This is a genomic window from Pseudomonas sp. TKO26, assembly GCF_003225665.1.
In the GTDB taxonomy this organism is placed as follows: Bacteria; Pseudomonadota; Gammaproteobacteria; order Pseudomonadales; family Pseudomonadaceae; genus Aquipseudomonas; species Aquipseudomonas saponiphila.
This window is the reverse complement of sequence record NZ_QKLN01000023.1, coordinates 1-44,141: the sequence shown is the minus strand read 5'-3', so window position 1 is coordinate 44,141 and position 44,141 is coordinate 1. Positions and strand designations below refer to the sequence as shown.

The 44,141-nt window shown below is 65.6% G+C and carries 41 protein-coding genes and 1 pseudogene; 15 read left to right on the top strand and 27 right to left on the bottom strand.

All coding sequences use genetic code 11. The features are described 5' to 3' along the window. The first annotated feature begins 206 nt into the window (after positions 1-206). Both DNK59_RS23685 and DNK59_RS23680 read left to right on the top strand, forming a co-directional pair. Complete coding sequence (locus tag DNK59_RS23685) at positions 207-563, top strand: DUF6124 family protein (RefSeq protein WP_110724843.1); 357 nt, start codon at positions 207-209, stop codon at positions 561-563. A 109-nt stretch (positions 564-672) separates the two neighbouring features. Next, on the top strand, positions 673-1,485 hold the full coding sequence (locus tag DNK59_RS23680; RefSeq protein ID WP_110724842.1) for an alpha/beta fold hydrolase: 813 nt from the start codon (positions 673-675) through the stop codon (positions 1,483-1,485). Between the two features lie 110 nt (positions 1,486-1,595). Here the strand turns inward: DNK59_RS23680 and dsbG are convergent, their stop codons facing one another. From dsbG to dsbD, 3 genes are read right to left on the bottom strand one after another with little or no spacing between them, the layout of a single operon-like run. Next, on the bottom strand, positions 1,596-2,363 hold the full coding sequence (gene dsbG, locus DNK59_RS23675) for a thiol:disulfide interchange protein DsbG (protein ID WP_110724841.1): 768 nt from the start codon (positions 2,361-2,363) through the stop codon (positions 1,596-1,598). Further along, positions 2,339-3,202: a TlpA disulfide reductase family protein gene (locus DNK59_RS23670; protein ID WP_110724840.1), complete on the bottom strand. Its 864-nt coding sequence runs from the start codon at positions 3,200-3,202 to the stop codon at positions 2,339-2,341. The genes dsbG and DNK59_RS23670 overlap by 25 nt, the downstream gene beginning before the upstream one ends. Next, positions 3,202-4,953: a protein-disulfide reductase DsbD gene (gene dsbD, locus DNK59_RS23665; RefSeq protein ID WP_110724839.1), complete on the bottom strand. Its 1,752-nt coding sequence runs from the start codon at positions 4,951-4,953 to the stop codon at positions 3,202-3,204. Before dsbD ends, DNK59_RS23670 begins: the two co-directional genes overlap by 1 nt. Before the next feature lie 150 nt (positions 4,954-5,103). Between dsbD and DNK59_RS23660 the strand changes: the two genes are divergently transcribed. The 4 genes from DNK59_RS23660 to DNK59_RS23645 all read left to right on the top strand — a co-directional run bounded on the left by DNK59_RS23660 (position 5,104) and on the right by DNK59_RS23645 (position 9,061). Next, positions 5,104-5,781: a response regulator gene (locus DNK59_RS23660; protein ID WP_047305489.1), complete on the top strand. Its 678-nt coding sequence runs from the start codon at positions 5,104-5,106 to the stop codon at positions 5,779-5,781. Continuing rightward, on the top strand, positions 5,782-7,107 hold the full coding sequence (locus DNK59_RS23655) for a sensor histidine kinase (protein WP_110724838.1): 1,326 nt from the start codon (positions 5,782-5,784) through the stop codon (positions 7,105-7,107). Between the two features lie 234 nt (positions 7,108-7,341). Further along, positions 7,342-8,754, top strand: a complete 1,413-nt coding sequence (locus tag DNK59_RS23650; RefSeq protein ID WP_110724837.1) for an aspartate aminotransferase family protein — start codon at positions 7,342-7,344, stop codon at positions 8,752-8,754. Positions 8,755-8,836: 82 nt separating this feature from the next. Continuing rightward, a complete protein-coding gene (locus DNK59_RS23645) occupies positions 8,837-9,061 on the top strand; it encodes an MbtH family protein (protein WP_110724836.1) in 225 nt (74 codons plus the stop codon). Between the two features lie 89 nt (positions 9,062-9,150). Here the strand turns inward: DNK59_RS23645 and DNK59_RS23640 are convergent, their stop codons facing one another. The 10 genes from DNK59_RS23640 to DNK59_RS23595 all read right to left on the bottom strand — a co-directional run bounded on the left by DNK59_RS23640 (position 9,151) and on the right by DNK59_RS23595 (position 17,114). Further along, positions 9,151-9,978 (bottom strand): bifunctional 2-polyprenyl-6-hydroxyphenol methylase/3-demethylubiquinol 3-O-methyltransferase UbiG, encoded by an 828-nt coding sequence (locus DNK59_RS23640; protein ID WP_110724835.1) that lies wholly within the window; start codon positions 9,976-9,978, stop codon positions 9,151-9,153. Positions 9,979-10,103: 125 nt separating this feature from the next. Further along, on the bottom strand, positions 10,104-11,093 hold the full coding sequence (locus tag DNK59_RS23635; protein ID WP_110724834.1) for a metal ABC transporter solute-binding protein, Zn/Mn family: 990 nt from the start codon (positions 11,091-11,093) through the stop codon (positions 10,104-10,106). Continuing rightward, complete coding sequence (locus tag DNK59_RS23630; RefSeq protein ID WP_092312346.1) at positions 11,094-11,993, bottom strand: metal ABC transporter permease; 900 nt, start codon at positions 11,991-11,993, stop codon at positions 11,094-11,096. It abuts the gene before it with no gap. Next, positions 11,993-12,736, bottom strand: coding sequence for a metal ABC transporter ATP-binding protein (locus tag DNK59_RS23625; RefSeq protein ID WP_110724833.1), 744 nt, complete (start codon positions 12,734-12,736; stop codon positions 11,993-11,995). Before DNK59_RS23625 ends, DNK59_RS23630 begins: the two co-directional genes overlap by 1 nt. Continuing rightward, on the bottom strand, positions 12,733-13,662 hold the full coding sequence (locus DNK59_RS23620) for a metal ABC transporter substrate-binding protein (RefSeq protein ID WP_092312352.1): 930 nt from the start codon (positions 13,660-13,662) through the stop codon (positions 12,733-12,735). Before DNK59_RS23620 ends, DNK59_RS23625 begins: the two co-directional genes overlap by 4 nt. A gap of 28 nt (positions 13,663-13,690) precedes the next feature. Next, positions 13,691-14,263, bottom strand: a complete 573-nt coding sequence (locus DNK59_RS23615; protein WP_110724832.1) for a DUF6162 family protein — start codon at positions 14,261-14,263, stop codon at positions 13,691-13,693. Next, a complete protein-coding gene (locus DNK59_RS23610) occupies positions 14,260-14,598 on the bottom strand; it encodes a hypothetical protein (RefSeq protein ID WP_110724831.1) in 339 nt (112 codons plus the stop codon). The genes DNK59_RS23615 and DNK59_RS23610 overlap by 4 nt, the downstream gene beginning before the upstream one ends. Beyond that, a complete protein-coding gene (locus DNK59_RS23605) occupies positions 14,595-15,143 on the bottom strand; it encodes a thiamine pyrophosphate-binding protein (RefSeq protein WP_092312361.1) in 549 nt (182 codons plus the stop codon). The genes DNK59_RS23610 and DNK59_RS23605 overlap by 4 nt, the downstream gene beginning before the upstream one ends. Next, the gene (locus tag DNK59_RS23600) at positions 15,140-16,351 is read right to left on the bottom strand and encodes a PepSY domain-containing protein (protein ID WP_092312364.1); all 1,212 of its coding nucleotides are present in this window, start codon (positions 16,349-16,351) and stop codon (positions 15,140-15,142) included. The genes DNK59_RS23605 and DNK59_RS23600 overlap by 4 nt, the downstream gene beginning before the upstream one ends. Before the next feature lie 295 nt (positions 16,352-16,646). Beyond that, positions 16,647-17,114: a VOC family protein gene (locus tag DNK59_RS23595; RefSeq protein ID WP_092312367.1), complete on the bottom strand. Its 468-nt coding sequence runs from the start codon at positions 17,112-17,114 to the stop codon at positions 16,647-16,649. A 284-nt stretch (positions 17,115-17,398) separates the two neighbouring features. Here DNK59_RS23595 and DNK59_RS23590 point away from each other — a divergent pair, with 284 nt between their 5' ends. The 3 genes from DNK59_RS23590 to DNK59_RS23580 all read left to right on the top strand — a co-directional run bounded on the left by DNK59_RS23590 (position 17,399) and on the right by DNK59_RS23580 (position 20,144). Continuing rightward, the gene (locus tag DNK59_RS23590) at positions 17,399-18,622 is read left to right on the top strand and encodes an SfnB family sulfur acquisition oxidoreductase (protein WP_110724830.1); all 1,224 of its coding nucleotides are present in this window, start codon (positions 17,399-17,401) and stop codon (positions 18,620-18,622) included. A gap of 4 nt (positions 18,623-18,626) precedes the next feature. Further along, a complete protein-coding gene (locus DNK59_RS23585; protein WP_092312373.1) occupies positions 18,627-19,292 on the top strand; it encodes a methionine ABC transporter permease in 666 nt (221 codons plus the stop codon). Positions 19,293-19,373: 81 nt separating this feature from the next. After that, complete coding sequence (locus DNK59_RS23580) at positions 19,374-20,144, top strand: MetQ/NlpA family ABC transporter substrate-binding protein (RefSeq protein WP_110724829.1); 771 nt, start codon at positions 19,374-19,376, stop codon at positions 20,142-20,144. 105 nt (positions 20,145-20,249) lie between these two features. Here the strand turns inward: DNK59_RS23580 and DNK59_RS23575 are convergent, their stop codons facing one another. The 5 genes from DNK59_RS23575 to soxR all read right to left on the bottom strand — a co-directional run bounded on the left by DNK59_RS23575 (position 20,250) and on the right by soxR (position 31,018). After that, positions 20,250-21,584 (bottom strand): hypothetical protein, encoded by a 1,335-nt coding sequence (locus tag DNK59_RS23575; RefSeq protein ID WP_110724828.1) that lies wholly within the window; start codon positions 21,582-21,584, stop codon positions 20,250-20,252. Beyond that, positions 21,581-27,892, bottom strand: a complete 6,312-nt coding sequence (locus DNK59_RS23570) for an AAA domain-containing protein (protein ID WP_110724827.1) — start codon at positions 27,890-27,892, stop codon at positions 21,581-21,583. The genes DNK59_RS23575 and DNK59_RS23570 overlap by 4 nt, the downstream gene beginning before the upstream one ends. 15 nt (positions 27,893-27,907) lie before the next feature. Continuing rightward, entirely contained in the window at positions 27,908-28,552 is a 645-nt protein-coding gene (locus DNK59_RS23565; RefSeq protein ID WP_092312386.1) for a 4Fe-4S cluster-binding domain-containing protein, read from the bottom strand. Continuing rightward, positions 28,549-30,387, bottom strand: a complete 1,839-nt coding sequence (locus DNK59_RS23560) for an AAA family ATPase (protein ID WP_092312389.1) — start codon at positions 30,385-30,387, stop codon at positions 28,549-28,551. Before DNK59_RS23560 ends, DNK59_RS23565 begins: the two co-directional genes overlap by 4 nt. A 157-nt stretch (positions 30,388-30,544) precedes the next feature. Continuing rightward, positions 30,545-31,018, bottom strand: coding sequence for a redox-sensitive transcriptional activator SoxR (gene soxR, locus DNK59_RS23555; RefSeq protein ID WP_110724826.1), 474 nt, complete (start codon positions 31,016-31,018; stop codon positions 30,545-30,547). Positions 31,019-31,128: 110 nt separating this feature from the next. On the opposite strand from soxR, the gene DNK59_RS23550 reads away from it, so the two are divergent. Then, the gene (locus tag DNK59_RS23550; protein ID WP_110724825.1) at positions 31,129-31,494 is read left to right on the top strand and encodes an antibiotic biosynthesis monooxygenase; all 366 of its coding nucleotides are present in this window, start codon (positions 31,129-31,131) and stop codon (positions 31,492-31,494) included. Here the strand turns inward: DNK59_RS23550 and DNK59_RS23545 are convergent. The 4 genes from DNK59_RS23545 to msuE all read right to left on the bottom strand — a co-directional run bounded on the left by DNK59_RS23545 (position 31,491) and on the right by msuE (position 35,648). After that, positions 31,491-32,615 (bottom strand): sigma-54 interaction domain-containing protein, encoded by a 1,125-nt coding sequence (locus DNK59_RS23545; protein WP_371921014.1) that lies wholly within the window; start codon positions 32,613-32,615, stop codon positions 31,491-31,493. The genes DNK59_RS23550 and DNK59_RS23545 overlap by 4 nt on opposite strands. Then, the gene (locus tag DNK59_RS23540) at positions 32,616-33,803 is read right to left on the bottom strand and encodes an acyl-CoA dehydrogenase family protein (RefSeq protein ID WP_110724824.1); all 1,188 of its coding nucleotides are present in this window, start codon (positions 33,801-33,803) and stop codon (positions 32,616-32,618) included. Positions 33,804-33,935: 132 nt separating this feature from the next. Next, on the bottom strand, positions 33,936-35,075 hold the full coding sequence (ssuD, locus tag DNK59_RS23535) for an FMNH2-dependent alkanesulfonate monooxygenase (RefSeq protein ID WP_110724823.1): 1,140 nt from the start codon (positions 35,073-35,075) through the stop codon (positions 33,936-33,938). Positions 35,076-35,084: 9 nt separating this feature from the next. After that, positions 35,085-35,648, bottom strand: coding sequence for an FMN reductase (gene msuE / locus DNK59_RS23530; RefSeq protein WP_110724822.1), 564 nt, complete (start codon positions 35,646-35,648; stop codon positions 35,085-35,087). Positions 35,649-36,045: 397 nt separating this feature from the next. On the opposite strand from msuE, the gene DNK59_RS23525 reads away from it, so the two are divergent. The 4 genes from DNK59_RS23525 (at position 36,046) to DNK59_RS23510 (ending at position 40,269) form a co-directional block, all read left to right on the top strand. Beyond that, a complete protein-coding gene (locus DNK59_RS23525) occupies positions 36,046-36,306 on the top strand; it encodes a hypothetical protein (RefSeq protein WP_092312409.1) in 261 nt (86 codons plus the stop codon). Positions 36,307-36,409: 103 nt separating this feature from the next. Further along, positions 36,410-37,024: a LysE family translocator gene (locus DNK59_RS23520; protein WP_060840329.1), complete on the top strand. Its 615-nt coding sequence runs from the start codon at positions 36,410-36,412 to the stop codon at positions 37,022-37,024. 211 nt (positions 37,025-37,235) lie between these two features. Further along, on the top strand, positions 37,236-38,405 hold the full coding sequence (locus DNK59_RS23515; protein WP_110724821.1) for a cysteine desulfurase family protein: 1,170 nt from the start codon (positions 37,236-37,238) through the stop codon (positions 38,403-38,405). A 55-nt stretch (positions 38,406-38,460) separates the two neighbouring features. Continuing rightward, complete coding sequence (locus tag DNK59_RS23510) at positions 38,461-40,269, top strand: aminopeptidase P family protein (protein ID WP_110724820.1); 1,809 nt, start codon at positions 38,461-38,463, stop codon at positions 40,267-40,269. Between the two features lie 66 nt (positions 40,270-40,335). Here DNK59_RS23510 and DNK59_RS23505 read toward each other — a convergent pair whose 3' ends face one another. Together DNK59_RS23505 and DNK59_RS23500 are read right to left on the bottom strand one after the other, a co-directional pair. Next, positions 40,336-40,932 (bottom strand): 2-hydroxychromene-2-carboxylate isomerase, encoded by a 597-nt coding sequence (locus DNK59_RS23505; RefSeq protein ID WP_110724819.1) that lies wholly within the window; start codon positions 40,930-40,932, stop codon positions 40,336-40,338. Positions 40,933-40,966: 34 nt separating this feature from the next. Beyond that, positions 40,967-41,707, bottom strand: a complete 741-nt coding sequence (locus DNK59_RS23500) for an SDR family oxidoreductase (RefSeq protein ID WP_110724818.1) — start codon at positions 41,705-41,707, stop codon at positions 40,967-40,969. 92 nt (positions 41,708-41,799) lie between these two features. Between DNK59_RS23500 and DNK59_RS23495 the strand changes: the two genes are divergently transcribed. Beyond that, on the top strand, positions 41,800-42,369 hold the full coding sequence (locus DNK59_RS23495) for a TetR/AcrR family transcriptional regulator (protein WP_110724817.1): 570 nt from the start codon (positions 41,800-41,802) through the stop codon (positions 42,367-42,369). Positions 42,370-42,378: 9 nt separating this feature from the next. Here DNK59_RS23495 and DNK59_RS23490 read toward each other — a convergent pair whose 3' ends face one another. From DNK59_RS23490 to DNK59_RS31995, 3 genes and pseudogenes are all read right to left on the bottom strand, one after another. Beyond that, entirely contained in the window at positions 42,379-42,660 is a 282-nt protein-coding gene (locus DNK59_RS23490) for a hypothetical protein (protein ID WP_016968561.1), read from the bottom strand. 157 nt (positions 42,661-42,817) lie between these two features. Beyond that, positions 42,818-43,705 (bottom strand): threonine/homoserine exporter RhtA, encoded by an 888-nt coding sequence (gene rhtA / locus DNK59_RS23485; RefSeq protein WP_092312424.1) that lies wholly within the window; start codon positions 43,703-43,705, stop codon positions 42,818-42,820. A 175-nt stretch (positions 43,706-43,880) separates the two neighbouring features. Beyond that, positions 43,881-44,141 (bottom strand): annotated as a pseudogene (locus DNK59_RS31995) (hypothetical protein); the annotation flags it as partial.

Genomic DNA, 44,141 nt, shown 5'->3' with positions numbered 1-44,141 from the left:
GTGCAAGTCCGACCGTTACCAGACGCATAAGCGCTCAGCCATGACTGAGCGTTTTCATGTTCACCGTGTTATGGCGGCCGCGCGCGGGAGATCTTCGGATCTGCCGGGGTTCTGGTAACTCGGTCTTGCACACCCGCGTACGGCTGCCACCTTATTCGTGTGCAAGCGAACGGTGTCGGCTCCTTGTCATTACCAGGAGTTTGACCATGAAAAAGCTCGTCCCCGATCCCCCCACGTCCTATCGCGATCCCGCCCTCAAGGCCGCCAACGCCACCCTGCGCGTGGCCCTGGCCCGGCAACCGCAGGACCCCGCGCTGTTCCAGCTTGCGACCCAGTCCAAACCCGTTTCCCCCGACTCGCTGTTCAGCGTGCGCGCAGGCGTCAGCGCCGAAGAGGCCCTGGTGCATGTGGCGCTGCTGCTCAAATGCGCCGAAGAGGTGTGCGATGAAATCACCCAGGAGGGCAGCGGCCTGGAGCGCGGGTTGATCTGGTCCATGGTGCATTCGGTGGAGATGGCCCGCGCGGTGGTGGAGGCCTTGCTCGACGGCCAGCGCGGGCCTTGAATCCGGGCATTTCCTGATACGTTTTTGTCGCCCCGGTCCGATTGACTGAGCCTGGTTCACGGCACAGTCTGTCGGACCTTTTTTGTCATTTCCCCGCAGGAGCTACCCCATGCCTTTCGCAACCATCGATGGACAACCGCTGCACTACCTTGACCAGGGCCAGGGGCCCGTGGTGTTCCTGGCCGGTAGTTATTTGTGGGACACCGGCATGTGGGCGCCGCAGATCGAGGCGTTGTCGGCGCAGTACCGGGTGATTGCCGTGGATCTGTGGGGCCATGGCCAGTCCGGTCCGCTGCCGGAAGGCACGGCGTCGCTGGACGATGTGGCGCGGCAGATGCTGGCCTTGCTCGACCATTTGCAGATCGAGCGCGTCACGCTGGTGGGCTTGTCGGTGGGTGGCATGTGGGGCGCTCGTCTGGCCCTGGCGGCGCCGCAGCGCATCGACGGCCTGGTGCTGATGGACACCTACCTGGGGGCCGAACCGGAGCCGACCCGGCAGTATTACTTTTCCCTGTTCCAGCAGATCGAGCATGCCGGGGGGATCTCTGAGCAACTGCTGGATATCGTGGTGCCGATCTTCTTCCGTCAGGGTATCGATCGGCAGTCGGCGCTGTATCAGGATTTTCGTGCCAGCCTCGCCGGACTGCCGACCGAGCGCCTGCGCCAGAGCGTGATCCCCATGGGACGCATCACCTTCAGCCGGGCGGATGTGCTGGATCAGCTGCCGCACCTGGATGGGCGCAACACCTTGCTGCTCTGTGGCGACCAGGACCAGCCGCGGCCGCTTGCTGAAACCATCGAAATGGCCGAGCGCATTGGCTGCCCTTATCAGCGGGTGCCCGAGGCGGGGCATATTTCCAGCCTTGAGAACCCGCAGTTCGTGACCCGGGTCCTGTTGGCGTTTTTACAGCGCGACGCTTGAAGCCCGATTCTCCGTCGTAGGAGCTGGCTTGCCAGCGAAGAGGCCCGCCAGCCGGGCGCCAGCCTGACGGACGCTTTCGCCGGCAAGCCGGCTCCTACGAGGGGGCGGGGTTATTTCGGACCGAGAATCTGCGTCAGTTTGCCCGGGGCCGGGGCGCCTTGCTGCTGTTGCAAGTCGCCCTTGTCGTCGAGGTAGAAGATCGCCGGAGTGGCCGACAGCTCCAGCTCTTCCATCAGCTTCATGTTGGCGTCGAGCTTGGCTTGCACCGCTGCTGGAATACTCGCCAGCGGCTTCAGGCTGCTGCCCTTGCCGGCTTTTTCATGCTCTTGCAGGGCCTGTTGCGGCTCCTTGGCGGCCAGCAGGGCGGCGGATTTGCCCGGGCTGTCTTCGCGGATGATGCCCACCATGATGTGCCGCAATTGCACCTTGCCGGCGTTCACCCAGGGCCGCGCCTGTTCCCAGAACATGTTGCAGTAGGGGCAGTTGGGGTCGCTGAACAGGTAGACGATGCGCGGCGCATCGGCCTTGCCGTCGGCGATCCAGTTGCTTTTGTCCAGGTTGCCCCAGACTTCCTTGGCCATCGGTGCGTAAACCAGCTTTTGCAGCGGTTCGGCGCTCAGGTCCTTGCCCTCGGCGTCGTACAGGTTGCCCAGCAGCACGTGCTTGCCGTCCGGCGTCAGGTACAGGGTCATGCCACGGTTCTGGTACTGCGCGGCGTAGCCCTTGAGGCCGTCCGGGGCGTCGAAGCGGCCGATGATCTTGGCGCCCTTTTCCTCGATCTTGCGGATCGGCGCGGGCAGTTCTTCGGCTTGCAGCAACGGCGCGTTGAGCAGGGCTGCGCCCAAGGACAGGCTCAGCAGGTGGCGGATGAAGGGCATGGCGGTTTCCTTGCAGGGGCGACCGGGGGCGGATGGACGTCGTCGAAGGTTTCCAGGGCGCGGGCCAGGCTGGCTTCCGAGAGTTCTCCCAGGTGACTGCTCAGCAGGCGGCCGTCGGCGCTGTAGAACAGTGTAGTGGGCAGGGCCATGGAGCCCACGGCCTGGCCCAGGCGGCCACTGCCGTCGAACAGCACGTTGTCCAGGTTGAGGTCCTGGGTGGCGAGGAAAGTGGCCACGCTTTGCATGCTTTCGGCCTGGTTGACGAACAGGAAGGTCAGGTCCGGACGTTGCTGCTGGGCGCGCTCCAGGACCGGCATTTCTCGCCGGCACGGCGGGCACCAGGTGGCCCAGAGGTTGATCACCAGCGGCCCGCCCTGGTAGTCGGTGAGTTGCACGGTGTCGCCGGCGGCATTGCGCAGGGCCACTTCCGGCAGGCGGGTGCCCTGGTCGTAGAGCGTCAGGGACAGGCTGGCCAGCAGCCAGAAGGCCAGGCCGCTGGCGACGCCGGCAGCCAGGGGACGGCGCAGCGGCGGGCGCTTCCAGCCCCAGGCCAGGGCCGCCAGGAGCATGATGATCACCCCCGGCCAGGCCAGGAAGCCACCGTCGCGCAGGTCGATGATCAGCCACAGGTCGTGCTGGTAGTGCTTCCAGTAAGCGATGACGAAGCAGACCCGCGCCGCAAGCATGCCCAGCAAGAACAGCATGAACAGCACTGATTCGGGGTTGTCGCCGCCACGCTTGGCCACCCGCCAGCCCACCAGGGTGGCCAGGGCCAGGGCGCTGATCAGCAGCAGGTGGTTGAGGGCGATGGCGAAGGTGCCGATGGTAAAGGTCAGCATCAACGGGCTTCCCGGGTCTGGGTCCAGCGTTGCAGGAAGGTGTTGGCATCCACTTCACCGGTGATGCGCTGGCTGCGGCGTTCGCTGCCGTCCGGGCCGATCCACAGCATGCTCGGTGGCCCCGGCACTTTGTAGCGGCCCAGCAGTTCGCGGCCGTCGGCGTTGTCCTGGGTCACGTCCAGGCGCAGCAGGCGCACGTCTGTCAGGGCGCTTTGGACCTGAGGCTGGCCGAATACGGTTTTCTCCATGATCTTGCAGGACACGCACCAGTCGGCGTAGTAGTCCAGCAGCACCCACTGGCCCTGGGCCTGGGCGCTGTCCAGGGCACGTTGCAGCTCGGCGGGAGACTTGATGGTGGTGAAGGCATCGTGGGCTGTGGTGCTGCCGGCCACGCTGCCACCGCTGTAGACCTTCAGCGGTCGCCACAGGTCATCACTGCCACCGGCGGCGCCCACCAGCAACACGCCGCCCCACAGGCCGAACAGCACCGCGGCGGCGCCGAACAGGTGCAGCAGGCGCCCGGCGATGGCCCGTTGCTGCCAGGCGCAGTAAGCCAGTACCAGGGCCAGGGCGCCCCACAGACCGATCCACAGGCTGGCGCCGAGCACCGGGCGCAACATATAGATAGCGGTACCCAGGAACAGGAAGCCGAACACGCCCTTGAGCAGGTTCATCCAGGGGCCGGGCTTGGGCAGGAAGCGGTTGCCCAGGGTCACCAGCAACAGCAGTGGCAGGCCGATGCCCAGGCCCAGGGCGAACAGTGCCAGGCCGCCGAACAGGGCATTGCCGGTCTGGGCGATGTACAGCAGGCCACCGGCCAGGGGCGCGGTCATGCATGGGCCCACCAGCAAGGCCGACAGTGCGCCGAGAGCGCCACAGCCGATCAGGCTGCCGCCCTGGCGCTGGCGGCTGGCGCCTTCCAGGCGGTCGCGCAGGAACGACGGCATTTGCAATTCAAAGAAACCGAACATCGGCAGGGCCAGCAGCACGAACAGCGCGGCGAAGCTGCCCAGTACCCAGGGCTGCTGCAGCCAGGCCTGCAGGTTGCTGCCCAGCAGGGCGGCGATCACCCCCATGCCGGCGTACACCAGGGCCATGCACAGTACGTAGCTGGAGGCCAGGGCCAGGCCCCGGCGTGGGCTGGCACCGCTGCCGACCACGATCCCCGCGAGGATCGGCAGCATCGGCAGTGAGCAAGGGGCAAAGGCCAGCAGCAGGCCGAAGCCGAAGAAGGCCAGCAGGCCCAGGCCCCAGGATTTTTCTTGCAGGTCGTTGGCCAGCCGTTGGTCCTGGGCCGTGCCGTTGACGGTTGCGGCGCTGTTGCCGGCGGCCGCTGCGGGGGCGCCGCCCAGGTTGACTTCAAGGGTCTGTGGCGGGTAGCACAGGCCGGCGTCGGCACAGCCTTGCCAGCCCAGCTTGACCTTGCCGCTGGCGGCGGCCGGCAGCTTTACTTCCAGGCCCTGGCGATACACCGTCTGTTCGCCGAAGAATTCGTCGCTGTGGTGTTCGCCGTCCGGCAGCGCCGGCTGATGCTCCTGGGCCAGGCCGTCGAACTTCAGGCGTTTCTGGTACAGGTAGTAGCCGTCGGCAATCTGCCAGAACAGTTGGGTTTCCCCGGAAGGCAGGCGCTCGGAGGTGAAGGTGAAGGCCTTGTCCACCGGCAGGAAGTCGGGCTTGACCTCGAACGGATTGTTGCCGGCTTCGGCCAGGGTGGTGAACAGCATAAACAGCAAGATGAGCAATCGACGCATGGTCAAGCCTTAAACCGGTGCAAGTGGGAAGCACAATGGCGGGTCCTGATTAACCGATGATTAACCATACTGGGTTGTGGCAGGGCGGCGGGCATAATGTCCGCTTAATCCGCTGCCTGCCTAATCAACGCCTTTATTACAGGACCGACCATGCACGTACTTGTCTGTGAAGATGATGAGCTGATCGCCAGCGGAATAGTCGCCGGCCTCACGGCCCAGGGCCTGACGGTCGAGCATGTGGCCTCTGCCTCAGCGGCACGGGCGATGCTCGGCGTGGCCGATTTCGACGTGATGGTACTGGACTTGGGCCTGCCGGATGAAGATGGTTTGAAGTTGCTCAAGCAACAGCGCCAGCAGGGCCTGGAGATTCCGGTGCTGATCCTCACCGCCCGCGACTCGGTGACCGACCGGGTCGACGGCCTACAGGCCGGGGCCGACGACTACCTGCTCAAGCCCTTCGACCTGCGGGAACTGGCGGCGCGCCTGCACACCCTGTTGCGCCGGGTGGCGGGGCGCAGCGTCAACCTGATCGAGCACGGGCGCCTGACCTACGACCCCAGTACCCGGGAAACCCGCCTGGGCGGCGAGCCGGTGGACCTGTCCCGGCGCGAGCAGGCGCTGCTTCAGGCCCTGCTGCACAACCGTGGCCGGGTGCTGTCCAGCGAGCAACTCAAGGACAGCGTCTACGGGTTCAACGATGAGCTGGAAAGCAACGCCCTCAACGTGCACATCCACCACCTGCGGCGCAAACTCGGCAATGGCATCGTCGAGACGGTGCGTGGCCTGGGTTATCGCCTGGGGCCGGCCGACGGCGCGGAGAAGTCGTAAGTGAAGAGCCTGCGCCTGCGCCTGAGCGTGACCCTGGGCGCCGCCTTCATCCTGATCTGGACCCTGGCCGCGGCCTGGATGCTCAGCGATCTGCGCAATCAGATGATGTTTTCCCTGGACCAGCGGCTGGTGGCGTCGGCGCGCATGGTCGCCGGCCTGCTGGAACAGATGCCGGCGCTGCCTTCGGACACCCATGCCCACCCCATTTCCAGCGCGGCCTTGACCATTCCCGGGGGCATGGCCTGTCAGGTCAGTTCCCTGCGCGGGCAGGTCCTGGCCCGCAGTCATAGCACCCCGGAACACACCCTGGAAGCCGAGAAACTGGGCTTTCATGACCAGATGATCGACGGCGCGCCCTGGCGCACCTTCACCCTGGTGCGCGGTGATCTGCGCATCACCACCGCTGACCGCCAAGTGGAGCGCGAGGCGCTGAACATGTCGGTGCTGCTGGCCGCCTCGGTGCCGGTGGGGGTGGCCCTGCTGGGCTGCCTGTGGCTGTTGTGGCTGGGCATCGGCCAGAGCCTGGCGCCGTTGAACCGGATTCGCGACGCGCTGATGCGCCGCAGCGCCGACTCCCTGGAGCCGTTGCAGATCCAGCCCATGCCCAGCGAACTGCGGCCGCTGGTGGACACCCAGAACCAGCTGTTCCAGCGCATCGCCAAGACCATCGAGCGCGAACGCCGCCTGACCGGCGACGCCGCCCATGAACTGCGCAGCCCGCTGACCGCGATCAAGACCCACCTGCAAGTGGCACGCATGACCGAGGGCGCGGCCCGGGATCAATCCCTGGCCCGGGCCGAGGAGGGCGCCGACCGCCTGCACCGGACCTTGGAGCAACTGCTGTTGCTGGCCCGGGTCGAGGGCAGCCTGTCGTTCGATGACGGCGTGCACTGCAACGCCGAGCAAGTGGTCCGCCTGGCGATCCAGGATGCTGCCGTGGGCGCCCGGCAGCGAGTCAAGGTGCACCTGGGGGAGCAGGCCGCCGAGGCACCGGTGGCCATGCCCTCGACCCTGGCGATTGCCGCCTTGCGCAACCTGCTGGACAACGCCCTGCGCCACACCCCGCAAGACTGTCCGGTGGAGTTGAACCTGGAGCTGGTGGCCGGTCGCCTGCGTTTCCACGTGCGCGACCATGGCCCGGGGATTGCCGAGCAAGACCTGCAGCACCTGACCCAGCGCTTCTGGCGCAACAGCCAGAGCACCGGGTGCGGATTGGGCCTGGCGATAGTCCAGGCGATTGTCCAGCGTTGTGGTTGCGAGCTGCGTTTCGACAGCCTTCCTGATGGCCTGCGGGTCGAACTGACCCTGCCTGCCCACCACGCCTGACCTATCACCGTCCTCTGTAGGAGCTGGCTTGCCAGCGAATAGGCCTTTGAGACCGCCTTTGCCAGCAAGCCGGCTCCTACGGGGCGGTATGTGCAATTTCCTCGCCCTGGAGTGTAAATCCCGACCTCGCTGGTGCGTTTCCAGAACAGGAAAACCTGCCCGTGCGCACCCTGCTTCGGCTGCGCGTTCGGCCGGTAGCCGTTTTGCTCAAATTGCAGCGCGAGGGTTCGAGACATGTCAGCCGTTACCAGCCTTATGGATGATCAGCCGGTGGCCCTTGCCGCCATCCCGGCCGAGACGCTTTACCAGTTCGACGAGTCGCCCCTGCTGGCCCGTCAAAGCCGCCAGGAATCCAATGCCCGCAGTTACCCTCGGCGCATCCCCCTGGCCTTGAAGCGCGCCAGTGGCATTCACGTCGAGGATGTCGAAGGCCGGCGTTTCATCGATTGCCTGGCCGGTGCCGGGACTCTGGCCCTGGGCCACAACCACCCGGTGGTGATCGCCGCGATCCGCCAGGTACTGGCCGATGAATTGCCGCTGTTGACCCTGGACCTGACCACACCGGTCAAGGACCAGTTCGTCCAGGATCTGTTCGGCCTGCTGCCCGAGGCCCTGGCCGCCGAGGCCAGGATCCAGTTCTGCGGCCCCACCGGCACCGACGCCGTGGAAGCCGCGCTGAAACTGGTACGCAGCGCCACCGGGCGCAGCACCGTGCTGTCGTTCCAGGGCGGTTACCACGGCATGAGCCAGGGCGCCCTGAGCCTGATGGGCAGCCTGGGGCCCAAGCGTCCGCTGGCGGGACTCTTGAACAACGGTGTGCAGTTCCTGCCGTTCCCCTACGACTATCGCTGCCCGTTCGGGCTCGGTGGCGCCGAGGGGGTCAAGGTCAACCTGCACTACCTGGAAAACCTGCTGAACGATCCGGAAGCCGGCGTGGCGCTGCCGGCGGCGGTGATCGTCGAGGCGGTACAGGGCGAGGGCGGGGTGATCCCGGCGGACCTGGACTGGCTGCGGGGCGTGCGGCGTATCACCGAAAAGGCCGGAGTGGCGCTGATCGTCGATGAAATCCAGAGCGGCTTCGGCCGTACCGGCAAGATGTTCGCCTTCGAGCATGCCGGGATCATTCCCGATGTGGTGGTGATGTCCAAGGCCATCGGCGGCAGCCTGCCGCTGGCGGTGATGGTCTATCGCGACTGGCTCGACACCTGGCAGCCCGGGGCTCACGCCGGCACCTTCCGTGGCAATCAGATGGCCATGGCCACCGGTTCCGCGGTGATGCGCTACCTCAAGGAGCAGCGGCTGCCCGAGCATGCGGCGGCCATGGGCGAGCGCTTGCGCGAGCATTTGCTGATCCTGCAGCGCGACTACCCGCAATTGGGCGATATCCGCGGCCGTGGCCTGATGCTCGGCGTGGAGCTGGTGGACCCGGCCGGCGCGCCGGATGCCCAGGGCCACCCGCCGCAACATGCGCGTCTGGCGCCACTGGTGCAGCGCGAATGCCTCAAGCGCGGCCTGATCCTTGAACTGGGCGGGCGCCATGGCAGCGTGGTGCGCTTCCTGCCGCCGCTGATCATCAGCGCGGCGCAGATCGATCAGGTGGCGGACATCTTCGGCAAGGCGGTGGCGGCGGCGGTGGCCGGGCTCTAATTTTTCGCGGCCCTGATTCGTTCCTTCTACACAACCGCCGCGCCTGGGGTGCGGCGTCCCTAATCAGCGATGGAGACAAGCAATGACTTCCGTATTCGACCGTGAGGACATCCTGTTCCAGGTGGTGGTCAACCACGAAGAGCAATACTCGATCTGGCCCGACTACAAAGCCGTGCCCCAGGGCTGGCGCACCGTTGGCAAGAGCGGCTTCAAGAAGGAGTGCCTGGCTTACATCGAGGAAGTCTGGACCGACATGCGGCCCTTGAGCCTGCGCCAGAAGATGGACCAGCAGGCGCTGGCCGGCTGATCTTCGGCAGCAGATCCGTAGCCGCGGCCCCAAGCAGAAAAAAAGCCCGCTGAGCCCTTGAGGCCAGCGGGCTTTTTAATGCCCGGCGCTCAGGCCGGGCGCTTGACGGCCTGCAGGGTGTAGCTCAGCGGCAGGCGCCATGGCGCTTCCTTGAGCCGCCATTCGCCGCGTTCATCCACCACCATCTGCCCGGGCAGGGCTTCCCAGGGAATGCTCTGGTGTTCCACCAGCCCGGTGATTTCCAGGCCCTGGGCCAGCAAGGCGCTGATGATTTCCCCGAGGCCGTGGTTCCATTCGTGGGTCACCGTGGCCTTGAGCGCGCTGTCGGTTTGCACGTAGGTGTTCTCGTCCTCCCAGACCAGCGGCTCGTGGCGTTCAAAGTAGGGGTATTCCACCCGTAGCGAGTCGCTGTGATCTTCATTGAGGGCCCAGAGCATGGGGTGCCCCTCGCGGATGAACAGCCGGCCACCGGGCTTGAGCAGGGCGCCGACGGTTTGTGCCCAGCGCTCGATGCTGGGCAGCCAGCACAGCGCGCCGATGCCGGTGTAGACCAGATCGAAGCTGCTCTTGGGCAGCACCTCGGCGGCCAGGAACACGTCCGACTCGTGGTAGTCGATGGGCGTATGGCAGCGCTGGGCCAGGGTCCGGGCTTGGGCCAGGGACGCCGGGGAGAAGTCCACGCCGCTCATCTGTGCGCCGAGGCGCGCCAGGGACAGGGTGTCGGTGCCTATATGGCATTGCAGATGCACGCCGCGCAGACCCTGGATATCGCCCAGCAGGGGGCGGTCGAACTGCACGACTTCGGAGAGAAACTGCGGGTCGTCGACGAAGCGCTGCACCGCATAATCCGCCGAGGCGGCGTGCAAGGGCGCGCGCTCGTCCCAATTGGTCTTGTTGAGTGTCAGGTATTCGCTCATGGCGTGGTTTTCCTGTCTGGGCATGTTTGCGATGCGCAGACTAGCACCGGGAAATGGCCGTGATCTTGAGGGAATATGTAAGCGCTGCCGCCGCCGAACAGGCGGCAGCGGCGACAGGGACCGGCTCAGCTTTTCGGCGCCAGGGCCTGGGTGACTTGTTGCAGGTTGCCTTCCAGTTCGCCGAGCGGGTCGGCGCTGTCGGTTTGCAGCACCAGCAACTGGCTGCCGCCGGCGCTGATGGCGGCCTTTAGTGCCTCGGACGGCTGACGATGGTGCAGCACCAGGGCCACGTCATGCTCCTTGAGTTGTGCCTGCAGCTTCTGCAGCGCTTCGGGCGTCCATTCGTTGTCGGCTCGGGCGTCGACGCCCACCAGTTCCAGGTTCAGGCCGCTGACCAGATAGCCGAAGTGCTCGGAAAGGCTCAGCACGCTGAGGTTGTCGGCCTCGGCCAGGCGCGTTTCGCTGGCGGCGCTGAGCTTGAGCAGGCGTTGCTTGAGCCCTGCCAGGTTGCTCTCGATCTGCGGCTTGGCCTCGGGGGCCAGCCGCGCGAGGTCCGCCGCCAGCACGTCGGCCATGCGTCCCAGGTTGTTGCTGGACAGCCAGGGCTGGGCATTGAGCCCGTCGCGCTGGCCCGGTTGCAGGGCCACCCCGGGCAGGGCGCCATCCACCGGGCGCGCGGCGTCGATCTCGACGATGCGGATGTTGCTGCGCCGGGCATTGGGGTACAGCGGGTCGTCCGGCCAGATCGAGCGCAGGCCGATCACCGCGTCGGCATTCAGTGCCAGCTGGCTCAGGGCCGGGGCGCCGCGCCCGGTGAAATAGGCGGTCTGTCGCGAGCCGGGCAGATTGGCCGGGGCCGCTCGCTCCAGCTTGATGGCCGTGCCTTGCAGCAGCAGTTGCCCGAGGCCGAAGGTCACCGGCAGCGAAGCCAACACCGTCAGCGGTTGTTGCGCGCTGGCGCTGTGCAGCGCGGTGTTGCCCATGCCGTGGCTGGCCACCACGCGCATCGGTTCGAAGTGGTCGCGCTCGGCCAGGGCCGGGCCGCTGATCAGGCCGCCGAGGGCCAGGGCCAGGCTCAGGCGACGCCATGACGAGTGAGGCAATGAACTGTGCATTTATCCGATATTCCCTTTCAGGCTGGGTACGGTGCCGCGGGCGATGGCGGCCAGGGCGAAGGCCACGCCGGCCACCAGGATGATGGCCGCGCCGGAAGGCACCGGCAGGTCGAAGACGATGGGCAGCAGGATGCCGCACAGGGTGCTGAGGGTGGCGATGCTCACCGAGATCCAGAAGAAGCCCTTGAGCGACTGGCTCAGCAGGCGCGCCGCGGCGGCCGGAATCACCAGCAACGCCCCCACCAGGATGGCACCGATGACCTTGACCGCCGCCACGGTAATCAGGGTCACCAGGATCACGAACAGGTAGTCCAGGGACTTCACCGCCACCCCGCGCACCGCCGCCAGCTGCGGGTTGAAGCTGGCCAGCATGATGCGGTTGTACAGCGGCAGGCTCAGGCCCAGCACCAGCGCGCCGACCACCAGCAGCACCAGCAGGTCGTTGCCGTTGACCGTGAGCACCGAGCCGAACAGCACGTTCTCCAGGATGTGCACGTTGATCTTGCCGGCCAGGATCAGCAGCAGGCTGGCGCCCAGGGCCAGGGACACCGAGAGGAACACCCCGATCAGGGTGTCCGGGGCCAGCCCGGTGCGGTTGCGCAGGTAGTTGAGGAGGATGCCGAACAGCAGGCAGTAGCCGAACAGGCTGCCGTAGGGGCCGGTATAGGGTTCGCCCAGCAGGATGCCGATGGCCACTCCGGTCAGCGCCGCGTGGCCCACGGCTTCGGAGAAGAAGGCGAAGCGCTTGACCACCACCAGGGTGCCCAGGCCGCCGAGCACCGGGCCGATCAGCAGGCCGGCCAGCAGGGCGTTGACCACAAAGCCGTAGGCCAGGGCCTCGGGCAGGTAGCCGGACGAGGCCCAGCCCTGGACCAGCAGGCGCAAGGATTCATAGCTCATCAGGCAGCGCTCCCGGCGGTTCGTGGATGGGTGGAGAACAGGCTGAGCAGGCGCTCCGGGGTCAGGGTCTGTTGCGCCGGGCCGTCGAACAGCACCTGGCGGTTGAGGCCGGTGACCCGGTCCGCCAGGCGGCCCACGGCTTCCAGGTCGTGTTCGATCCACAGCAGGGTGATGCCGCTCTGGCGCCAGTCCTGGAGCAGGCGTTCGAAGACCTGGATTCCGGCCTCGTCCAGGGCCGACATCGGTTCGTCCAGCACCAGCAGCTGCGGGGCCGGGATCAGGCCCTGGGCCAGCAGAACCCGCTGGCGCTCACCGCCGGACAGTGCGCCCATGCGCCGCTTGCGCTTGTCCTGCATGCCGACCCGTTCCAGGGCTTCGCCAATCGCCTGGGCGTAATGCCGGCTCAGGCCGAGGAAGGCCGGGCGGCGCTGGCACATGGCGGCCATGAAATCATCCACGGTCATCGGCAGGCCGCGGTCGAATTCCAGGGCCTGGGGCACGTAGCCGAGGGTGCCGGCGGCGCCGGGCCATTGCAGGCTCAACTGGCCCTGGTGCGGCATCTGCCCCAGCAGGGTCTTGATCAGCGAACTCTTGCCGCCGCCGTTGGGGCCCACCAGCGCATGCACGCTGCCGGGCTGCACCTTGAAGGTCACGCGGTCGAGGATGGTGGTCCGGCCCAGGGTCAGGCTGACCTGATCGAACTCGATGGCCGGACCGCGCCGCAGGGTTTCGATGGCGGTCATGCCCCGGCCTCCTGGATGGCCCGGACCACGGTGTCGAGGTTGCCCTGCATTTCCTTCTCGTATTTGTCGGCGCTGTAGTCGCCGTAGGAAATGTGCGACAGCGGGTAGAGCTTGACCCCGGATTCGCGCTGGATGGTTTCGACGTAGGTGGAGGGGAAGTCCATCTCCGAGAAGATCACCTTGACGTCCAGCTCGCGCAGTTGGTCGATGGTCTTCTTCAACTGGCTGGGGCTGGGCTCGATGCCGTGGGCCGGCTCCACCACCGCGGTGACTTGCAGGCCGAACTCGCGCAGCAGGTAGTCATAGGCGGCGTGCACCGTGGCCACCCGCAGGTCGGCATTGGGCGCCTGGGTCAGCTTGGCCAGGGCGTCGGCGCGCAACTGGCGCAGGCGCTTGCCGTAGGCCCGGGCGTTCTGGGTGTAGGTCTTGGCGTTGGCCGGGTCCAGCTTGCCCAACTCCCGGGCGATGTTGTTGACCTGGGCAATGGAGGCGCTGATGGAGAGGAAGGTATGCGGGTTGACCACCTTGCCGGCGCCACGGGCGGCGACCCCGGTGGCGGCCAGCAGCGGCACGTTTTCGTTGGCTTCGATCAGCGGTATGTCCGGGCGCTCGCTGGCGGCGATCATGCGGTCGGCGAAGTCATCGTGGCCCACGCCATTGAGGACGATCACGTCCAGGCTGCCGATGCGCTTGATGTCTTCGGCCCGAGGCTCGTAGGCGTGGGGGTTGAAACCGGCGGGAATCAAAGGCACCACCTCGGCCTTGTCGCCGACGATGTTCGCCACGTAGCTGTAGTAAGGATGCAGGGTGATGCCGATGCGCAGGCGTTTGGCCGGGTCGGCGCTGACCAGCGGGCTGAGCGTCAGGGCCAGCAGGCCGATCAGCAGCCCCCGCAGAAAGGGACGGCGTTGCGATGAAATGGGCATGGGCAAGCGTTCTTCTCTCGGAATGGGTTCAGTGGCGATGCTGGCGGGTCACTCCGGCATCGAATTGCGCGACCACCTGTTGCCAGCCGGTGGCGGCCAGAGTTGTGTCGCTGAGATCGACAGGCACCGTGACGGACGGGGCGCGGTTGAGCCAGATGTCCACCTTGGCCGGGTCCTCGGTGTCCAGGCGCATCAGGAAGGAACCGGCCACTTGCGGGTTCTGGCTCAGGCCCAGGTAGGCCTGGTCCTGCAGTTGCCAGGCGTGGCCGCCACGGCTGACCGAACTGGCGTCCTGGGCGAAGGGGGCGAAACCTTCCGCAGCCAGTGCCTCGGGGGTTGGTAGGCGCTGGTTTTCGGCGCGCAGCAGGTGGATCTCGTCAAGGGTCACCCGCAGGTCGGCGTAGATCCCTTGCTCGCCGGCGCTGAGGTCGCGCCGGGCATCCAGCTGGTGGCTGGCGACGCTGTGCGTCTCGGTCCTCTCGCCGCGCCACAGCACCACGCTGGCGGCCACACTCAGAATCAGCGCGCACAACAACAGCACGTAGAGGGTTTCGTGGCCGGCGCCGGCGGGGCGCACGACCTGGGTGGTGGCTGGGTTCATGGGGTCTCGATGTCCGCCTGGTCGATTTCCACCACGTGGCCGGGGCCGGCATCGAACAGCACGTAGAACTCGCTGGAGGGCTTCTTGAAGGTCAGGGTCGAATCGCTGCCGAGCTTGCCCGGTACCAGGATGGTTTCGTCGTAGCCGATCACGTCCAGGGTCACCCCCGGCGCGCCGCTGCCGTCGGAAAAACCGCCGGTGCAGCGGATCTGCTCGGCGTCGATGGCCTTGCACTCGCACATCGGGTTGTGGGCCTGGGCGCTGTGGCTGAAGGCGCCGGCCAGCAGCGACAGGGCCAGGGCGCCGAGGCGCCGGGAGGGTACTGCGCGGATCATCGTGTGCCTCCTTGTTTTTCGAGCCAGGCCACGGTGGCGGGCGAGGCCTGGCTCAGGGGAATGGATGCCTGGTGCATGCTGCCGTCCCAGCCTTCCATGGTGATCCACAGCTCGGCGTCGGCTTGGGTCTTTTCCGCAATCGGCAGGCTGGCGCCCATGCGGTACGGGCTGCCGAAGAAGATCACCCCGGCGGCCCGCAGGCTGCGGGGCTTGCCGATGCGCAGGTAGGTGGCCTTGACCGGTTCGATACAGGCCGCGCAGAGGGCGGCGTTGAAGTCTTTCAGGTAGCCGGCGGCACCTTGCAGTTGCGGTGCCTGGTCGCGCATTTCGGCCAGGCGCAGGCTCCAGGGACCGACCTGGATTTCACCGATCTCGCGCTCGCCCAGGCCGCTGTCGCCGCGAAACAACGAGGCATCGGCCAGGTACTTGGGCATGAAGCCCAGGGGAATCAGTAGCAGCAGGATGTTCAGGTGGAAGCGCCACTTGTGCCAGAGCCGGCCCAATGTCGAGGTGGAATCAGCGGTTGCCGGGGTGGCTTTGCTCACGGTTGGACCTCCGAGGTTTCGGCGCGCATGGCGGGGACGGGCCTGGCGGCAGGGCGCGGGCGAGCAGCCTTTTCCTCACGCTTGAGGGCGTTGGCGGTGGCCAGGGCGGTGCGCTTGGTCCAGATCAGCAGGCCACTGAGGACCATCATGCTCAGTACCAGGCCGAAGAAGAACCAGATCAGCTTGACCCAGATCCCGCCAAAATCACCGGTATGCAGCGGGCGCATGGATTCGGTGACGAACTCCAGGGCATTGCGGTCCCCCAGCAGGTGCGCGGTATCCAGAGTGCCGGTGTAGGGATTGATGTTGGCGGTCTGGTACATCAGCGGATACCAGCCGCGGCCACCGACATACAGGTGGCTGTAGGCATTGCTGGGCAGGCTGACGAAGCTGATGTCGAACCCGGGGATGCGCGAGGTGGCGGTGCTGATGGCCTGGTCCAGGCCGATCATGGGCGGCGGGTTGCCATCGGCGGAGTTCGGCACCTGCTCGCGGGCGATGACCGGCACGATGGGTTCGCTGGAAATGCTGATCTGGTTGTCCCCCAGGATTGCCCGGATCAGGAACCAGATGCCGGTGATGGAAATCACCGCGATGAACCAGATCGACCAGATGCCGCTCAGGCGGTGCAGGTCGCCCCAGAAAATCCGCGCGCCATGACGGATGCGCAAGGTGGGCTTGAGGAAGCCCTTCCAGAACTTCTTGTAGACCACCAGGCCGGTGATCAGCGAAGCGAGCATCGGCAAGCCGAGCAGCGACACCAGGTACCAGCCCCAGCTGTAGCCGTTGGTGAAAGGCACCAGCCACCAGCCGTGCAGGGCGCGGGTGAAGGCTTTGAAATCGAACGCCGGGCTGACCCCCTGGATCACGCCGGTATAGGGGTTGACGTAGACCGTCACGTTGCGGCCATCGGGGTAGCTGACATCGACACTCAGGGCGAAATGGCTTTCGTCCGGGGTCACGATGGTTTCGATGCGGGTCGTGGGTTCGGCCTGCTTGATGGCCGCCACCACCTGGTCGTAGCTCAAGGGCCGGGCGTCATCGGAGGGCTTGCTGGCGCGCACGTCGGGATTGGCCAGCCAGACGATCTCCTGGCTGACCACCGCCAGGGTGCCGGTGACGCAGACGATCAGCACGAAAAACCAGATGGGCAGGGCCAGCCAGCTGTGCACCAGAAACCAGATTTTTGAACGGGACTTCTTCGACATTGAATGGGCGTCTTGATTCGAGGAATGGAGCAGCACTGGACCCTTCGGCCGCTTCCGGGGCAGAACACCCGAGGCATAGCCATGGCCAACGCGGCCTGCTGCATTCAATTAAGACGAATGAGAATCGTAAATCCTGAAAGGCGATATGAAAGTAAATGTTACGAAGCAGCAAAAGCCGCGGTTTAAGCGGTCTGGCCAATGCCGCTGTAGGAGCGGGCTTGCCCGCGAACTGAACCGCGAGGGCGCCTTCGCCGGCAAGCCGGCTCCTGCGAGGGGGCGGATTGCAGGGGCTGGGTCAGCCGGCCTGTTGCTGGAACATTTCCCGCGCCCGCCGAGCGATTTCCTCGGCACTCAGGTCTTCCTTGCGGCTGGCCAGGAACCACACATGGCCGAACGGGTCGCGCAGGCTGCCGCTGCGGTCGCCGTAGAACTGGTCCTTGACCGCCGACACCTCGGTGGCGCCGGCGGCAAGCGCCCGGGCGAAGCTGCGGTCGACGTCTTCCACATAAAGATGCAGCCCGACCGAGGTCTTGTGGGTGTCCGGGCTGTCCATCGGGGTTTGTTCGCAGGGGCTGCCGAGCATGATGGCCGAGCCGCCGATGCGCAGTTCGGCATGGCCGACGCTGCCGTCGGGCATGTCCAGGCGCATGCTTTCCTCGGCGCCGAAGGCCTGCTTGTAGAACTCGATGGCCAGGGCGGCGCGCTTGATGCCCAGGTACGGCGTGACGCCGCTGAAGCCTTCGGGAATGGCTTTGACGCTCATCTGGGTTTCTCCTTGATATTGTTTTGGGCAAATCGGTCCGTCGCCGGATCGAGCAGGTTTCACTCTATACCCGGGGTCCCTCGGCCCCGGTGTGGGCCGACGAGGTGTCGTCCAGGCAACAGCATTTCACTGTTGGCCCAGCAACAGCCCACCAGCAATTTGTCCGCTGGCCCGCTGGGCAATCCCTCCACAGAGGCCGGTAAACCCTTGAATTCACAGGCCCGATCTTTCGGCACAGAAGCTGCAGCGGCTGCCCGGAACCTTCATCCGCCCGAGAGCGCTGTATGTCTTCTTTGCCTGAATCCGCCTTTTATCCCCTGCATACCCCCGCCGCCCATGTGATCCGCGATGGCGCCGAGGCCCTGGCCGTGGCCCGGCAAGTGGCGGCTGTCCTGCTGGAGCAGGACGCCGAACGCGACCGCAGCCGCCAGGTGCCGGCGGAGTTGCTCGACCTGTACTCCAACAGTGGCCTGTGGGGCATCAGCGTGCCGCGGGAGTACGGCGGCGCCCAGGTGTCCTACGCGGTGCTGGCGCAGGTGATCGCGATCATTTCCGCCGCCGATCCGTCCCTGGGGCAGATTCCGCAGAACCATTACTGCCTGCTGGAAGACATCCGCCTGCAGGGCACCCCGGAGCAGCAGGCGCACTTTTTCGCCCTGGCCCTGCAAGGCCATCGCTTTGCCAATGCGCTGTCGGAAACCGGCGGCAAGCACGTGCAGGACATCCAGGCCACCGTGCGCCGCAGCGCTGATGCTTATGTGATCAACGGCCGCAAGGGCTACTGCACCGGCTCGCTGTATGCCCACTGGCTGGCGGTGCTGGCCCTGGATGAACAGGGCCACGGTCAACTGGCCTTCGTGCCCCGGGGCAGCGCGGGGCTGGCGGTGATCGACGACTGGGACAGCATCGGCCAGCGCACCACCTCCAGCGGCACCGTGCTGGCGGAAAACCTGCGGGTGCCGGCTTTCAACCTGTTCCCCACTTACCGTTCCTATGAAAGCCCGACCCTGGCCGGGCCCTTCGCCCAGCTGACCACGGCGGCCATCGATGCCGGGATTGCCCGGGCGGCGCTGCGCGACACCATCGCCTTTGTTCGTCAGCACGCCCGGCCGTGGATCGACGCCGGGGTGGAAAACGCCAGCGAAGACCCGCTTACCATCATTCAGGTAGGTGCCCTGGACATTCGCCTGGAGGCCGCTGAAGCCCTGCTGGAACGGGCCGGCCTGGCCCTGGACGCGGCGCGTCCGGCGCCGGATGAAGACAATGTGGCCCAGGCGTCCCTGGCGGTGGCCAAGGCCAAGGTGCTGACCACCGAGATCGCCATCGAGGCCAGCAACAAGCTGTTCGAACTGGGCGGCACCCGCTCGACCCTCAAGCGCCACAACTTCGACCGCCACTGGCGCAATGCCCGGGTCCACACCCTGCACGACCCGGTGCGCTGGAAGTACCACGTGGTGGGCAACTGGCTGCTCAACGGCATCAAGCCGCCGCGTCACGACTGGTCCTGACGCCATGGCCGAATGGTTCAAGCACATCTACTGGGCTGATATCGCCCAGGCCTGTCTCGACACCCTGAGCATGCTCGGTGCGGCCCTGGGCTTCACCGTGCTGCTGGGGCTGCCCCTGGGCGTGCTGCTGTTTCTCACCGGCAAGCGCCAGTTGCATGAGGCCGTGGGCCTGTATCGGTTGCTGTCGGTGATCGTCAACGTGCTGCGCTCCTTGCCCTTCATCATCCTGCTGATCGTGCTGATTCCCCTGACCACCCTGCTGGTGGGCACCTCCCTCGGGGTGCCGGGGACCATCCCGCCGCTGGTGGTGGGCTGCACGCCGTTCTTTGCCCGGCTGGTGGAAACCGCCCTGCGGGAAGTCGACCACGGGGTGGTGGAAGCGACCCAGGCCATGGGCGGCAGCACCTGGCAGATCATCCGCCACACCCTGTTGCCCGAAGCCCGGGGCGGCCTGCTGGCGGCGGTCACGGTGACCGCCATCGTGCTGGTGGACTACACCGCCATGGCCGGGGTGATCGGTGGCGGCGGCCTTGGCGACCTGGCGATCCGTTACGGCTACCAGCGCTTCCAGACCGACGTGATGCTGGTCACCGTGATCCTCCTGCTGGTGCTGGTGCAGGCCCTGCAGATGACCGGCGACCGCCTGGTGGCGCACTACAGCCGACGTTGATCCGACGTATTCACAACCTGAAAAAAACCGGCCTCACGTGCGCCCCACGACGGCTGTCCGTATCTGCCTTAGGAGCAACCCATGAACAAGATCCTGGCCATCCTGGCCGCCGTACTGTCCTTGAATGTCCACGCCAACGAGAAGCTGGTGGTGGGGGCCACCCCGGTGCCCCACGCCGAGATCCTCGAATTCGTCAAACCCGAGTTGGCCAAGGAAGGCGTGGACCTGGACATCAAGGTCTTCACCGACTTTATCCAGCCCAATCAGCAACTGGCGCTGAAGAACCTCGACGCCAACTACTACCAGTACCGGCCGTTCCTCGATGACTTCAACAAGACCCGGCACACCGACCTGGTGCCGGTGGTGGGGGTGCACATCGAGCCCTTCGGTGCCTATTCCACCAAGATCAAGAACATCGCCGAGCTCAAGGACGGCGCCAGCGTGTCGATTCCCAACGACCCGGTGAACACCGGCCGGGCCCTGGTGCTGCTGCATGAAGCGGGGTTGATCAAGCTCAAGGACCCGAGCAACACGCTGGCCACCCAGCGCGATATCGTCGACAACCCCAAGCACCTGAAGATCCGTGAACTGGAAGGCGCCTTGCTGGCCCGTTCGGTGAGCCAGGTGGACCTGGCGTTCGTCTTCGCCAACTACGCCCTGGAAGCCGGCATCGACACCAACAGCGCGCTGATCGTGGAGAAGGGCAAGGATCTGTACATCGAATTCCTGGTGGCCCGTCCGGACAACATCGACGACCCGCGGATCCAGAAACTGGCCAAGGCGCTGAACTCCGACGCCGTGCGCCAATTCATCCTGAGCCGCTACAAAGGCCAGATCGCCCCCGGCTTCTGACCGCCCGGCCCCCGCGGGGAAGGCGACTTGTAGGAGCTGGCTTGCCAGCGAAGAGGCCCGCAAGATCGCCTTCGCCGGCAAGCCGGCTCCCGCGCGGGAGGCGGGTCAGGTGCGCTGGTGCGCCTGTTCGCGATCAGCTTGCTGGGCGTCATCCAGCAGCACTTCCTTGAGTGGTACGGCGCCAACGGCCAGGGCCTTTTCGATGCTCAGGTCGTCGTCCTGGGTGGCCAGCAGGGCTTGCAGTCGCTGAAACTCACCGCACCAAATGGTTTCGATGTCCTTGTCGCGTCGGGTATCGCGCTGGGCGCTGAGGGCGACCGCTCGCACCTGCAGGCGGCCGTTGTCGGCGTTGCCCCCGACTTCCACGCCGTACCCCGGGGTGGCGCTCTTGCGCAGCACCACCCGGCCATCCTTGGCCCAGGCGGTGGCCATGCCCTCGCGGACTTCGTAGCCCAGGCCGGCCAGGCCTTCGAGCACCGCCTGACGACGGGCCAGGGCGGCGCGCTGTTGCAACTCGGCTTCGATCAGCGCGCTGAAGCGGGCAATCAGCTCATCCACGGGCGCCATGTTGGCCAGGCTGCACTGTTCGGCCCGGGACAGCTCTGCCCCGGCGGCCGCCGGACACAAGCTCGCCACTTCGCTGGCCAGTGCCTGGAGGCGCGCCAGGCGCGCGCGGCGTTCCTGGCTGTCGCGGGTGGCTTGGGCCAGTTCCAGCACCAGGCTGTCCAGCAACAGGTTGCGCTGTGGCGCGCGGGTTTCGGCGTCGATCAGGCGCAAGGCGGCCAGGTAGGGTTCGGCACTGGCCTGATCATCGAGGGTCAGCAACTGGGCAATGTGCTGCTCGATGCGTTCCAGCCTGGGTTCCTTTTGTTCATGGGCGGCGCGCCATTGGGCCAGGGTCTGGGGGGCGCTGTCGTCTTGCAGGCGTCGGGCCAGTTGTTGCTGGGCCTCGCTCAGGCCCGGCTCCTGGGCGGCGGCGCCGAGGTGGGCGAACCCCTGGGCCAGGATCGATTCGACCGCCGCCACGGGCTGGCCTTCGGCAATCGCCTGCAACTGTTGCAGCAACTCGGCTGGAAGGACTTTGCCTTGCAACGCCCCCAGCAGGGTGGCGGCGTTTTCCCGCTGACGGCGGGCCAGTTGGCGCTGTTGCGCGACTTGCTGCACGGCGCGTTGTTCCCGTTGTTGCAGATCGTCCTTGAGGAACTCGATTTCGATCGGCACCTGTTTCTGCAGATCCACCAGGCGATCGGCTTCGATCAATTGGCGCAACTGCTGGAGACGGCCGTGGGTTGCGGCCCGCTCCTGCTCGCTCAGTTGCCCCAGGCGTTGCGCCTGGGCTTCCCAGCGGGCAATCGCCTGCTCCAGGCGCCGCAGGTGACCGGCGCAGATGTCGAGGATTTCTTCACGGGTGACGATCCGCACCACTTTCGGGCCGCTCATGGGGTTTGCTCCGTGTCAGCCAGGGTTTGAGGTGGCGTTTGTGTTGCGCTGCCGGCCAGCGGTTGCAGGGCCTGTTCGATGGCGGCCTGCAGGCGTGCGCGTTCGTTGTGGGGGTCGTGGTACCAGGCCTGGGACGAGACTCGATGCAGGTGGGGAATGGCTCGGCGCAGTACCGACGGGCGCCAGATCTCCCGGGAGCGGGCGCGGGCCAGCAGCCCGTGGCGCGGGGTGTCGCATTCGATGCCCAGGGCGTAGAGCCCGGTATCGGGATGCTCGATGGCAAAGTCCAGGCCGAAGGCATCCCCTTCGTTGGCGCCGATCGGGTTCCAGCCCAGGGAGCGGATGAACGCCGCCACCGCCTGGGTGAATCCGTCGCCGTGGTCGTGGTGCCGGGCCCGGGTGTCCTGGCGCTCGGTGACCAGGCGCTGCAGCAGCTTGTGGCCGCTGGCGAACTCCCCGGCCGACAGGGCGCGGGCGTACTCCAGGTAGCCTTGCAGGTAGTCACGCGGGCTGGCGGGCGGGCGCTGGGTGGTGAGCATGTCGGAGATATCGGCAATCGGCATCGAGGTGATCATCACCACTTTGCGCCGGGCCCGGGTCACCGCCACATTGAGCCGGCGTTCGCCGCCGGTCTGCCCGAGCACCCCGAAATTGCGTCGGAAACTGCCTTGGCCGTTACGCCCGAAGGTCGAGGAAAACACGATGATGTCGCGCTCGTCGCCCTGGACGTTCTCGACGTTCTTGACGAACACCGACATGTCTTCGCCGTCCTCGCTGCGTTCGCGTTCCTCGCTGTAGGCGGCACGAAACACCGGGTCTTGTTCGGCTCGCAGCTCCAGGTGCTCCTCGATCAGGTCGGCCTGCTTGCGGTTGAAGGTCACCACCCCCACCGAAGGTCGCTCGGCGTAGGGCGTCTGCCACAGCTCGGCCAGGTAGTCGACCACCCGTTGCGCCTCCTCGGGGTTGACCTGCTGCTGGTAGACGCCGTCCACGCGGATCAGCTCCAGCGGCTTGATGGCGAGGATATTGGCCTCTGGGTGACGCACCGGAATGCTCAGCCGGTTGCCATAGAACGAGGCGTTGGAGAAACCGATCAGCTCGCGGTAGGCCGAGCGGTAGTGGATCTGCAGGGTGGTGGCGGGCAAGGCGCTGCGGGCCAGTTGCAGCAGGTCCGGGCAGTCCTTGATTTCGCGGCGGTTCCAGGTGTCTTCGAAGGCCTCGCGTTGTTCTTCGTCGGCATCGGGCTGGTCGCCGTCGAACAGTTCGGCCTCGTCGCTTTCCACCCGGCTGGAGAAGAAGGCGGTGGGCGGCATCTGCTTCTCGTCGCCGCTGACCACCGTGACCCGGCCTCGGTACAGGGTCGGCAGGGCGAATTCCACCGGCATCTGCGAGGCTTCGTCGTAGATCACGATATCGAACAGCCCGGGCTTGAGCGGCAGCACCCGGCTGGCCACGTCCGGGTTCATCAGCCATACCGGCCGCAGGCTCATCAGCCCAAGACCGGCGCCCATCTCCATGAATTCGCGCAAGCGGCGCGAACGCCGGCCGGTGAGGCGGGTCACGTCTTCCCATTGCTTGCGGGTGCCCAGGCGCGCGAGGTCGATGCCTTCGCTGAGCAGTTGGCGGTTGAGGCTGCGCATCTGGGTGTCGGCCTGCCCGAGGCTGGCGATCTTCGCCGCGGTTTCACTGTGCTCCAGCATCAGCTCGGGTTGGCGTTGTTCCATCTGGCGCTTCCAGCCCAGCCGCGCTTCGCGGTTGAGCATGCGCCGGACCACGGCTTCCAATTGCTCGGCGGGAATGGCGTCGAGCGTTGTCTGGTATTCGCGCAGTATCTGCAGTAACTCCAGGTCGGCCGGTGACAGCTGGCCGGCCCGGGCGCGGAACGCCTGGTAGGCGCTCAGGGTCGGCAAGGCTTCGCGCAGGCGGTTGAGGGCTGGCTGGTTGCCCTGGTTGTGCGCCACGCGCTGACGCAGTTGGCCCAGCAGCTCCGGTTGCAACCATGGATTGAGGCGCTGCAGGGCATTCAGGCTGTCCTGGCGCACGCTGTGGCGGATAAAGGCGGCGTCGTAGCCGGCCAGCAGGCTGTCCAGGGGTTGCCGCTGGCCAGTCAGTACCACGGCGTCCAGCTGTTCCACCCGTGGCGCCTGTGCCAGGCTCATGGCCAGGGCGCGTATTTCTTCCAACTGCCCGAGGTCCTGGCGCACTTGCGGCAGCAGTTCCGGGCCGCAATCGTCGGCGACTGCGGCGAGGCCCAGTTGCTGATGCAGCTGCTGCAACTGGTTGCGCAAGGGCCGCCACTGGCTTTCCAGCAGGGCCGCCGCCAGCAGTGGCGGCAGGTGTTGCGGCTCGGCCGGGGCGCCCTGTTCGGCGAGGAAGGCCAGCAACCGGCGCTGGCGGATCAGGCGCAGCGGGTTCAGGCGCGCCAGCCAGGAGCGGCCCTGGATCACCGCGCGGGCGCGGTGCTGCAGGGTGCGCAACTGGGCCGCGGGCAGGGCGCTGAGGCCCGGCGCCAGATCGGCCTGATGGGCCGCCGCGTCGCATTGCTGCAGTTGTTGAGCCAGGGCCTGCAGGGTCTGGATCAGCCCGTCGCCTTCGGCCGCCTGCCCCGGGTGGCCACGGAACAGCGGCAGCCAGCGGGCCAGCCGCTGGCGGCGTTCATCGTCCAGGCCCAGCAGGCTGTGCACGTGCTGTTCGAGCCAGGCGCGGTAGGGCGCCGGGTCGTCCACTTCAAAATCGGCCGGGTGCGCCTGCAGGGTTTCCAGGCGCTGTTCCTCGCAGCGCCACAGGCGTTCGAAGCCGTCGTTGAAGGCTTGCAGGGTGGCGGCATCGGTGGGGAACGGCTGGAGCTGGGCCAGGGCGCTCTGTTCATAGCGGGCCGGCAGCCACAGACGGATCAGCGGCGCGCAGGCTTCTTCCAGGCGCGTCAGGTCGGCGATGCCCAGGGCCGCCAGGTGCTGGCGCAGTACCGCAACGTCCAGTGGCGCAGGCCCCTGTTCCAGGCCGATCAGCTCGCCGATCAGCTGGCGGTAGCTCAAGCCGCAGTGTTCATCGACGCGGTGCAGGCTCTGGTGGAAGCGATCCAGCTCGCCCTCCAGGGCCTCGATGCGTGCCGCCAGGCGTTCGCGCTGGTGCAGCCAGGGCTGCTGGGCGGCACCGTCCTTGAACAGGGCTTCGAGCTGTTCGCGGACACTGCGGATCACCGGTTCGCGGTCGCGGTTGATGTCGTTGAGCATCACCACCCGGTTGCCCAGGCCCTCGGCCACCAGGCGCTTGTGCACCACCTCCAGGGCCGCGTGCTTCTGGCAGACGATCAGCAGGCTGCGCTGGCGACCGATGGCGTCGGCCACCATGTTGACGATGGTCTGGCTCTTGCCGGTGCCGGGCGGCCCTTCCACCAGCAGCCCGGGCGCCTGGCGCGCCTGGAGCACCGCGGCTTCCTGGGACGGATCGCTGGCCACGGTAAAGAAGCGTTGCAGCTCCGGCGCGTGCGCTGCGGCCTGGCTGTCGCCGCCGTCCTGCTCCGTCGGGTTCAGGCGCAGGGCGGTTTCCAACCCGGTACCGCCGGGCGGCAGGGCCTTGAGCTGGCGCAGGTCCTCGCCAATGGCCTGGCCGATGAAGGCGACGTGGAACAGCACGGCGGCGCAGGCCAGTTGATCCTGGTAGGGCGGCACCTCGGTGCTGGCCGGCGGCAGGTTGCCCAGTACCCGGGAACCCGGCGTGGCCAGCATGCCGAAGGCGTCCATGACATCGGCAGCCTTGAGCGCCGAGCGTCCCAGCAGTTCGTCGGCGGCCTTGCGCCAGAGCTTGGCGGCCTCGATGCCCAGCAGGGTGTCGAGGCCCGGGTTGAGGCGCACCTCTTCACGTTCGCTGTCGAAGACCAGGGCCACCTTGCCGCGGCTGCCGACTTCCAGCAGCAGCTTGACCGGCCACAGCAGCAAGGGCGCGATGCGGGTGCGGGTGGTGCCTCGCGGGTCCCGTGTCAGGAGGAAGGGGAAGCCCAGGTACAGGCCGTCGATCCCGGTGTCACGTTGGTACAGCGAACTCTGGCGGTACAGGCTGTTGAGCCGCGCATCCAGCAGTGGATTCTCGGCGAAGCATGCCGGGTCGAGGTGGATGGGCTGGGCGTTGCGCGCCACCAGATGATCCAGCAGCGCCGGGGCCGGGCTGCGTTCGCAGTGCAATTCGTTGAGGTCGACCCGGGCGGTGGTCTTGCCGATGCTCATGCGCACCAGCGGGCCGCGCAGCACCCCGCTGGCGACCTTCTTCTCGAAGAAGTCGATGATCTGCGCAACGTAATGCTGCTTTTGCGGCTCCAGCCACTGTTCGGCACCGATGGCCAGCAGCACCAGGGCCTTGGCCAGGGGCATGCGCCGTTCCAGGCGGAACTGCTCGGCCCACTCGTCGACGCTGGGCACGCCGCAGCGGGCGAAGCCGCTGATGCGTTCGTCGACCTCCCGGTACAAGGCCGGGCGCGGCAGCCCCAGGAGCGTCCGCGCGCTATCGCTGTCGAAGCTCAGGACCACGGCCTCGCGGGCCAGGCTGGCGGCTTCTTCGAGGATCGCGTCCACCGAGCGGAACTGGCCGATGGCGGCGCTGAGCAGCACGATCAGGTCTTCTTCGCTGATGCTGCGCCGGTCGGCCAGGGACAGGATGCCGTGGTGCTCGCTGTCCGGCAGCAGGCGCTGGCGCTCTTCCCATTGCGCGGCCAGGCGGGCGCGGGAGCTGGAGAGCAGGTAGATGCGCAACTGCTCCTCGTCCAGTTCGATGGCCAGGTGCTGGGCGCGCTGGCGCACTTGCTCGGCCCGCAGCTTGAGCCGCAGCAGCCAGTGTTCGCTCTCCAGGCGTTCCAGCAGGTCCGGGGCCGGGCCGCTGATCAACCGGTAGCCGTCCAGGGGATGTTCCAGCAGCCAGCCCGGGGTGACGATCTGGCCGCGCAGGATCAGCGGCATTTCCGGGTTCAGCAGCTTCAGCGCCAGCATCAGCCGGGTATCGTCTTCCAGCTCCTGATGCTGGGCCACCTGACGCAGGCCGGCCAGGTGGCGGGCGGACACCCCGGCCTGTTCGGCCCAGGTGACGATCACTCCGCGCAACAGGTGATCCAGGGCCTGGGGCCAGTGCTCGGCTTCGGCGGCGGCCAGGGCGAACGGTCCCGGGCGGCGGAAGCGCCGGGTGCCCAGGGCAATGCTGGCGCCTTCGTCGGCGTCTTCTTCGCGGGTGATCGAGTCCGGGACGCGGGGGCTTTCACCCTGCAGCCAGGCCTGAACCTGGGGCCATTGCCAGCGCTGGTGGCGATCCCGCGCCAGCAGGCCGCGCAGCAGCAGCTCCAGGCGCGGGTCGAGGTCGTCCGGCAGCAGCACGCCATTGGCCAGCACGTGAATCAGGTAGGCGTTGGCGTTGATCCCGGCAAAGCACTGGCCCTGGGTCAGTTGCTCCAGCAGGATCATCCCCAGGCTCCACCAGTCGGAAGCCGCGGCCACGCCGCCGGCGATGGCTTCGGGGGCCATGTAGCGGCTGGTTTCCAGGGGCGAGACGATGTCCAGGTCGAACTCGGACAGGCGCGCCGAGCCGAAGCCGCTGATCACCAGGTCCAGGGGCTCGCGGCTGCGTACCAGCAAAGTGGCCGGACGCAGGTCGCGGTGGCGCAGGCCGGCTTCACTGAACGCATGCAGGGCCTGGCCCAGTTCACTGACGATGTGCTGTACCGCCGCCCGATCGCTGACCACGATTCCCAGCTCGGCCAGGGTGCCGCCGGTGAGCTCCTCGGCCACTTCGAAGGCGCGTTCGTCCCAGCGGCCGGTGAGGATGATCTCCGGCACGTGTTCCCGGGGCAGGCGCTTGAGGGCTTCGTACACCGAAGGGTCGGGTTCGGCGCCGGCCTGGTAGAGGGTCAGCACCGCCTGCTGGGCGGTTTCGCGGTGCTCGGCGATAAAGCGCTCGCGCACGCCGCCGCTGCTGATCTGCCGCAGCAGGCGCCAACCCTCGATCACGGTTTCGCTGTCGGCGGCGGGGGGCGCGGCGGTAGCGGGTTGCTCCGCGGCGAGCGGGTCGGCGCCGCAGACCAGGCACATCAGGTCGCCGTCGGCCATGGCGTGGCCGTTGCTGCAGGCCAGGGTTGAGCTGCCGTGCGCTGCGGCCTCGGGCTGCGGCTCCAGTGCTTCGGCGGTGATCACCGGCTGCGGGCGCCAGCCCTCGGGGTGAATCGCTTCGGCGGACAGTTCCCAGCCGCAGACCCGGTGGTCCACCTGGCCTTCGCAGAAGATTTCGGCCAGGGAGCGTTCAGTCTGGCAATTGGGGCAAAAACGTATCATCGGTGGCGGTTCCGGTTAACGGCGGCGTGAGGTGTGGGCGCTGGTCTGGAGTTGGTGGCCCTGGGCGTGCAGCAGGTCGCGCAGACGCAGCAGGTCGTCACGCCGGGGGATGCCAGCCATCCAGACACTGCCGTCGTCGTCGAACATCACATCCAGCGCGCGCTCGTCTTGGTGCAACGGGCGCTGGTAGCTGGACAGACGCTGGCGGCCCAGCTCGGTCAAGAGGATCAGGCGCTGGTTGTCGCTGCCCCGTAGGACCAGCGTTTGCGCCTGTTGTTGCTCGAAGGGGTCGCAGATCAGTGCATCCAGCAGGCCTTCGGCTTGTTCAAGCAGCGGTTGCAGGCGTTCCAGGGAATGGCCGCTGTAGACCAGGATGTCCACCGCGGTGCGTTCACGCAGGGCGCGCAGCAGGGCCAGCAGGGCCTCGGGCTGGTCGAAGGGCTCGCCGCCGGACAGGGTGATGCCTTCGGCCTGGGCCAGCCAGGGTTGCAGGTCGTCCAGCACCTGGGGCAACGGCAATGGCTGCTTGCCCGGGCCCCAGGTGTCCGCGGAAATGCAGCCTTCGCAACGAATGCTGCAGCCCTGGAACCACAGGCCCAGGCGCTGTCCCGGCCCCAGGGTGGTGACCGGGAAGTGCACCCGCGACAGGCTGATGTTCACGAAGCGCGGGCAAGCAATTGCAGGCTGCCGGCCTGCAACTGGCGGACTTCGAAGGACTGGCCGGGCTGGGCGTCCTGGTCGAACAGGGCCCGGGCCAGGGGGTTGAGCAGGTGCGCTTCCAGCTGGTTGCGAATGCCCCGGCCGCCGTTGGACAAATCCTGCAGGCACAGCTGGCGCAGGTTGCCCAGAGAGGCGTCATCAAGCTGCACGTGCAGGGCCTGGGCCGCCAGGTCGGCGAGGATGTTGCCGACCATCTGCTGGAAGATCTGCTCGGCGATGTCCGGGCGGATGAAGTCGAAGACGATGATGTTCTCGCCGATGCGGTTGAGGATTTCCGGTCGATTGAGCACCAGCTTGAAGTGCCGCTCGATCTCCCCCTGGACCTTGCCCTGCACGGCCTCGAAGGCTTCGCCGGGCTGCACGTTGGCGACGCGTTCGCCGTGCTCGCCCTGGCGGTAGATGCCCAGGTTGGAGGTGAAGACGATCAGCGCTTCGGAAAAGTACACCCGATCGCCGCGGCCGGAAGTGAGTACCCCGTCATCGAGGATCTGCAGGAACTTGTCGAGGATTCGTGGGTGAGCCTTCTCGATCTCGTCGAACAGCACCACGCTGAAGGGCTTTTCGCGGATGGCGTTGGTCAGTTCGCCGCCCACGTCATAGCCGACGTAGCCGGGCGGGGCGCCCACCAGGCGCTGGTCGGCGTGTTCGGCGCTGAATTCCGACATATCGAAGCGGATGTATGCGCTTTCATCACCAAACAGCAGGCTGGTGATGGTCTTGGCCAGTTCCGTTTTGCCGACCCCGGTGGGCCCGGCGAGAAAGGCCACGCCCCGGGGACGATTGCCCTTGCGGCTGGCGCCGACCCCGGTCATGGCGCGCTTGACGATGTCCAGCATGTGGGTCACGGCGTGGCCCTGGCCCTTGACCCGCTGGCGGATGAAATCATCGGCCTGGCGGATGCGCTGGCGGTCGATCTTCAGCCAGGGGTCTTCGGTGACCCCGACTTTATAGCGGCGCACGGCGTCGCCGATGCGCTCCATGGCCAGGCCTTCGACCCGGGCCAGTTGCACGATTGCATTGAGGTCGAGCAGCAGCAGGCCTTCGGTATTTTCGACGAAGGCCCGCACCGCCTGGTCGCGGTTCTCTTGGCTGGCTTCCTGGGCCCCGGGCAGGCCCCGCAGCAGCGCCGGCGCCAGCGCCTGGCGGGCCTGCTGGTCGGGTTTGGACACCGGAATCGGGCGCAGGCGCGGGTTGTCGATCAGCAGCCAATCGGGCAGGTCGCCTTCCTTCTCCACCACCCAGAGGATGCTGTTGAAGAACGGCGTGCGCTGTTCCCCGGCTGGCCGGCTGCGGGCCTGATGGGACAGCACCAGGGCCTGGGTGAACAGCTGGTGCTCGGCGGCGCTCAGGGCGTCGTTGCGGATCACCAGGCGGGAGGCGAAATCGACAATCAGGGCCAGGGGCGCGCCTTGGCGTTCCACCAGGCGCGGCAAGGTGGCGCACAACAGGTCGAGGCCCGCTGGCGCCGCGCCTTCTACCGGGGTCAGCCCCAGTTCGCGCAGCAGGTTGTCGGCCTGGGCCGGCTCGCTGCCCGGGGGCAGCAGCACCCGCAGCCCGCCGAGGGGATCCCAGCTCAGCACCTGGGCATAACCGGCTGCCAGCAGTTCGTCGCGCAGATTGAGATTGAAGGGTTGCGGGGTGATGACCCCGGGGGCGACTTCGCTGGCTTGCAGGTCGCGGACGTTGCCGGACAGTACGAACTGGCTTTTCAGAGGGAGAAAGCGCAGTAGATCACGCAGCCAGCGTGGCTTTTCGAAAGAGGCAGTCCTTGGCATGGAAGCGAAGCTCGTCGTAGGAAGCAGGACGCGACATTAGCATAGGGAAGTTTTTTCTTACGATGCTCTACGGGTTTTCTGACCTGTCGCCGCAGGGTTGCACGCGGGCTTGCCGACGAAGGGGGGCATCAGATCGCCTTCGCCGGCAAGCCGGCTCCTACGGGGCGTCGGTGGGGGCGTCGGGCGCCAGCAGGCGGGCGCCTGGGCCGGCTTCTCCCAGCACGTCTCCCTGGTTGCGCAGCGGGCAACCTTCCATCGACAGGCAGCCGCAACCAATGCACTGGTTCAGCCGTTCGCGCAGCAGGCTCAGTTGGCGGATGCGTTCGTCCAGTTCGCGGCTCCACTGCTCCGACAGGCGCTGCCAGTCGGCGGCGCTGGGGGCGCGGTCGGCGGGCAGGCTGGCCAGGGCCTGGCCGATCTCCGCCAGGGGAATGCCCAGGCGCTGGGCCACTTTGATCAAGGACACGCGACGCAGCACCGAGCGCGGATAGCGCCGCTGGTTGCCGGCGTTGCGGTTGCTCTTGATCAGTCCCTTGCTTTCGTAGAAGTGCAGCGCGGTCACGGCCACGCCGCTGCGGGCCGAGAGCTGGCCGACCGTCAATTCTTTATGGAGGGCGTCGGGTTCGATCATTGAAAGGGCACCAGAATGAAAAAACAGGCTTGACCTTGACTTAACTAGAGGTTTTACCCTGCCGCCCATTGCATCGCAAGATTCTGTCCGACCGCCGTAGGGAGTAGTTCATGAGCGCCTTCGAGAGAAACCGCAGTTTCACCCAATTGATCGAATTCGAGATCGAACCCCACCAGCAGCAGGCTCTGGTATCGGCTCTGGTCGAGCAAACGGAGCGCCTGGCCCAGGGCTGTGGTGGCTTTTTGAATGCCAGCGTGCAGGCCAGCGACGATGGCCGGCGGGTGCTCAATTACCTGCAATGGCAATCCCGGGAGGCCGGCGAGGCGGCCTTCCGGCGCTTCGAGAGCGGCGAGCAGGATTTCTGGCAGTTGATCCTGGCGCATCGGGCCAAGACCGTGAGCTTCGGTTCATTCCAGGTGCACAGCAGCATTGCCCGCAGCCATGACGATGCCTTGCACTGCCACTGGCCGGACTAGATCGACAGTTGCAGGGTGCGCTCGTTGGGCGCATCGACGGGACGCCGCTTGTTCACCGCCAGTTCGCCGATCTTGATCAGCCGGGTGCGGGTGACGTTGCGGCTCAGGCCCAGCAGGTTGGCGGTGTGGACCTGGTTGTAGTGGCTGAAGCGATAGGCCGCGCGCAGCAGGGCGTCCTCGACTTTTTCGTGCAGGGCGCCGGCCTGTTCCTCGAAGAGCTTGTGGAAGGCCCGCTCCAGCAGGGCTTCGGTGGAATCGTCGTGGCTCGGCTGGCTGTCGTCGGCGCGTTCGATGCGCATGTGGGACAGGCGCAGGTCGCCCTGTTCGATCACGCCGTTGCGGCAGATCAGCAGGGTGTGGTGGATGACGTTTTCCAGTTCGCGGATGTTGCCCGGCCAGCTGTAGCTCTTGAGTTTGTGTTCGGCCTCCTTGCTGATGCTGATGCTGCCGTAGCCCAGGCGCTGGCTGTAGGCCTCGATGAAGTGCCGGGTCAGGGGCAGGATGTCACCGGGACGCTCGCGCAGCGGGCTCAGTTCCAGGCTGACCACGTCCAGGCGGTAGTACAGGTCCTCGCGGAAATGCCCGGCGTTGATGGCCTTTTCCAGTTGGACGTTGGTGGCCGCCAGCACCCGCACGTCGATCGGGATGCTTTTGCGCGAGCCCAGGCGCACCACTTCCCGTTCTTGCAGCACCCGCAGCAGCTTGACCTGGATGGCCATGGGCAAATCGCCGATCTCGTCGAGGAACAGGGTGCCGCCGTCGGCCTCCTCGAACCAGCCGGCCTTGGCGCTGAGGGCGCCGGTGAAGGCGCCTTTTTCATGGCCGAACAGTTCGGCTTCCACCAGGGATTCGGAAAACGCGCCGCAGTTCACTGCCACGAACGGCCGGTTGCGCCGGGCGCTGAGGTTGTGGATATGGCGTGCCACCAGCTCTTTGCCGGTCCCGGTTTCACCGATGATCAGTACGCTGGCTTCGCTCGGTGCCACCTGTTGCAGGTGGGCCAGCAGGGCCTGGGATTTCGGGTCCTCGAACACCTGGGCGGTGGCGCGGATCGAAGTCGCCAGGGCGGGCGAGGGGGGTAGGGTCAGCAGCTGCATCGGCACTCTCCGGAAAATTGGCAACTAGGAGTAGAAAGTCGGGGTTGGCAGGGACTGGTTCAGTGCCCAGTCGCCCAGCTCGTGGAGCTTGTAGTCCAGCGGGTCGTGCAGGGTCTGGGTGCGCAGGTTGCGCCAGTGGCGGTCCAGGCGCAGGGAGGCATGGGTCGAGCGCGCACCGGGGACTTCGAACAGCCGGCTGCACAGGTCCAGGCCCTGGCGGCTGGCGGCGACCTTGGCGGTGGCGATTGCCGTGGCCAGGGGCCCGCGCTCTTCGGCGCTGAGGTTCGGGCCCTTGGCCCAGGCCTGGTCCAGCAGGGCCGCGGCCCGTTCCACCAGCAGGCGGATGCCTTCCAGGGCGACCCAGAACTCGCCGTAGTGGCTGAGGATGTAAGGGTCCTGGCGCACGTCCTGGGCGCTGGACTTATGCCAGACCCGGGTTTCGCTCAGGGTGTACTGCCGGGCTTCCTCGAAGGCGCCTTCGGCGATGCCGAGGAACATGTGGGTGAAGGTCAGTTGGGCGATCAGCGGGCGCAGGCAGGCGAAGGGGGTGCTCAAGGGACCCGGGTCCAGCAGCAGTTCCGATTCCTCGACCCGTACCCGTTCGAAGGTGGCGCTGCCGCTGTCGGTCTGGCGCTGGCCCATGTTGTTCCAGTCGTTGTGCAGGGTGATGCCACTGCGACCGCTGGGGATGGCGGCGATCAGCAACTTGCCGCCGTTGCTTTCATCCACCGCCGAGGCGATGAGCATTTCCGAGTCGCTGGCCCCGGAGCAGAAGCTTTTCTTCCCGGAAAACTCGCGCCAGCCGCCGAGGTTCTTGACCAGGGTGCGGGTGTCCAGCGGGTTGAGGGCGTTGCCCCAGAACCAGTTCTTGCGGGCGGTCTGCTCGAACCAGGGCTGCCATTGCTCGGGCTTGGCGAACAGGCGCACGGTGGCCAGCATCAGGTGATGGAAGCCGAAGACATGGGCGATGGAACTGTCGACCTTGGCGAATTCGCGGACGATGTTCAGGGTTTCGCTCCAGGGCGCGCCCAGGCCGCCGAACTGGCGGGGAATGCTCAGGGCCAACAGGCCGCTCTGGCGCAGGGCGTCGCGTTCGGCCTTGGGGGTGCCGCCGCGCTCGTCGCGTTCGACGGCGGTCAGGGCAAACTCGGCGGCCAGTTGGCGGGCGGTCTGCAAGGGGGACAACAGGGCGCTTTGCGGTTTGGCAGTCACGCGGTGTTCCTCGTGGGTGGCCCTGGCGGGCCAGGGAAAAGTGCTGCGAGTTGCAGGAGCTGGCTTGCCAGCGAAGAGGGCTGGAAGGTCGCCTTCGCCGGCAAGCCGGCTCCTACAACGGCTTTGGGGATTTCAGCGGCGGTTGGGCAGCACGTCGTTGGCGATCATTTCGCCGAACGGTCCGGTGAGGTTGGTCACGCCCCGGCCGGCCAGGCTGGCATAGGGTTCGGGCAACAGCGGGAACACCAGTTCGGCGAAGCGATAGGCCTCTTCCAGGTGCGGGTAGCCGGAGAAGATGAAGCTCTCGATCCCCAGGTCGGCGTATTCCTTGATCCGTTCGGCCACTTGTTGCGGGTTGCCCACCAGGGCGGTGCCGGCACCGCCACGCACCAGGCCGACCCCGGCCCAGAGGTTGGGGGCGATCTGCAGTTGATCGCGGCGACCGCCGTGCAGCGCGGCCATGCGCCGCTGGCCTTCGGAGTCGAAGCGGGCGAAGGATTGCTGGGCGGCGGCGATGGTGTCGTCGCTGATGTGTTCGATCAGCTTGTCCGCGGCTTGCCAGGCTTGTTCCTCGGTTTCGCGCACGATCACGTGCAGGCGGATGCCGAACTTCACCGTGCGGCCCTTGCGGGCTGCGCGTTCACGCACGTCGGCGAGCTTCTGTGCCACGGCTGCCGGTGGTTCGCCCCAGGTCAGGTAGACGTCCACCTGATCGGCGGCCAGTTCGTGGGCGGCTTCGGAGGAGCCGCCGAAGTACAGCGGCGGGGAGGGGTTCTGCACCGGCGGGTAGAGCGCCTTGGCGTTCTGTACGTGCAGGTGCTTGCCTTCGAAGTCCACGGCTTCGCCCTGCAGCACCCGGCGCCAGATCTGCAGGAATTCGTCGGTGACTTCGTAGCGCTCGCTGTGGCTGAGGAAGCTGCCGTCGCCCCGGTTTTCGTCCGGGTCGCCGCCGGTCACCACATTGATCAGCAGGCGCCCGTTGGACAGCCGGTCCAGGGTGGCGGCCATGCGCGCCGAGACGGTGGGGGAAATGATCCCCGGACGGATCGCCACCAGGTAGCGCAGGCGTTCGGTCAGGGGCACCAGGGCCGAGGCGATGACCCAGGAGTCCTCGCAGGAGCGCCCGGTGGGAATCAGCACGCCGTGATAGCCCAGGCTGTCGGCGGCCTGGGCCACTTGCTTGAGGTAGTTGAGGGTGACCGGGCGCGCGCCCTGGGCGGTGCCGAGGAAGTGGCCATCGCCGTGGGTCGGAAGAAACCAGAACACATCCATGACAGTTCCTTAAGCGATTTTCAGCAGGTTGTTCGGTTGCGCGCCAAACAGCGGCGCAGCCCGTTCGGCAGCCAGCTGGATGCGGGCTTTGAGCAGGTCGCTGGTGATCTGGTAGTTGCTGAAGTCGGCTTCGGTTGCGTAGACGCCGATCGGCAGGGTCAGGGCCTGGAAGAAGCTGAACAGCGGACGCAGTTGGTGATCCAGGACCAGGGCGTGGCGTTCGCTGCCACCGGTGGCGGCCAGCAGCACCGGGGTGTTGATCAGGGCGTTGAGATCGATCAGGTCGAACAGGTGCTTGAGCAGGCCCGGATAGGAGCCGCGGTAAACCGGGGCGGCAACGATCAGCAGGTCGGCGTTTTCGATGGCTTGCAGCTCGGCTTCGACCTCGGCCGGCAGTTCCTGGCGCGACAGGGCGCCGCCCACTGGACGGGCGATATCGCCCAGTTCGATCAGGTGGCTGTTGATGGGCAGGTGGTTGGACAGCTCGCTCAACAGGGCCTGGGTCAGCACCAGGGTCCGGGACGGGCGCCAGGTTCCACCGGAGAGGGCAACGACGTTCAGGGGACGGGACATGATCGGTTCCTTTTTAAACAGTGGCTCAACGAGCAATGACAGGTGTACCTGCACTGGAGCAAGAGCTGTACCAACCGGCCAGGGCCCGGTAATCCGGGGGCTTGGCGGGCTGTGCCGGCGCCGGCTGTTGTTGTTCGAGCACTGTTTTGTTGATCGGCTGTTGCCTGGCCAACAGTTGCTCCGACAACAGTTGGGCAACGGGATGTCGCTGTTATAAAGGCTTGTTGTTATTCCTCAAAAGAGCTTGTTTCCATATTTATAGGCCGTTATGGAATATGAACGGGCTGTCCGAGCCCCTGGAAAAGTCGATAGCGACTATCGAGCGGGATGATTTTTGCCACTGACGGTGCGCGAGTAGCCTGTGTTCATTGTTCGCAACCCGCTTCAGGTGCACGTCATGAAGGCTTACTCCGTTGTTCTGCTGCTGTTGATTTCCAGTGTGCTGGCCGGTTGTGCCAGCGCGGGCGCACCGGAATTGCGCCCTTACACGGCCGAGGAAAGTCGCGAGCTGGCGCTGGAAGCCTTGAACCGGCGTGGTCTGTCGTTCGATGCGTACCAGCAGGAAAAAGCTCGGCTGCTGGCGCGCCCTGCAGCGTTCGACCGTCAGGGCGAGATGAGCGCCCAGCGCAATATCAGTCGTCACCAACCGGCCAGTTGATAAAAACTGTACGGGTCAAAGTTTTCAACAACTGTCCGTGAGTTCCGGGTCGGTGCCGGGTTAGGGTCGAGGCTTGATCGATCTAGCCCAGGACCTTGCCCCCATGAGCCTTTCTCCCGACCTGCTGTTGGCGTTCGCGCTGTTTGCCCTGGTCACGTCCATCACCCCCGGCCCCAACAACACCATGTTGCTGGCCTCGGGCCTGAACTTCGGTTTCAACCGCTCTATCCCGCATATCCTCGGCATCAGCTGTGGTTTCTTCGTGCTGGTGCTGGCGGTCGGCCTGGGTCTGGGGGCGGTGTTCGAAGCCTATCCGGTGCTGTACCGCGTGCTGCGTTATGTCGGTGCGGCCTACCTGCTGTACCTGGCGTGGAACATCGCCCGCTCCGGGCCCATGAACGATGATCAGCGGGGCCAGGGGCAGCCTTTGGGTTATTGGGGCGCGGCGGCCTTTCAGTGGGTCAATCCCAAGGCCTGGGTCATGGCGGTGGGCGCCATCAGCACCTACACCCCCTTGCAGGGCTATTTCACCAATGTGCTGGTGATTGCGGCGGTCTTCGCCCTGATCAACGCGCCGACGGTGAGCCTCTGGGCGGCATGCGGCAGCCTGTTGCGCAATGTGTTGCGCAATCCGCGCTGGCTGCGCCTGTTCAATCTGGCCATGGCCGGCTTGCTGGTGATTTCCCTGGCGCCGCTGGTGCTGGAGAACATCAGTTGAGCGGTGCTTCAACGCGTTGCCCCGAGCCTGTTAAGCTGCGTCCCAGGAGCGTTCCTACGCACTTTTAGACGAAGTTGTGCTTCTTTAACTGCATCCGATCGGCTATTGCTCAGCGCCTGCTGTTGACGCGCCGTCCCTGTACGGCGCGTTTGTGCATTCTGCTCTTTGAGCCAATGCCGATCCTGGAACCAGCTCTGCGGGTCTTTCTGTCATGAACAAACGTCCTCTTTATTTCGACTATGCCGCTACCACGCCGGTGGATGAGCGGGTCATTCAGGTGATGCTGGAGTGCCTGGGGTTCAACGCCAACTTTGGCAACCCGGCCTCCAGTTCCCATGCTTTTGGCCAGGCGGCGCGACGCAGCGTCGAGCATGCCCGGCAACAAGTGGCGCAGTTGGTGGGCGCCCAGCCCGAGCAGATCGTCTGGACTTCCGGCGCCACCGAATCCAACAACCTGGCGCTCAAGGGCGTGCTACAGGCCCGGGGGTTGGAAGGCGGGCACATCATCACCAGCCAGATCGAGCACAAGGCCGTACTGGACACCGCTCGCCAGTTGCAGGAAAGCGGTGTGGCGGTGACCTACCTGCTGCCCGATGCGCAGGGGTTGATCAGCGCCCAGGCGGTGAGCGAGGCCCTGAGGGATGACACCGTTGTGGTGTCGCTGATGCTGGTCAACAACGAATTGGGCACCCTCAACGACATTCCGGCGATTGGCCAGGTGGTGCGTGAGCATGGCGCCCTGTTGCATGTGGACGCGGCTCAGGGGGTGGGCAAGGTGGCCATTGATCTTGAGCGCTGGCCGGTGGATCTGATGTCGTTTTCGGCGCACAAGGTGTACGGCCCCAAGGGCATTGGTGCGCTGTATGTCGGAGCGCGGGCGCAGCGACGCTTGCAGGCGCAGATCCATGGTGGCGGGCATGAGGGCGGTTTGCGTTCCGGCACCCTGGCCACTCACCAGATTGCCGCCATGGGGGCGGCTTTTGCCCTGGCCGGCGAGTTGTTCGACGAGGAAACCGCCACCATCGTGCGCTTGCGCCAACGCCTGCTGGAGCAACTGGCGGGGGTGGCCGGCCTGCGCTTGAATGGCAGTGCCACCCAGCGCATTCCCCATACCCTGAGCCTGACGTTCAGCGAGGGTGGCTTTGACGCCGCGGCGTTGAGTGCGTCCCTGGCGTTTTCCGCGACTTCGGCCTGCAACTCGGCCAGCAATGCCCCGTCCCATGTGTTGCTGGCCCTGGGGCATGACCCGTTGCAGGCCGGCCGCACCATTCGCCTGAGTCTCGGACGCTTCACCCGCGAAGAGGACGTGGATCGCGCTGCACAATTGATCAAGGCGTCATGCGCCACTGCTCCGGCATTCTGGGCCGGAGCCCAGTCTTGAGGGGCGAGCGATCTCGACCTTCCATAACAATGATTAAGCCGGTTAAGGAGTCACAATGAGTACCCAGCCAACGTCCCATGGAGTGGTCCCCCAGCGCCTGGCGCATGTGCGTCAGTTGATGAGCCGCGAGGGCATTCATGCCTTGCTGGTGCCTTCGGCCGATCCGCATCTGTCGGAGTACCTGCCGGGTTACTGGCAGGGGCGCCAGTGGCTGTCGGGCTTCCACGGCTCGGTGGGCACCCTGATCGTGACGGCGCAGTTCGCCGGGCTCTGGGCCGACAGCCGTTACTGGGAACAGGCGAGCAAGGAACTCAAGGGCAGCGGCATTGATCTGGTGAAGTTGCAGCCGGGTCAGCCCGGCCCTTTGGACTGGCTGGCGGAACAGACCCCGTCAGGCGCGGTGGTGGCGGTGGACGGCGCGGTCATGGCGCTGGCCTCGGCCCGTACCCTGGGTAGCCGGTTGCAGGAGCGCGGGGCCAGCTTGCGCACCGACATCGATCTGCTGCAGCAGGCGTGGAGCGATCGTCCTGGCCTGCCGGATCAACCGGTCTATCCACACTTGCCGCCCCAGGCCACGCAGAGCCGGGTGGAGAAGCTGGCCAAGCTGCGCGAAACCCTGAGCGAACGTGGCGCGCAGTGGCATTTCATCGCCACCCTCGATGACATCGCCTGGCTGTTCAACCTGCGGGGGGCGGATGTTTCGTTCAACCCGGTATTTGTCTCTTTCGCCCTGATCAGCCAGCAGCAGGCCACTTTGTTCGTGGCCTTGAGCAAGGTCGACCCGCAGTTGCGCGGGGTGCTGGAGGCCGACGGCGTCAGCCTGCGGGATTACACGGAGGTGGCGGCGGCCTTGGCCGCGGTGCCTGAAGGCGCGACGTTGCAGATCGACCCGGCGCGGGTGACCACTGGTTTGCTGAACAACTTGCGTTCGGGGGTGAAGCTGGTGGAGGGGCTCAATCCCACCACCCTGGCCAAGTCGCGCAAGAGCCCGGCGGATGCCGAGCATATTCGTCGGGCCATGGAGCAGGACGGCGCGGCGCTGTGTGAGTTCTTTGCCTGGCTGGAGAGTGCCCTGGGGCGCGAGCGAGTCACCGAACTGACTATTGATGAGCACCTGACTGCCGCTCGTGAACGGCGTCCGGGCTATGTGTCTCTGAGCTTCAATACCATCGCGGCCTTCAATGCCAACGGGGCGATGCCTCACTACCACGCCACTCCTGAAGAACATGCAGTGATCGAGGGCGATGGCCTGCTGCTGATCGACTCTGGCGGTCAGTACCTGGGGGGCACCACCGACATCACCCGCATGGTGCCGATCGGCACCCCGAGCGCCGAGCAGAAGCGCGATTGCACCCGGGTGCTCAAGGGCGTGATCGCCTTGTCGCGGGCGCAGTTTCCGCGGGGCATTCTTTCGCCGTTGCTGGATGCCATCGCCCGGGCGCCGATCTGGGCCGAGGGCGTGGATTACGGACACGGCACCGGGCATGGCGTGGGCTACTTCCTCAATGTGCATGAAGGGCCGCAGGTGATTGCCTATCAGGCGGCTCCAGCACCGCAAACGGCGATGCAGCCGGGGATGATCACCTCCATCGAGCCGGGGACCTATCGTCCCGGGCGTTGGGGGGTACGAATCGAGAACCTGGTGTTGAACCGCGAGGTCGGTACCACCGAGTTTGGTGAGTTCCTCGGTTTTGAAACCCTGACCCTGTGCCCGATCGACAGCCGTTGCCTGGAACCCGGACTGCTCACCCAGGAGGAGCGGGACTGGTTCAACGGCTATCACGATGAAGTGCGTCGGCGCCTTGCCCCGCTGCTGGAAGGCGCCGCGCTGGAGTGGCTGAACCTTCGCACCGCGCCGATCTGAAGGATTGAAGGAAGGCCTCAGCCATGCAATGTGGTTGAGGCCGCAGTCCCTGTCCGTCGCTGCTGTTCAGCCCGTGCTCAAGGCCTCCCGGACAAAGTCCAGGCGGTCCTGGCCGAAGAACAACTGGTCCCCCACGAACATGCTGGGGGCGCCGAAGACACCCCGTTGCAATGCCTGGTCGGTCTGGTCCTTGAGCCGGGCCTTGACCTGTTCTTCATTGCTCAGGTCGAGGATCTGCTGTGGGTCGAAACCGCCTTGCTCCAGGACCTGGGCGACGGTGGTGGCGTCGTTCAGGTTGCGTTTGTCGACCCAGAGGGCACGAAACAGGCAGTCGATGAATTCGACGAAGCGTTCCGGCATGTGCAACTGCACGCCGGTCACGGCACGCATCAGTAGCAGGGTATTGATGGGGAAGTGCGGGTTGAAGTTGAGTTCAACCTGATAGCGCCGGGCAAATCGCGCCAGGTCCTGGAGCATGTAGCGGCCCTTGGCGGGAATGCTGATGGGAGAGGCGTTGCCGGTGCTTTTGAAGACTCCGCCCAGCAGCATGGGGTGGTACTCCAGTTGACTGCCGGTCTGGGCGCAGATGTTCGGCAATTGGGTGTAGGCCAGGTAGCTGGTCGGGCTGCCAAGGTCGAAGAAGAACTCCACTTTCTGGCTCATGTCGTGAACTCTCTGATTGTTGTGGGGCAGTGGCTTACCAGCGTTCGTTCCAGGGGCGCAGGTCCAGCTCGAAGGTCCAGGCATCCCTGGGCTGGCTGTGCAGGTACCAGTAGTTCTCGGCGATGTGTTCGGGGTTGAGGATGCCGTCCTGGTCCTTGAGGGCGTACTTCTCGGGAAAGCTGGTGCGGATGAAATCGGTATCGATGGCGCCGTCGACGATGATATGGCCGACATGGATGTTCAGCGGCCCCAGTTCTCGGGCCATGCTCTGGGCCAGGGCGCGGATACCGTGCTTGGCACCGGCGAAGGCGGCGAAACCGGCGGCGCCGCGGACCCCGGCGGTGGCGCCGGTGAACAGGATGGTGCCGCGTTGGCGCGTCACCATGCGCTTGGCCACTTCGCGGGCATTGAGAAAGCCGGAGAAACAGGCCATCTCCCAGATCTTGAAGTACTTGCGGGCGGTTTCCTCAAGGATGCTGCAGGGCACGTTGGCGCCGATGTTGAAGATGAATGCTTCGATGGGGCCGATCTGGGTTTCGATCTGTTCGATCAGTGCGACCACGTCCTCTTCCTTGCGCGCGTCGCAGGCAAAGCCATGGGCCTGGCCGCCGGTTTGCCGGATGGCTTCCACCAGCGGTTGCAGTTTGTCTGCGCTGCGTCGGGTAACGCAGGCGGTGAAGCCTTGCGCGGCAAAACGCTTGGCGATGGCGCTGCCGGTAGCATCGCCGGCGCCGACCACCAGTACCACTTTGTTGTTGTTCAGGGCTGTAGTCATGGGAGGTTCGCTCTTTAGTAAACGGTCGTTAACTAAACGGACGTTATGCTACGATTTTGCGGTCGTCAAGCCAGCAGGAGAGTGCTTCAGTCATGCGTTATTCAGCCAGTCATAAGCAGGAAACCCGCGAACGCCTGTTGCAGAGCAGTGCGATCCAGGCCAAGAACGAGGGTTTTTCCACTGTCGGTGTGGATGCGTTGATGAAGGCCATTGGTCTGAGTGGCGGGGCTTTTTACACTCACTTCGGGTCCAAGGATGAGCTGTTCGGTTCCATCGTCGAGCGCGAGTTGAGCCAGAGCCTGGAGCGTCTGGGAGGGGAGGGCCCGCAGAATCGGGATAAATTGCGCCGCTGCCTGAAGCAATACTTGAGCGTGGCGCATCTGCAGCAGCCAGGAGCGGGGTGTGCGTTGCCGACGTTGGGCGCGGAGATTGCCCGGGGCAGTGTAGAAGTGCGGCAGGAGGCGCAAGACTGGATCTGTCGTCTGCATCGGGCGTGGGCGCAGACCTTGGGCAGTGAGAGCCTGGCCTGGTCGATTCTGTCGCAGTGCGTTGGCGCGCTGGTGGTGGCACGAATGATGGTGAGCCCGGATATCCAGCAGCAGGTGCTGGCGTCGAGCCATGAGCAGATCATTGGGCAACTGGAGCAGTTGCCCGAAGAGTGAGCGCTAACGCTACTTGCAGATGACGATCATGCTGCGACTGGTATAACCGGCTGGGTTCAGGCCGAAGGGGTAGTCTCCCGGGTCTTCCACGGTGTCACCGGACTTGGCGATCACCTTGTAGCCTTTGGGGCCGCAGGACTGGGTCGCCTTGGTGTAGCACTTGTCCCAGGAAGAGGACAGACCGGAGCAGTTGATGTGGAGCCCTTTCTTGCCTCGTTTGACTTCGGTTTTCGCGGTCGCAGCGCAGCCTGCAATGGCAAGTACGGCCAACAGTATCAAAAATCGTTTCATCCCCGTCCTTATCGCTAGCCTCGGATCTGATGCCCGAGTGTGACTGCATTACCTATGGTTTTTGCGTTTGCGATATCCCTGTCTGACAACTCCATGGCCGACGTTGAGTAGCCGGCTAAACATGGCCTAATTGAGCGCTAATTACCAGAGTTGAATCTTAATCGGCTGCAACGATGGGCTTGGATTCGCGTCGCATGGTCATGGTTGCTCCGACAGAGGCCAGGATGATGCAGGCGATTGCCATCCACTGCGCCAGGGACAGGTATTCGTGCAGAAACAGCAGGCCGGACAGTGCGCCGATAGCCGGCTCGACGCTCATCAGGGTGCCAAAGGTGCGGGCGGGCATTCGGGTCAGGGCGACCATTTCCAGGCTGTAAGGCAGGGCGGTGGACAAGACCGCGACGCCCAGGGCGATAGGGATCAGGGATGGGGTGAGTAATGCGGCGCCGGCATGGACGATGCCTATGGGCGCGACGAAGAGCGCGGCGATCATGACACCCAGGGCGGCGGTCTGGATGCCGTTCTCGGCTCCCGCCTTTTGTCCGAACAGAATGTACAGCGCCCAGCAGACGCCGGCGCCCAAGGCGTAGCCTGCGCCGACCAGGTCGATGGCGGTTGCGCTGGTGCCTGTGGGAATCAGCAATAGCAGGCCGATGATGGCCAGGGCGATCCATAGAAAATCGATCGCCTTGCGTGAGGCGTAGATGGCCACCGCCAGTGGGCCGGTGAATTCAAGAGCGACGGCGATTCCCAGGGGCACGCTTCTCAGGGACATATAGAAGAGGAAATTCATGCCGCCCAGGGCCATTCCGTAGACAACCACAGTGCGTAGGGTCTTGGCAGTGAACTTGGCACGCCAGGGTCTTAATAGAAGCAGCATGATGATGCTGGCGAAGATCAAGCGAAGGGTGGTGGTGCCTTGGGCTCCGACAATGGGGAACATGCTCTTGGCCAATGAGGCGCCCGATTGAATCGAGGCCATGGCGATAAGTAGCAGCCCCACAGGAAATAGGGTCGAGGCAAGGCTGCGTGGTTGGTCGTTCATGCAGGGGATCATCCAGAGTGTGGGGAGGGGCGGGCGCTGGAAGCATGATGCTCAAGTAATGGGAAATGAGCAATATAGTGCGCAAAGTCTTTTTGCGTCTCTATATACGAGGCCGTGGGTAGGGGGGGGCGGGTTTGAATCATAGAAAATTCAAATTAAAGGTTGACGGCAGATTCTACAGGTCTATAATTCGCCCCACTTCCGGCGCAGTCGAAACGGAAAACTCCTTGAAATTCAACGAGTTGCGCGGTTTTCGGCAGCGGTTATACTTCAGTTCATCGAAGCCAGAAGCAGTTGGCAAGGCAGTGTTTTTCGCCTTGTTAACGATTCGATCCTCTCGGTCGAAAGCGGTTGAAAAGAGGTGTTGACAGCAGCGTGTAACGCTGTAGAATTCGCCTCCCGCTAACGAGAGATCGAAAGCGCAAGTGGTTGAAGT

Coding starts and splice junctions, on each gene's coding strand:
- DNK59_RS23685 (WP_110724843.1), top strand. CDS start 207: ATGAAAAAGCTCGTCCCCGATCCCCCCACGTCCTATCGCGATCCCGCC.
- DNK59_RS23680 (WP_110724842.1), top strand. CDS start 673: ATGCCTTTCGCAACCATCGATGGACAACCGCTGCACTACCTTGACCAG.
- dsbG (WP_110724841.1), bottom strand. CDS start 2,363: ATGCCCTTCATCCGCCACCTGCTGAGCCTGTCCTTGGGCGCAGCCCTG.
- DNK59_RS23670 (WP_110724840.1), bottom strand. CDS start 3,202: ATGCTGACCTTTACCATCGGCACCTTCGCCATCGCCCTCAACCACCTG.
- dsbD (WP_110724839.1), bottom strand. CDS start 4,953: ATGCGTCGATTGCTCATCTTGCTGTTTATGCTGTTCACCACCCTGGCC.
- DNK59_RS23660 (WP_047305489.1), top strand. CDS start 5,104: ATGCACGTACTTGTCTGTGAAGATGATGAGCTGATCGCCAGCGGAATA.
- DNK59_RS23650 (WP_110724837.1), top strand. CDS start 7,342: ATGTCAGCCGTTACCAGCCTTATGGATGATCAGCCGGTGGCCCTTGCC.
- DNK59_RS23645 (WP_110724836.1), top strand. CDS start 8,837: ATGACTTCCGTATTCGACCGTGAGGACATCCTGTTCCAGGTGGTGGTC.
- DNK59_RS23640 (WP_110724835.1), bottom strand. CDS start 9,978: ATGAGCGAATACCTGACACTCAACAAGACCAATTGGGACGAGCGCGCG.
- DNK59_RS23635 (WP_110724834.1), bottom strand. CDS start 11,093: ATGCACAGTTCATTGCCTCACTCGTCATGGCGTCGCCTGAGCCTGGCC.
- DNK59_RS23630 (WP_092312346.1), bottom strand. CDS start 11,993: ATGAGCTATGAATCCTTGCGCCTGCTGGTCCAGGGCTGGGCCTCGTCC.
- DNK59_RS23625 (WP_110724833.1), bottom strand. CDS start 12,736: ATGACCGCCATCGAAACCCTGCGGCGCGGTCCGGCCATCGAGTTCGAT.
- DNK59_RS23620 (WP_092312352.1), bottom strand. CDS start 13,662: ATGCCCATTTCATCGCAACGCCGTCCCTTTCTGCGGGGGCTGCTGATC.
- DNK59_RS23615 (WP_110724832.1), bottom strand. CDS start 14,263: ATGAACCCAGCCACCACCCAGGTCGTGCGCCCCGCCGGCGCCGGCCAC.
- DNK59_RS23610 (WP_110724831.1), bottom strand. CDS start 14,598: ATGATCCGCGCAGTACCCTCCCGGCGCCTCGGCGCCCTGGCCCTGTCG.
- DNK59_RS23600 (WP_092312364.1), bottom strand. CDS start 16,351: ATGTCGAAGAAGTCCCGTTCAAAAATCTGGTTTCTGGTGCACAGCTGG.
- DNK59_RS23595 (WP_092312367.1), bottom strand. CDS start 17,114: ATGAGCGTCAAAGCCATTCCCGAAGGCTTCAGCGGCGTCACGCCGTAC.
- DNK59_RS23590 (WP_110724830.1), top strand. CDS start 17,399: ATGTCTTCTTTGCCTGAATCCGCCTTTTATCCCCTGCATACCCCCGCC.
- DNK59_RS23585 (WP_092312373.1), top strand. CDS start 18,627: ATGGCCGAATGGTTCAAGCACATCTACTGGGCTGATATCGCCCAGGCC.
- DNK59_RS23580 (WP_110724829.1), top strand. CDS start 19,374: ATGAACAAGATCCTGGCCATCCTGGCCGCCGTACTGTCCTTGAATGTC.
- DNK59_RS23575 (WP_110724828.1), bottom strand. CDS start 21,584: ATGAGCGGCCCGAAAGTGGTGCGGATCGTCACCCGTGAAGAAATCCTC.
- DNK59_RS23570 (WP_110724827.1), bottom strand. CDS start 27,892: ATGATACGTTTTTGCCCCAATTGCCAGACTGAACGCTCCCTGGCCGAA.
- DNK59_RS23560 (WP_092312389.1), bottom strand. CDS start 30,387: ATGCCAAGGACTGCCTCTTTCGAAAAGCCACGCTGGCTGCGTGATCTA.
- soxR (WP_110724826.1), bottom strand. CDS start 31,018: ATGATCGAACCCGACGCCCTCCATAAAGAATTGACGGTCGGCCAGCTC.
- DNK59_RS23550 (WP_110724825.1), top strand. CDS start 31,129: ATGAGCGCCTTCGAGAGAAACCGCAGTTTCACCCAATTGATCGAATTC.
- ssuD (WP_110724823.1), bottom strand. CDS start 35,075: ATGGATGTGTTCTGGTTTCTTCCGACCCACGGCGATGGCCACTTCCTC.
- msuE (WP_110724822.1), bottom strand. CDS start 35,648: ATGTCCCGTCCCCTGAACGTCGTTGCCCTCTCCGGTGGAACCTGGCGC.
- DNK59_RS23525 (WP_092312409.1), top strand. CDS start 36,046: ATGAAGGCTTACTCCGTTGTTCTGCTGCTGTTGATTTCCAGTGTGCTG.
- DNK59_RS23520 (WP_060840329.1), top strand. CDS start 36,410: ATGAGCCTTTCTCCCGACCTGCTGTTGGCGTTCGCGCTGTTTGCCCTG.
- DNK59_RS23515 (WP_110724821.1), top strand. CDS start 37,236: ATGAACAAACGTCCTCTTTATTTCGACTATGCCGCTACCACGCCGGTG.
- DNK59_RS23510 (WP_110724820.1), top strand. CDS start 38,461: ATGAGTACCCAGCCAACGTCCCATGGAGTGGTCCCCCAGCGCCTGGCG.
- DNK59_RS23505 (WP_110724819.1), bottom strand. CDS start 40,932: ATGAGCCAGAAAGTGGAGTTCTTCTTCGACCTTGGCAGCCCGACCAGC.
- DNK59_RS23500 (WP_110724818.1), bottom strand. CDS start 41,707: ATGACTACAGCCCTGAACAACAACAAAGTGGTACTGGTGGTCGGCGCC.
- DNK59_RS23495 (WP_110724817.1), top strand. CDS start 41,800: ATGCGTTATTCAGCCAGTCATAAGCAGGAAACCCGCGAACGCCTGTTG.
- DNK59_RS23490 (WP_016968561.1), bottom strand. CDS start 42,660: ATGAAACGATTTTTGATACTGTTGGCCGTACTTGCCATTGCAGGCTGC.
- rhtA (WP_092312424.1), bottom strand. CDS start 43,705: ATGAACGACCAACCACGCAGCCTTGCCTCGACCCTATTTCCTGTGGGG.